The following is a 56,207-nucleotide window of genomic DNA, read 5'->3' as shown; positions in this document are numbered from 1 at the left end:
AGTGGTGCAGCTGCGGGTGACCGTGGGCGACCCCTCACCGGAGGGGACCCGGCCGGTGTCGGTGCACTCGCGGCGCGGGGAGACCGGCGTCGGCAGGCCCTGGACCCGGCACGCCACCGGCGCCCTCACCCCGGCAGTCCCGGCCGCCGACTGGGACCTGGAGGCATGGCCGCCCGTGGAGGCGGAGACCGTGCCGCACGCGGAGGCTCTGGCCGAGGACGGCGCGGCAGAGAGCACCCGTACCGTCTGGCGGCGGGACGGGGAGCTGTTCGCCGAGGTCGCCCTGCCCGAGCAACTCGGCGCGGACGCGGGCGACTTCGGCCTCCACCCGGTGCTGGCCGACGCGGTGCTCACCCCGCTGCGGATCGAGGGAGCGGCGGCCGGGTCCCCCTGGCTCGCCGCGGCGTGGCAGGGCGTGCGGCTGCACGCCTTGGGCGCCTCGGTGCTGCGGGTGCGGCTGTCCCCGGCGGGCGACGGGACCTGGACGGTACGGGCCGCCGACGCGACGGGCGCCCCGGTGCTCACGGTGGAGTCCCTGACCCTGCGCCCCGCCTCCCGGCAGGACCTCCGTACGGCGGGTGCCTCCCAGCAGGACGGGCTCTTCCAGGTGGCCTGGAGCGATCTGGCGCTCCCGGCCTCCGGGGAGACGCCCGCGACCTGGGCGATCGTCGGCGAGGACGTGCTGCACGCCCGGTCCGGGCTGATGGCGGCGGGGCAGTACACCGAGGCCCACGCCGACCTGGAGAGCCTGGCGGCGACCGTCGCCGATCCCGCCAAGGCGCCCGAGGTGATCGTGCTGACCTGCGCCGCCGAGGAGGCGCCGCGCGGTGGTGCCCCACTGGCCGAGGCCGTCCACGAGTCCACCGCGAAGGTGCTCGGCTGGGCGCAGGCCCTGGTGACGCGGCCCTTCTTCGCCCGGTCCCGGATGGTCGTGCTCACCCGGGGTGCCGTCCCCGCCTGGGACGGCACCGGCCCGGGCGGGCGGCTCGACCTGACGGCCTCGGCCGCCTGGGGCCTGCTGCGTTCGGCCCAGGCCGAGTTCCCCGGCCGGTTCCTGCTCGTGGACACCGATGCGAGCAAGCCCGCCTGGCGCGCCCTGCTCAAGGCCGTCACCACCGACGAGCCCCAGTGGGCGCTGCGCAAACGGGCCGCCCGCGTCCCCCGGCTCACCCGGCTCGACGCCCCGGCGGCCGGAGCCGAGGACACCGGGACACTCACCGGCGAACCCGGAACGGTCCTGGTCACCGGCGGCACCGGAGTCCTCGGCACCCTGGTCGCCCGCCATCTGGTGACCGAACACGGCGTACGCGACCTGCTTCTGACGAGCCGTCAGGGTCTGGAGGCAGCGGGCGCGGAGACACTGCGGGCCGAACTGACCGCCCTCGGCGCCCAGGTCACGGTCGCCGCCTGCGACGCCGCCGACCGGACCGCGCTGGAGAAGGTCCTCGCGGAGCTGCCCGCGGACCGGCCGCTGCGCGCGGTGGTGCACACCGCGGGAGTCATCGACGACGGCGTCGTCCCCTCCCTGACGCCCGAGCGGCTGGACACGGTGCTGCGGGCCAAGGCGGACGCGGCGCTCGCGCTGCGCGAGGCCACCCGTGGGGCCGACCTCTCGGCCTTCGTCCTCTTCTCCTCGGTGGCCGGCATCCTCGGCGGCGCCGGGCAGGCCAACTACGCGGCGGGCAACACCTTCCTGGACGCCTTCGCCCACCAGGCGCGGGCCGAGGGCGTACCGGCGACCTCGATCGCCTGGGGCGTGTGGGCCGGACGCGGGCTGCTGGCCTCCGGCAAGGCGGGCCTGGCCCTGCCGGGCATCGGCGAACTCCCGCCCGGCCAGGGCCTGCAGCTCTTCGACAGCGCGCTGCGCACCGGCCGCGAGCTCACCGTCGCCGCGCAGTGGGACCTCAACGTCCTCTACGCCCGGGCGCGGGCGGGCGAGACCCCGGCCGTACTGCGGTCGGTACTGCCCGCACCGGAGCGCCCCCGGGCCCAGGACGCACCGGCCAGGGCGACCGAACTGCGGCACCTGCTGGCCGAGATGGCCACCGACACCGAGCGGGACACCGCGCTCAGCGATCTCGTACGGGAGCACATCGCCAAGGTGCTCGGGCACGGCTCCGCGGAGGCCGTGTCCGCCACGGCCGAGCTGAAGGACCTCGGCTTCGACTCCCTGACCTCGCTCAACCTGCGCAACGCCCTCAACACCGCGACCCGGCTGAGCCTGCCGCCCGGCGTCGCCTTCGACTTCACCTCACCCGCCGAACTCGCCCAGCACATCAAGAAAGAGCTGCTCGCCTGAGACCGGCCACGGTGCCGCACGGAAACGGAGATCACCCATGAGGGTAGAGAACGTCCACATCAATTCGCTGGGAGTCACGCTGCACGAGTGGGCGAGCGCCGAGAAGGCGGTCGCGGACGGCAGGGTGGAACCGGAGGTGACGGAGGCCAACGGCCTCACCGGTACGCATGTCTCCGGGGACATCCCGGCCGTCGACCTGGCGGTCTCGGCGGCCCGTACCGCCCTGGAGCGGTCCAAGCTGGAGCCCGAGGAGATCTCCTCGCACATCCACAGCGCGGTCCACTACCAGGGCCCGGCGGGCTCCTACCCGCCCGGGTACATCCTGCGCGAGCTGGGCCTCGCCGAGGTCTCCGCGCTCTACCTCCAGCAGGGCTGCAACGGCATGCTCGGCACCCTGGAGGTCGCGATCGGGCAGATGACCGGCGCCTCCGAGGCGGAGGCGGTGCTGCTGACCACGGGCGAGAACTTCACCTCCCCGGAGATCGACCGCTGGACCGGCTACGGCCAGTCGTACTTCCTCGGCGACGGCGGGGCCGCGGTCCTGCTGAGCGCGGAGGAGGGCTTCGCCGAGGTGCGCTCGCTGCACGCGGGGGTGCTGCCCGCGCTGGAGAAGTGGCACCGCGGCGAGGGCCCGCTGCTGCTGCGCGAGGCGGAGGGTTCGATGGCGGACATGGCCGCGCGCGCCGAGCACTTCACCGAGACCGAGCTGTCGCTCTCGGAGACCCTGGAGAAGCTCACCGTGTTCGACCTGGCCGTCATCCACCAGGCCCTGGTGGACGCCGGTCTGAACGCCGCCGACCTCGCCAAGGTCGTCCCGATCAACATGGACGGCCGCATGATCGAGTACTCGGTGATGATGCCGCTGGGGCTGCCCATGTCGCGGTCCAGCTTCGACTTCGGCCGGGGCGTCGGCCATGTCGGCGGCGCCGACGTGATGATCACCCTGGAGCACCTGGTCCGCACCCGCGAGGTGGAGCCCGGCGACCACGTCCTGCTGATCTCCCAGGGCCCGGGCTGGATCTGCACCGCCTGCATCGTCACCGTCACCGAGCACCCCGCCTGGGCGGTCTGAGCGGTCCGGCGGCAGCAGGACGCGGGCGGACGGGGCGCACTCCCGTCCGCCCGCGCCCCTGACCGGGGCTTTGCGCGCGGTCCGTTTCACGCCAGACTGCGGCCAGTGACCGAGCGGGGGAGGAACAGCGCCGCATGCTGAGTGCGATAGGTCTGGACGAGGTGCACGAGTCGGCGTACCGGGCGCTCGTCTCGGCGGGCGCGGCCGAGGTGCCCGAACTGGCGCGCCGGCTCATGCTCGGCGAGTACGCCACCGAGCGGGCGCTGCGCAGACTGGAGCGGCACGGCCTGGCCGCCCGGTCCACGGCCCGGCCGGAGCGCTGGGTCGCGGCCCCGCCGGGCGCCGCCCTGGGAGCCCTGCTCGCCGAGCGGCGCGGCGCCCTGGACCTCGCCGCGCAGGCGGCCGCCCAGCTCGCGGAGGAGTATCACAGCCGGTCCGGCGGGCCCGCGGGACCCGACCTGGTCGAGGTGGTCAGCGGCACCGCCGCGGTCGCCCGGCGCTTCACCCAGGCCGTGCTCGGCGCCCGGGAGGAGCTGTGCGTCCTGCTCCCCGGATCCGCCGCCGGGCGGCCCGGGGCGGAGCCGCGTCCGGGCAGGGCGCCGCGCAGGACGGTGGTGGAGCGCTCGGCGCTGGCACCGCCCCGGGGCGTACCTGAGCTGGGCGCGGCACGGGAGCCCGGCGAGGCGCTGCGCGTCGTCGACCGGGTACCCGCGCACCTGGTCGTCGCCGACCGCTCGCTCGCCCTGGTCGCGCTGGACGCGGGAGCCGCGGAACCCTCGGCGGTGGTGGTGCACGCCAGCGCCCTGCTCGACGCGCTCCTGCTGCTCTTCGAATCGGTGTGGAGCCGGGCGGTGCCGCTGCGGCTCGGCCCGCGCACCGGGCCGGTGGCACCGGAGCCGGAGACGGCGGAACCGGACGAGACCGACCTGGAGATCCTCTCCCTGCTCCTTGCCGGGCTGACCGACGCGAGCGTGGCCAAACAGCTCGATCTGGGGCTGCGCACGGTGCAGCGGCGGGTCAGACGGCTGATGGAGCTGACCGGCGTGACCACCCGGCTCCAGCTCGGCTGGCACGCCTACGAACGCGACTGGATCGCACGCGAGGCACGACGGCCGCTCTCCCCCTCCGGGTCCTGAACCGGCGCGGCTCCGGGTACTGATCCGGCGGGCTCCGGGTACTGATCCGGGGCGGCTCCGGGTCCTCAACCGGCGCGGCCCGAAGTCCCGGGGCGCGCGTCCTGCGGCCCGGCGCGGGTTCCGGCAGGCTGGAGGGATGGGAGCCTGGGAACTCCTGCTGGTCGCGCTGGTGATGCTGATCGGCCTGTGCGGAGTGCTGCTGCCCGGCGTACCCGGCTCGTGGCTGGTGTGGGCCGCGGTGCTGTGGTGGACGCTCACGGATCCGCACGGCCTGGCCTGGGGGATCTTCCTCGGCGCGAGCGCGGTGCTGCTCACGGCGCAGGCGGTGCGCTGGCAGCTCCCCGCGCGGCGGCTGCGGTCCTACGGGGCGGACCGGCGGATGGTCGCCGCCGCGGGCGCGGGGGCGCTGCTCGGCTTCGTGCTGCTGCCGGTGGTGGGCGCGGTGCCGGGGTTCCTGCTCGGCGGCTATCTCTTCGAGCGGCTGCGGCTCGGCTCCCACGCCGCCGCGGCGGCCGCGACGCGCACCGCGCTGCGCCACGGCGGGAGCCGGATCCTGGTCGAGCTCTTCGCCTGCCTGCTGATCATGGGGGCCTGGCTGGGTGCGGTGATCGCGGCCTGAGACGGCGGGGCCACGGGGCGCGGTCAAGAAGGCGCTCGCCGCCCCGTGCGCATACCGGATGTGTCTGCGAGCATCAGGACATGACCGGACTCAGTGAGCGGGAACGTGCCTATCTGGGCACACAGCGCATCGGCAGACTGGCCACCGTCGACACCGAGGGCCAGCCGCAGGCGAACCCCGTCGGCTACTTCCCGCAGGACGACGGGACCCTCCTGGTGGGCGGGCTGTCCATGGGGACGAGCAAGAAGTGGCGCAATCTCAAAGGGAATCCACGGCTGTCCCTGGTCGTCGACGACATCGTGAGCGAGCGGCCCTGGCGGGTGCGCGGGGTGGAGATCCGCGGGGAGGCCGAACTCCTCACCGGGCCGCATGAGTTGGGCCCGCACTTCAGCGAGGAGGTGATCCGCATCCACCCGAAGTGGGTGCACAGCTGGGGACTTGAGGAGTGACCCGCGCGCGGAGCCCGGGCGAGGCCCCCGGGCGACCGCCTGCGCGAGGTCAGCCCGTACCGGTCAACGCCCCCTCCAGCCCCAGCAGATGCCGCTTGCGCTCCAGTCCGCCGGCGTACCCGGTCAGTGAGCCGTCGGCGCCGACGACCCGGTGGCAGGGCCGCACGATCAGCAGCGGATTGGCGCCGATGGCTCCCCCGACCGCGCGGACGGCGGCCCGGGAGGCGCCGATCCGGGCCGCGATCGCACCGTAGCTGGTGGTCTGCCCGTAGGGGATGGCGTCCAGGGCGTTCCAGACCTGCTCCCGGAAGGCGCTGCCGACCGGCGCCAACGGCAGCCGGAACACGGTGAGTTCACCCGCGAAGTAGGCGGCGAGCTGCTCCTCGGCGGCCCGGAAGCGCTCCGGTGCGCGCCGCCAGTCCGCGCGGACGCCGCGCCCGCCCTTCTGCCCGGGCACGGAGAGCGAGGTCAGCGCCCCCGACTCGTCCCCGGTGAGCAGGAGTTCACCCACCGGGCTGTCCACGAGCGCGTAGTACACGGGGGCGGGGGCGGACTCGTACAGCCGCCCGGGGGGCTGGGTCACGGTGCTGGTCATCGCGATGACTTCCTTTCGGCGTACGGGAGTTGGGGCGCCCCCTGGCGGAGGTGCTGATGTGCGTAGGTGCGCCAGGGCCGCCAGCTGTCCGGGGGGTCCTCGCCGGGGTGGGCGGTGTCCGGGTCGCCCAGGGCGCGGGCGCGGATCCGGGCGGCCGCCGCCGCGTCGGCGCCGGGCAGGGCGAGGAAGGCGCGGTGGGCCTCCTCCCGGTCGGCGCCCGGGCCGAGGCTGAGGCGCCCCTCGGTCAGCGCGGCGGCGAGTGCGCCGACCGGCCCGGCCTCGGCGCGGAGTGCGGCGGGCGCCGGGAAGACATGGGTGAGCGTGCCGCAGGGCCGCTCCAGCGGGGTGCCGTGCCGCAGCAGGAGCCGCCGGGACTCCTCGGGCCCCGCGAGCACCCGTACCGCGAACTCCTCGGCCTCGGCGGCGCCCGGTGCGCGCAGCCCGGGGCGGGCGGCCACCAGGGGTGCCAACTCCGGGTCGGCGCCCAGGCGTTCGTCCACCGCGAAGGGGTCCGCGTCCAGGTCGAAGAGCCGGCGCAGCCGCTGTACGGCGGTGGTCAGGTCCCGCAGGTCGGCAAGGTGCAGCTTCGCCTCCAGCCAGCCGCCGGGGCGGGCCGCGCTGGTCCCCGAACCGTGCCCGCCGCGCTCGCCGACGGCCACGATGCCGGTGCCGTGCGGAAGGCGGAGCGTCCGCCGGTAGACGCGGGCGCCCGCGGGTCCGGTCAGCTGCTCGATGCCGGGCAGCGCCTCCGCGGCGAGCTGGTCGAAGAGGGCGCCGGTCCGGTGCGGCCCGCGGTGGGCGAGGCGCAGCGGGACACCGGCCGCCGGGCGTTCGCGGCCCCGCCTCGCCGGGCCCTCGCCCGGGCCGCTCCCGGAGGCGCCGCGCAAGGCGGTGGGCGTGCTGTCGTACACCGCCCGCATGGTGTCGTTGAACTGGCGCACGCTGGCGAAGCCCGCCGCGAAAGCGATGTCGGTCACCGGCAGCGCGGTGGTCTGCAACAGCAGCCGCGCGGTGTGGGCGCGCTGCGCCCGGGCGAGGGCGACCGGTCCGGCGCCGAGTTCCGCGGTGAGCTGGCGCTGCACCTGGCGGGCGCTGTAGCCGAGGCGTCCGGCGAGCCCGGAGACCCCTTCCCGGTCGACCACCCCGTCACCGATCATGCGCATGGCGCGGCCGACCACATCGGCCCGCTGGTCCCACTCGGCGGAGCCGGGCGCCGCGTCGGGGCGGCAGCGGCGGCAGGCCCGGAAGCCGGAGTGCTGCGCCGCGGCGGCGGTCGGGTAGAAGCGGACGTTCGCCCGCTTCGGAGTGACCGCGGGACAGCTGGGACGGCAGTAGATGCCGGTCGTCGCCACGGCGAAGAAGAACGCGCCGTCGAAGCGCGCATCCCGGCTGCGCACCGCCTCGTACCTGGTCTCTTCGTCCATCACGTTCCCCAGTGTGCGCCGGGGCCACGGCGTCGGCTGGCGGAAATCGGACATGGCGTTTGGAGGCCGGGGACAGGGCCCGCCGAGGGGTTCTGCCCCCGGCGGGCCCGCGCACGGGCGGGCGCTCGGCGGCCCGCACGCGAGCACCCCGGCTTCGCACCCGCGGGCCCGGGCCCCGCCGCGAGGGCCGTACCCTCCGCGTCCCGGCCCGGCCTCACCCGCGTGGCCACGGGCTCAGCGGAAGCGCCGTCCCCGCTTGATCTCCCCGGCCATCCGGCCCTCGGCGCCCTTGGCCTTCCACTCGCGGCGCAGCTCGGCGCGGAGGCGGGCGTCGGTCTTGGCGACGATGTGGCGGTTCTCGCGCATCAGCTTGCGGTAGCTGTCGAGCCGGCGGGCGGGCAGCGCGCCCTCCTCGACCGCGGTGAGCACCGCGCAGCCCGGCTCGGCCTCGTGGGCGCAGTCGTGGAAGCGGCACTCGGCGGCCAGCTCCTCGATCTCGGCGAAGACCTGGCCGACACCGGTACCGGCGTCCCACAGGCCCACCCCGCGCAGCCCGGGGGTGTCGATGAGCACGCCCCCGCCCGCGAGCGGCAGCAGATTGCGGGTGGTGGTGGTGTGGCGGCCCTTGCCGTCCACGTCCCGGGTGGCCTGGACCTCCATCACGTCCTGGCCGAGCAGGGCGTTGGCGAGCGTCGACTTGCCCGCCCCGGACTGGCCGAGCAGCGCGGTGGTGCCGCCCGCGACGACCGCGGCGAGGACGTCGACGCCCTCGCCGAGCCGGGCGCTGACCGGCAGCACCTGCACCCCGGGTGCCGTCTGCTCGGCGTCCGCGAGCAGGTGGGAGCGGGTGACCGGGTCGGGCACCAGGTCGGACTTGGTGAGCACCAGGAGCGGCTGGGCCCCGGACTCCCAGGCCAGCGCGAGGAAGCGCTCGATCCGGCCGAGGTCCAGCTCCGCGGCGAGCGGGACCGCGATGATCACCTGGTCGACGTTGGCCGCGAGGATCTGGCCCTCGGAGCGCTTGGAGGAGGTCGAGCGCACGAAGGCGGTGCGGCGGGTGAGCAGCGACCGTACGAAACGCGGGTCGCCGTCCGGGTCGACGGCGGCCCAGTCCCCGGTGCAGACCACCCGCAGCGGATCGTGCGGGGTGACGAACGCGGTGTCGGCGCGCACCGGCCCCTCGGGGGTGACCAGGTCGCAATGCCCGCGGTCGACCCGGACCACCCGGCCGGGCACAAGACCCCGGCGGGCGTACGGGGCGAAGGCCTCGGCACAGTCGTCGTCCCAGCCGTAGGCGGCGAGGGAGTGCGCGGCGGCGGCGGCGGACACGTCCGCGGACTCCGGACAGGACGCCGACTGCCCGGCGGCAGACGGCTGTCGGGCGGCGGAGGAAACGGAGGAAGAGCAGGAGGGGACGGAGGAGGAAGTCAAGGGGAACCCTTCGAGGGGCGGCCCCGGCGGCGCGTCAGACGCGCGGACGCGTGGTGCGGTGTGATCAGCCGGTGGCCGCGGAGGTGGCAAGGACGAGCGTGTGGATGCGGGCAGAGCCCTGCGCCGTGACAGTCATCAGTCGCACCTCCCGGGAATTCCGCTGGGCCGGGACCGGCTCTCGGCCGCCCGGCGAACTCCGCACACAGTAGGGCGGCCCCGGGCGGCCGTGCCACCGTATTTCCGCGCCGCCTCTCCCGGCGTTCTTGTGCCGCCTCTCCTGGCGGTCCCCGGTGGCCCGGACCGGCCCCGCAGGACCGGTCCGGGCGGGGTGGATCAGCCCTCGGAGCCGGGGAGTTCGGCGCGCAGCGAGCGGGCGGCGGCCACCAGGCTCGCCAGGGACCGGCGGGTCTCGGGCCAGCCGCGGGTCTTGAGGCCGCAGTCGGGGTTGACCCACAGGCGCTCGGCCGGGATGGCTTCGAGTCCCGTGCGGAGCAGTGCGGTCACCTCGGCCTGGTCCGGGACGCGCGGCGAGTGGATGTCGTACACCCCCGGGCCGACCTCGCGCGGGTAGCCCGCGGCGGCCAGCTCGCCGGCGACCTGCATGTGCGAGCGGGCGGCCTCCAGGCTGATGACATCGGCGTCCAACTCGTCGATGGCGCGCAGGATGTCGCCGAACTCGGCGTAGCACATATGGGTGTGGATCTGGGTGTCGGGCCGGACCCCGCCGGTGGTGAGCCGGAAGGCCGCGGTGGCCCAGTCCAGGTAGGCGGCGTGCGCCCCGGCGCGCAGCGGCAGGGTCTCGCGCAGGGCGGGCTCGTCGACCTGGATCACCGAGGTGCCGGCCGCCTCCAGGTCGCTCACCTCGTCCCGCAGGGCGAGCGCGACCTGCCGGGCGGTGTCGCCGAGCGGCTGGTCGTCGCGGACGAAGGACCAGGCGAGCATGGTGACCGGGCCGGTGAGCATGCCCTTGACCGGGCGGGCGGTCAGCGACTGGGCGAAGCGGGTCCAGCGCACCGTCATCGCCTCGGGCCGGGAGATGTCCCCGGCGAGGATCGGCGGGCGGACGTAGCGGGTGCCGTAGGACTGCACCCAGCCGTGCCGGGTGGCGAGGTAGCCGGTGAGCCGCTCGGCGAAGAACTGCACCATGTCGTTGCGTTCGGCCTCGCCGTGCACGAGGACGTCCAGGCCCGCCTCCTCCTGGAAGGAGACGACCTCCCGGATCTCGTGCTCGATGCGCTCCTCGTACCCGGCCTGGTCGATCCGGCCCGCCCTGAGGTCCGCGCGGGCCGTGCGCAGCCCGGTGGTCTGCGGGAAGGAGCCGATCGTGGTGGTCGGCAGCAGCGGCAGCCCGAGGCGGGCGCGCTGGGCGGCGGCGCGCTCCGGGTAGGGCAGGCCGCGGTGCCCGTCCGCCTCGGTGACCGCGGCGGCACGGGCGCGTACGGCGGGGTCGTGGACGAGGGAGGAACCGGTGCGCAGCGCGAGAGCGGCGCGGTTGGCGGCGAGCTGGGGGGCGATGGCGTCGGTGCCCCCGGCGAGGCCGCGGGCGAGGGTGACGACCTCGGCGGTCTTCTGCCGGGCGAAGGCGAGCCAGCGCAGGATCCCCGGGTCGATCTCGCGTTCGGCGGCGGTGTCCAGGGGCACGTGCAGCAGCGAGCAGGAGGCGGCGACGTCGACCCGCTCGGCGAGCCCGAGCAGGGTGCCGAGGACGGCGAGGGACTTCTCGTGGTCGTTGATCCAGACGTTACGCCCGTCGACGATCCCGGCCACCAGGCGCTTGCCGGGCAGGCCGCCGGCCGCGGCGAGGTCGTCGAGGTTGGCCGCCGCGGGTCCGGTGAAGTCGAGGGCGAGCCCCTCCACCGGTGACTTGGCGAGCACCGGCAGGGCCTCGCCGAGCCGGTCGAAGTAGGAGGCGACGAGCAGCCGGGGACGGTCGGTGAGCGCGCCGAGGTCGCGGTAGGCGCGGGCCGCGGCGTTGAGTTCGGCCGGGCCGCGGTCCTGGACCAGGGCGGGCTCGTCGAGCTGGACCCAGGCGGCGCCCGCGGCCCGCAGATCGGCGAGGATCTCCGCGTACACCGGCAGCAGCCGGTCCAGGAGGGTCAGCGGCTCGAAGTCCGCCGCCACCCCGGGGGCCGCCTTGGCGAGCAGCAGATAGGTCACCGGGCCGAGCAGTACGGGGCGGGCGGTGAGCCCGAGCTCCTGGGCCTCCCGCAGTTCGGCGAGCTGCTTGCCGGAGTCGGCGCGGAAGACGGTGTCCGGGCCGAGTTCGGGCACCAGGTAGTGGTAGTTGGTGTCGAACCACTTGGTCATCTCCAGCGGGGCCAGCTCCTGGGTGCCGCGGGCCATCGCGAAGTAGCCGTCGAGCGCGTCGGCTTCGACGGCGGCGCGGTGCCGCTCGGGCAGCGCGCCGACCATGACGCTGGTGTCGAGGACATGGTCGTAGTACGAGAAGTGGCCGGTCGGCACCTCGCTGAGGCCGCTCTCCGAGAGGCGGCGCAGGATGTCCCGGCGCAGTTCGCGGGCGGTCTCCCGCAGGGCGGGTGCCTCGACCCGGCCCTTCCAGTAGCCCTCGATCGCCTTCTTCAGCTCCCGGTCGGGACCCTGGCGCGGATAGCCGTACACGGTGGAACTCACTGCCGCGGCTACGGACTCGGTGTTCAAGGAACTCTCCTTCGCGAGTGTTCTCCTCTGGACCGGGGACGGCCGGGGGCGCGAAGGGACGGCACGGACAGCGGGGCGCCGGGCTCCGGAAGAGCGCGGGCGGCCGCTTCGCCTCGTGCACGCCGACCCGCCCTCGAGGTCACCGGGAACTCCGCGCACACCGGTGGCGCGCGGGCAGCGGGCAGGTCTTCGGACTCGCGAGCACGCCTGCCGGGGCAGGCACCTACCGGCCGTCGCTTCCCAGGCCATGGGCCCAGTGCACTTGACGGCTGTCGTTCTCGCTCACCGCTGCGGGGCAGTCCCGGAATCCCACCGGGTTCCCTCTTACGGCGCCGCTGCCTGGCGGGCAGGGCGAACCAGCTGCGAGTGCCACTCTAGGGGGTGTCCGCAGCGTCCCGCACGGCACCCGCGGCGCCCCGCACCCGCCCGTCGGGGCCGCCCCGGCGCGCGCACCGGAAGCCCTCGTACCGCCCCTAAATCCGCCGGGGCCCGCCCCTACTGCTCGCCGTCCAAAACCGGTGACGCACGGCGAGCAGCAGCAGCTCAGCGGGGGGTCAAGGAGGGGAAGGTCACAGAGACGTACGGCTGCCGGTTCCCCGGCCGCTCCCCTAGCCTGTGCCGCATGACGGTCCTCCCCGACGACGAACTCAGTCTGGCTGCCGAATTCCCGGACGCCACCCGCGAGCAGTGGCAGCACCTCGTAGAAGGTGTCCTGCGCAAGACGGGCAAGGAGGGTCTGACGGGTCCGGCCGCCGAGGAGGCGCTCGCCACGTCCCTGGAGGACGGGCTGAGCATCCGGCCGCTGTACACCGCGGAGGACGCCGCGGCCGTCACCGGCTACCCGGGCTTCGCCCCCTATCTGCGCGGCGCCCGCCCCGAGGGGACCGCCGTCTCCGGCTGGGAGGTGCGCCAGCGGCACGCGCACCCCGACCCGAAGAAGACGAACACCGCGGTCCTCGCCGACCTGGAGAACGGGGTGAGCGCCCTGTGGCTGGCGGTCGGCCCGGCCGGGATCCCGGTCTCCGGTCTGAAGACCGCCCTGGAGGGCGTCTACCTCGACCTCGCGCCCGTCGTCCTGGACACCGGCGGCGACTCCCGCGAGGCGGCCCCGGCACTCCTTCGGCTGTACGAGGACCAGGAGATCCCCCGGCACGCCGCCCTCGGCAACCTCGGCGCCGATCCGCTCAGCCACCTCGCCCGCACGGGTGAGGCGGCGGACCTCGACGCGCTCACCGCCTCGGCGGCCGAACTCGCCGCCCGGTGCCGCGACGAGTACCCGGGCCTGCGGGCGCTGACCGTGGACGCGCTGCCGTACCACGAGGCCGGCGGCTCCCCCGCGCAGGAACTCGGCTGCTCGCTGGCGACCGGTGTCGCCTATCTGCGGGAGCTGACCGCGGCCGGCCTCCCGGTCGAACAGGCCGCCGGGCAGCTGGAGTTCCGCTACGCGGCGAGCGCGGACCAGTTCCTGACCATCGCCAAGTTCCGTGCCGCGCGCCGCCTCTGGGCCCGGGTCCTGGAGGTCTGCGGCGCCCCTGGGAGCACCGGTGCCCAGCGGCAGCACGCCGTCACCTCGCCGGTGATGATGACCCGCCGCGACCCCTGGGTGAACATGCTCCGGGTCACCGTCGCCACCCTGGGCGCGGGGGTCGGCGGCGCGGACGCGGTGACCGTCCTGCCCTTCGACAGCGCGCTCGGGCTGCCGGACGCCTTCGCCCGCCGGATCGCCCGCAACACCTCCTCCGTGCTCATCGAGGAGTCGCACCTGGCCCGCGTCATCGACCCGGCGGGCGGCTCCTGGTACGTGGAGCAGCTGACCCGGGAGCTGTCCGAGGCGGCCTGGGCCTGGTTCCAGGAGATCGAGCGGGCGGGCGGCCAGGCCGAGGCGCTGCGGTCCGGTCTCGTCGGCGACCGGCTCGCGGCGAGCTGGCGGGAGCGGTCCGCGAGGCTGGCCGAGCGCCGCGAACCCATCACCGGCGTCAGCGAGTTCCCGCATCTGACCGAGCGTTCCGTGGAGCGCGAGGCGGCGTCCGAGCCCCCGCGCGGCGGGCTTCCCCGGGTGCGCCGCGACGAGGCCTTCGAGGCGCTGCGGGCCCGCTCGGACGCGCACCTCGCCGCCACCGGCGCACGACCCCGCCTCTTCCTGGCGGCGCTCGGACCGGCCGCCGCGCACACCGCGCGGGCCGGCTTCGCCGCCAACTTCTTCCAGACCGCCGGGATCGAGCCGGTCCACGAGCCGGTCAGCGTCGACGCGGAGACCGCCGCGAAGGCCTTCGCGGCGAGCGGCGCCACCGTCGCCTGCCTCTGCTCCAGCGACAAGCTCTACGCCGAGCAGGCCGAGGCGGTCGCCGCCGCCCTCAAGGGCGCGGGCGCCGAGCGGGTCTTCCTCGCGGGCCGCCCGGGCGAGGCCCGCGAGGCCTACGAACGGGCCGGAGTCGACGAGTTCGTCTTCGCGGGCAGCGACGCGGTCGCCGTCCTCACTTCGCTTCTCGACCAGATGGGTGTCGCGTGATGTCGTCAAGTACGGGGCAGCCGGGCCCCATTCCGGACTTCTCGGCCGTGGGCCTGGAATCGGACGAGGCGGCGGGCGGCGCGCACGCCGACTGGCAGGCGGCGGTACGCGAGTCCACCGGCAAGAGCGACGCCGACCTGCTCTGGGAGACCCCGGAGGGCATCGGCGTCAAGCCGCTGTACACCGCCGAGGACCTCGACGGCCTCGACTTCCTCGGTACGTACCCGGGCGTGGCCCCGTATCTGCGCGGCCCGTACCCGACGATGTACGTCAACCAGCCCTGGACGATCCGCCAGTACGCCGGTTTCTCCACCGCCGAGGAGTCCAACGCCTTCTACCGCCGCAATCTCGCGGCCGGCCAGAAGGGCCTGTCGGTCGCCTTCGACCTGCCGACCCACCGCGGCTACGACAGCGACCACCCGCGGGTCACCGGCGACGTCGGCATGGCAGGCGTGGCGATCGACTCGATCTACGACATGCGGCAGCTCTTCGACGGCATCCCGCTGGACCGGATGAGCGTCTCGATGACGATGAACGGCGCGGTGCTCCCGGTGCTCGCGCTCTACATCGTCGCGGCCGAGGAGCAGGGGGTGCCCCCGGAGAAGCTGGCCGGGACCATCCAGAACGACATCCTCAAAGAGTTCATGGTCCGCAACACCTACATCTATCCGCCGCAGCCCTCGATGCGGATCATCTCCGACATCTTCGCGTACACCTCGCAGAAGATGCCGCGGTACAACTCCATCTCCATCTCCGGCTACCACATCCAGGAGGCCGGGGCCACGGCCGACCTGGAGCTGGCGTACACCCTCGCGGACGGGGTCGAGTACCTGCGCGCGGGCATGGAGGCCGGGCTCGACGTGGACGCCTTCGCGCCGCGGCTGTCCTTCTTCTGGGCGATCGGCATGAACTTCTTCATGGAGGTCGCCAAGCTGCGCGCCGCCCGGCTGCTCTGGGCCAAGCTGGTCAAGCAGTTCGAGCCGAAGAACGTCAAGTCCCTCTCGCTGCGCACCCATTCGCAGACCTCCGGCTGGTCGCTCACCGCCCAGGACGTCTTCAACAACGTCACCCGCACCTGTGTGGAGGCGATGGCCGCGACCCAGGGCCACACCCAGTCGCTGCACACCAACGCCCTGGACGAGGCGCTGGCGCTGCCCACCGACTTCTCCGCCCGTATCGCGCGCAACACCCAGATCCTGCTCCAGCAGGAGTCCGGCACCACCCGCGTCATCGACCCCTGGGGCGGCAGCGCTTACGTGGAGCGGCTCACCCACGACCTCGCGCACCGCGCCTGGCAGCACATCGAGGAGGTCGAGAAGGCGGGCGGCATGGCCAAGGCCATCGACGCCGGCATCCCGAAGATGCGCGTGGAGGAGGCGGCGGCCCGCACCCAGGCCCGTATCGACTCCGGCCGCCAGCCGGTCATCGGCGTGAACAAGTACCGGGTGGAGACCGACGAGCAGATCGACGTGCTCAAGGTCGACAACTCCTCGGTGCGCCAGCAGCAGGTGGAGAAGCTGCGGCGGCTGCGCGCCGAGCGCGACGAGGCGGCCTGCCAGGACACGCTGCGGGCGCTGACCGCCGCGGCCGAGGCGGGACCGCGGTCCGGCGGCGGCCTGGAGGGCAACCTCCTCGCCCTCGCCGTGGACGCGGCCCGCGCCAAGGCCACCGTCGGCGAGATCTCCGACGCCCTGGAGAAGGTGTACGGACGGCACGCGGGCCAGATCCGTACCATCTCCGGTGTGTACCGCGACGAGGCAGGGACGTCACCTTCGGTGGAGCGCACACGCAAGCTGGTCGAGGACTTCGAGGCGGCCGAGGGGCGCCGCCCGCGCATCCTGGTCGCCAAGATGGGCCAGGACGGCCACGACCGCGGCCAGAAGGTCATCGCCACCGCCTTCGCCGACCTCGGCTTCGACGTGGACGTCGGCCCGCTCTTCCAGACCCCGGCCGAGGTGGCCCGGCAGGCCGTCGAGGCGGATGTGCACATCGTCGGGGTCTCCTCGCTGGCCGCCGGGCACCTGACCCTGGTGCCCGCGCTGCGCGAGCAGCTGGCCGAGGCGGGCCGGGAGGACATCACCATCGTCGTCGGCGGGGTCATCCCGCCGCAGGACATCGAGACCCTCCTCGGCATGGGCGCCGCGGCGGTCTTCCCGCCCGGCACGGTGATCCCGGACGCCGCCTTCGACCTGCTGACGACCCTGGCCGCCGGTCTCGGCCACGAGCTGTGATCCGATGCCGCGACCGATCGACATCGACAGCTACGCCAAGGGTGTCCTGGACGGTTCGCGGGCCTTCATCGCCCGTGCCATCACCCTGGTCGAGTCCACCCGCGCCGACCACCGCGAGCTGGCCCAGCGGCTCCTGATCGACCTGCTGCCGCACTCGGGGCGGGCCCGGCGCATCGGGATCACCGGTGTGCCGGGAGTCGGCAAGTCGACCTTCATCGACGCGCTCGGCACCATGCTCACCGGACTCGGCCACAAGGTCGCGGTGCTCGCCGTGGACCCGTCCTCCAGCCGTACCGGCGGCTCCATCCTCGGCGACAAGACGCGGATGGAGCGGCTCTCGGCGGACCCGAACGCCTTCGTCCGGCCCTCCCCCACCTCGGGCACCCTCGGCGGGGTCGCCCGGGCCACCCGGGAGTCCATCGTGGTGATGGAGGCGGCCGGTTACGACGTGGTGCTCGTGGAGACCGTGGGCGTCGGCCAGTCCGAGACCGCGGTGGCCAATATGGTCGACACCTTCCTGATGCTCACCCTGGCCCGCACCGGCGACCAGCTCCAGGGCATCAAGAAGGGCGTCCTCGAACTCTCCGACCTGGTCGCGGTGAACAAGGCCGACGGCCCCCACGAGCGGGACGCGAAGGCCGCGGCCCGCGAACTCGCCGGTGCGCTGCGGCTCATGCAGCCGGTCGACGCGGCCTGGACACCCCCGGTGCTCACCTGCAGCGCCCGGGAGGGCAGCGGCCTGGACACTCTCTGGGAGCGCCTGGAACAGCACCGCACCCTCCTGGAGTCCACCGGCCGCCTGGAGGCCAAGCGCCGCGAGCAGCAGGTCGACTGGACCTGGTCCATGGTCCGCGAGCAGCTGCTCACCCGGATGCGGGAGCACCCCGAGGTACGGCGCCTCGCACCCGAGGTCGAACAGCAGGTCAGGGGAGGCGAGTTGACGGCCACCCTGGCCGCGCAGCGGCTCCTGGAGGCCTTCGGCGGCGAGGAAGCCGCCACCGAGTGACGGCGAGAGGTACACCCGCACCATGACGCACACCGACCCCGAGGCCCCCGTACTCCCGCGCCGCGAGGGCCGGGCGGGCCACCTCCTGCTCAACCGCCCCCGCGCGATCAACGCCCTCACCCACGAGATGGTCCACCGCCTCGACGAGACCCTGCGGGCCTGGGCCGAGGATCCTGCCGTCGCCACCGTGCTGCTCACCGGCGCGGGCGAGCGCGGGCTCTGTGCGGGCGGCGACATCCGCGCGGTCCGCGAGTCCGCTCTGCGCGGGGGCGCCGAGGCCGCCGCCTTCTGGCGGGACGAGTACCGCCTGAACGCCCTCATCGCCCGCTATCCGAAGCCTTACGTGGCCTTCATGGACGGCATCGTGATGGGCGGCGGCGTCGGGCTCTCCGCCCACGGCAGCCTCCGGATCGTCACCGAGCGCTCCAAGGTGGCCATGCCCGAGACCGGCATCGGCTTCGCCCCCGACGTCGGCGGCACCTACCTGCTGGCCCGCGCCCCCGGCGAACTCGGCACCCACCTCGCCCTCACCGGCACCGCGGTCGGGGCGGCCGACGCCCGACTCTGCGGACTGGCCGACCACTTCGTCCCCGCCGAGCGCCTGGACGACCTCGCCGGGGACCTGGCGACGACCGAGGCCGCCGAAGCCGTGGAGCGTCACCGGCAGGCCCCGCCCGAGGGCGTCCTCGACCGGCAGCGCGAGTGGATCGACCACTGCTACGCGGCCCCCACCGTCGAGCAGATCCTCGACCGCCTGCACGCCGTGGGCTCCCCCGAGGCCAAGGAGACCGCGGAACTCCTGTTCGGCAAGTCCCCCACCTCCCTCAAGGTCACCCTGGAGGCGGTCCGCCGCGCCCGCACCGCACCGACCCTGGAGGACGCCCTGGCCCAGGAGTACCGCGTCTCCTGCGCCATGCTCCACTCCCCCGACCTGGTCGAGGGCGTACGCGCGCAGGTCGTCGACAAGGACCGGCGCCCGCGGTGGTCCCCCGCCACGCTGGACGAGGTGGGCGCGGCGGACGTGGCCGGGTTCTTCGAGGACCTCGGCGCGGACGAACTGACCTTCTGAGGGCCGGTCTCCGCCCCGGGAGCCGCTGCGCCGAGAGCCGGGCGTCCACCCCGCCCGGCGGAGCTTCCGGGGCCCGGTGTCCACCCCCTGGACACCGAGGTCACCGGCCAAGCCGGGGCAGCGGGCGGCACCTTGACACCGCCTCAGGGAGCCTGGCTTACTGTGGCTCCTGCACGGCCTGGTCACATGCTCGGCGAGCGGCACCGATTCGCCGGGCGGCAAGGGCAACCCCCGTACAGCGAGGGGGAGTTCCACGGCCCGACCGGGTGATCTTCCCCAGCGCGAGGCCCACGGGCCATGACCAGTGACGGTGGCGATGCACACAGCTCGGAGGACGGCCGTACTGCGGCCCACCGGCTGTGTCCTGCTGCGCGCCGACTACTGCGTCGATCTGCTCCGCGTCAGCAGCGCGCTCTGTACCACCACGGGCCGTGCCCGCCCTCAGGGCTGACGGCCTTCCCGCTCTCCGGGCGCCCTTCCCGCGTCCCGCCGAGAGCCTTCCGGGCCCGGTGACGGCCTGCCCGGCTCCCTGACGGCCTTCCTGCCGACTCCTGTCCACCGAAGGCCCTCTTCGCCGCCGACGTCCCACCTGGCTCGCCGAAAAGGTCGTCCCGTTCCTGACGACCGTCCTCCCGTCCCCGACGGCCGCCCCCGCCTCGACTGACGCGCACCTCGCGCAACCGGCATCACTCACGCAGTCGAGGCAGCGGCGTACGCCGTCCCCACACGCCCTCGTTCCTGTGCGTCCTCCGCGCCGCATCGGCCCAACTGCTCCCCGCCGGTGTGCCGTTGCGACGCCCTGGCCCGGGGCGTCTCGATCCGCCGGAGTCCTCCATGAGCGAAGCTCCCCGCCCTGCCGCGCCCCCGGGCCCGGCCGCCGACCCCGAGGCGGACCACCGCCCGGAGCACCGCACCGCCCCCGGGGCGGCACCCGTACCCGTGCGCGTCTCCGCACCCGGCTCCCCCACCGAGGCCGAGAAGCCCGGCGAACCAGCGCCCTCCCCGCTTCCCGCCGCGCAGCGCGTGCTGCCGCGGCGCCATCCGGGGCGCTGGATCGTGACGGCGATCGTCCTCGTGGTCCTCGCCCAGATCATCCACGGCCTGGCCACCAACCCCTTCTACCAGTGGGACCGCTTCGGGTACTGGTTCCTCCGCCCGAGGATCCTCGACGGCCTGCTGATCACCCTCGAAGTCACCGCGTACAGCGCCCTGCTGGGACTGCTCGGCGGCGTCCTGCTGGCGCTGGGCAGGCTCTCCCGGAGCCCGGTGCTGCGGGCGGTGAGCTGGACCTACATCTGGCTGTTCCGCTCCGTGCCGCTGATCGTGGTGCTGCTCTTCCTCTACAACTTCAGCGCGCTCTACCGGACGCTGAGCCTCGGAGTCCCCTTCGGCCCCGCCTTCTTCACCTTCGACGAGTCCCGCCTCGCCACCGACATGGCCGTCGCCGTGGTCGGACTGAGCCTCAACGAGGCCGCGTACGCCGCCGAGGTGGTGCGCGGCGGCATCCTCTCGGTCGACCAGGGCCAGCACGACGCCTCGGCCGCGCTCGGTCTGCCCAGGCGCCACCAGTTCACCAGGATCGTCCTCCCGCAGGCCCTGCGGTCCATCACCCCGAGCTATGTCAACCAGCTGATCGGCCTGATCAAGGCCACCTCACTGGTCTTCTACGTCTCCCTGCTCGACCTGTTCGGCTCCGTGCAGAGCATGAGCAGCACCTACCCCGGCGACATCGTCCCGCTGCTCCTCGTCGCCACCGTCTGGTACCTGATCCTGACCAGCCTCGTATCGATCGTGCAGTTCTACGTCGAGCGCCACTACTCCCGGGGCGCGACCCGGACCCCGGAGCCGACCCCCGTGCAGAAGCTCCGGGCCTCGCTCGGTGGACTGCGGGCCCGCGCCCGCAGGGAGGCGGCACTGTGACCGCCGCGAAGCCCCCGGCCCGAGCGGCCTCCCCCTCCGGCACACCATTCCCGCGACTCCGACAAGGACCCGCCATGCCCGACTCCCGTCCCGCCGCCCCTCTCCCCTCCCGACTCCGCCGCCGGTTGCTGCGCACCCTCGCCGCGGGCACCGCCCTCGCCTCCCTCGGCCTCGGCCTCGCCGCCTGCGGGGGTGACAGCGACGCGGCCACCGAGGGGGACGGGGCGCCGCCGCCCGGTGTGGTCAGGGTGGGCGCGCTGTCGGGCGGTGTCGCCACGCAGACGGACCTCAAGGTCTCCGAGGTGAAGTCCATCAGCGCCGGACTGCCCAAGTCCCTTGCCCGCAAAGGCAGGTTGACCATCGGCACCAGCGCCCTGCCCTCCGTCTTCCCGCCGCTGATCTACATCGGCCAGGACCAGAAGACCCTCACCGGCGCCGAGCCCGACCTCGCCCGCCTGGTGGCCGCGGTCCTCGGACTGGAGCCGGAGGTGAGGAACTCGACCTGGGAGAACCTCTTCCTCGGCCTCGACAGCGGAAAGGTCGACGTGGCCTTCTCCAATGTCACCGACACCGAGGAGCGCAAGAAGAAGTACGAGTTCGCCTCCTACCGCGAGGACAACCTGGCCTTCGAGGTTCCCGAGAAGAGCACCTGGAACTTCGACGGCGACTACCGCAACCTGGCCGGGCAGACCGTCGCGGTGGGGGCGGGCACCAACCAGGAGCGCATCCTCCTCGCCTGGCAGTCCAAGCTGAAGAAGGAGGGCAAGACGCTGCGCGTCAAATACTTCCCGAACAGCAACAGCACCTATCTGGCCCTGGCCGGCGGCAAGATCGACAGCTACTTCGACCCCAACCCCACCATCGCCTACCACATCTCCCAGACCGCGAAGACCCCGAACCCGACCCGCAACGCGGGCACCTTCTCCGGCGCCGGCATCGCACTCCAGGGCCTGATCGCCGCCACCGCCAAGAAGGGCAGCGGCCTCGCGGAACCCATCGCCGAGGCCATCAACCACCTGATCAGGAACGGCCAGTACGCCAAGTGGCTCGCCGCCTGGGACCTCAGCAACGAGTCGGTGAAAACCTCCCGGGTGAACCCACCGGGGCTGCCGCTGAACAACACGTGACGGTTCGAGGGGTGTTGATACCGGGTCCCGGGTGCCTGCTGCCCGGGGTCCCGGTGGACGGAGTGGCCCTGTCCGCCACGCCCCTGGGGGCGGAACCTTGTTCTTGTCAGGAGTCGGGCCAGGCATCGGCCATCGAGAAGGTGACGACCGTCCCGCCGAAACGACTGGGCCCGGAGTCCCAGGAACTGGCGAGGGAGTCGACGAGCAGGAGCCCCCGACCGTGCGCATCCTCGGCATCGGGGTGCCGCAGACGCACGTTCACCGGTAACCCGGGGTTGTGTACCTCGACCCGCAAGGAACTCTCTTCGCGGAACCACTCCACGCGTACGATCCACGGTTCGCCCGACTGCCCGTAGACGATGGCGTTGGTCACCAGCTCGGAGAGCATCAGCACGCAGTCCTCGACAGAACAGGCCATGCCGTACGGAGCAATGAGCCTGCGGAACCAGCGCCGCGCCCTGCCTACCGAATCGGGAAGAGGGTGCAAGGTCATCGCGCCCAGCCGCGGTGAGTCCTCGGAGGGGTATCGGTCGATCTCGTAGGTCTCCACGCTCACTCCTTGCCACTGCCGCCGCAGCGGCGCCCAGACGCTGCACGGGCAGGGTCGTCGACGATCGAGAACGCCGAAGACACAAGGGGGTTGACCCTCTCTTCGCCCGTGATCCGAAGTGGCCTTAGCCACTTACTGGATAGTGGCATTAGCCACTCGCCGTATGCAAGCCGTTCCGGAAAGCGAGATGCCGTCAGGCGAGTGGGTAGTCCTGCTCGAATGCCCAGCGGTTCGGCGGATAGGTGGCCTCGGCGAACTCCAGCGGACGGTCCTGGAGATCGAATACGACGTGGCGCACGAGCAGGACTGCGGATCCTGGTTCGAGCCGGAGAGCCGCCGCTTCCTCCTCGGTCGACAGCCGGGCGCACACACGGTCCTCGGCGTAGCTGCCCTGGCGACCCGTCATGCCCTCGACGTACCTCAGGGTGCCTTCCTTGATGCGCTCGGATTCCAGGAGCCTGGGCGCCCGCTGCCCGACATCAGGTGCGAACCACGAGGTGGAGAGGGTGATGGGCCCGTTCCGGTCGTTCGTGACGCGCTGCCGGTGCACTGCCGGACGGCCGCCCGCCAGACCCAGTGCGGCAGCGACGTGGTCCGGCGCCTCGATCCACCCGGCCGAAGTGATCACCGCGTACTCACCCGGGGTGTAGATCTTCCCGGTCTGCCGTGCCCGCCCGTACAACTCCCGGGCGCGCCGGTTGACTTCAAGGCTGCGCACATAGGTACCGGAGCCCTGCCGCTTCTCCACGAGCCCTTGGTTGCTCAGCGCCTCCAACGATCGGGCGGCGGTGGGCCTTGAGACCTTCCAGTCCGACGCCAGTTGCCGCTCCGAGGGGACCTCTTCTCCGGGCCGGAGATCGCCTCGGAGAATCTGATCGCGTATGTGGTGCGCGATCTGGAGATACTTCGGCTGCGCCTCCTCGATCTGCGGCATGTCCCCTCTTTCTGCTCAAGTGGCTATGGACATTGGCCACTATAGGGCGGCCCTCGGGAGGTCAAGCCCTAGCCTTGGGCGCATGACGCGGTTGATCGTCGCAGCAGGAGGCGGGGGCGACGCGGTCGCCGCCGCCATGGTCCACGCCGCCTTGTACGGAGCGGAAGAGCGGGCGGTGATCCTGACGTACGCCTGGGACCGCCTCCTGATCGACCCGTTGCCCGGGCCCCGGGGCACGGCGGACTTCACCGGCCTCGAACAACTCACCCCCTCCGTCTGGGCGGTGCCGCCGACGGCCCGCCCGGTGGACCCGGCGGGCTCGACACTTCCGCGGCTCGCCTCGGAGGTTCCGCATACCCTCGCTCTGATCGATCCGGACCACGGCGCCGAGGGAATCGCCCGCCAGCTCGACGAGTTGGCGGCTGACTCCGCGCCGACCTCGATCGATCTGCTCGACGTCGGGGGCGACGTCCTCGCGCGCGGGGACGAGCCCACCCTCAGGAGCCCGCTGGCCGACGCCCTGACGCTGGCCGCGTGCTGCCGGGCGGAGATGTCCGTCCGGCTGCTGGTCGCCGGTCCCGGCCTCGACGGCGAGCTGCCCGTCGAGGAGGTGCGCGCTCGACTCGGTCCCCTGGTTCACACCTTCACCGTCAAGGACACCGAACCCATCAGCTCGACCCTGGAATGGCACCCCTCCGAGGCGACCGGGATGCTCGCGGCGACGGCCCGAGGAGTCCGAGGCCTCTGCGAGGTACGCGATGCCGGACTGCTCGTTCCCCTCACGGACGAGAGCCCCACGGTCCACGAGGTCGACCTGGGCGAAGCCCTGGACCGCAATGTCCTGGCCAGGGCGCTACTGCGCACGAGCACCCTGGACGAGGCCGAAGCCCTGAGCCGGGAGGTCTGCGGGTACTCGGAGATCGACTACGAGCGCGACAAGGCCACCCGGCTGAAGGACCGTCCGGGCACCGCCCTCGCGTGCGAGGCCGTGCTGCCGCGTCTCGACGAGTTCGAGGAGCAGGCCCGCAGCCGCGGAGTCACCCACACGACCTTTCGCCACCTCACCGAGGCGCTGCGTCTCCACGGCTCGCAACGCGGCGATCTGCGCCGCTTCCTCATCGGCATTCGACCGCACCGCTACACCGCGCCCCTGTGGCATATCCCGCACCGGGCCGAGCCGTGACCCTGCACGGATGCCTCCCGCGGATACGGGGTCCCGGCGCCGACCCCGGGACCCCGTATCTCTGCCCGGTGCGGGCGGGGCGGGCCCGGAAAGCCCGGGCTGCCGCGCCCGCACCCGTCCTGTCGCGGGCGGCTGCTCACCGCGGTGTCGGTGCCGCGGTCACTGCGGTGCCGACTCCCCGGTGGGCAACGGGCCCTCCGCCGCCGCGCGTTCGGCCTCCTCGTCGGTGAAGAGGCGGGAGCGCAGGAGGAAGCGGACGCCCTCGGGGGCTTCGAGGGAGAAGCCGCTGCCGCGGCCCGGGACCACGTCCACCGTGAGGTGGGTGTGCTGCCAGTAGGTGTACTGGTCGGCGCTCATCCAGAAGGGGACACCGTCCGCCACCGTGCCGAGGAGGACGTCCGAGGCGCCGACGCGGAACTCGCCGCGGGGGTAGCACATCGGGGCGCTTCCGTCGCAGCAGCCGCCGGACTGGTGGAACATGACGGGGCCGTGCACCTCGGTGAGGGTGCCGATCAGTCGGTCCGCCTCCTCGGTCAGCCGGACCCGCTCCAGGCGAGCGCCGTCGGCGGGGGCGGCCATCAGAAGAAGCCGAGCTTCTGGGTGGAGTAGCTGACCAGGAGGTTCTTGGTCTGCTGGTAGTGGTCGAGCATCATCTTGTGGTTCTCGCGGCCGATGCCGGACTTCTTGTAGCCGCCGAAGGCCGCGTGTGCGGGGTAGGCGTGGTAGCAGTTGGTCCACACCCGGCCGGCCTTGATCTCGCGGCCGAGGCGGTAGGCGTCGTTGCCGTTGCGGGTCCAGACTCCGGCGCCGAGGCCGTAGAGGGTGTCGTTGGCGATCTTCAGGGCCTCGTCGACGGAGTCGAAGGTGGTGACCGAGACGACCGGGCCGAAGATCTCCTCCTGGAAGATCCGCATGTCGTTGCTGCCGCGGAAGACGGTCGGCTCGATGTAGTAGCCGCCCGCCAGGCCCTCGACGGTCCGCGCGGCGCCGCCGGTCAGCACCTCGGCGCCTTCCTTCTTGCCGATGTCGATGTAGGAGAGGATCTTCTCGTACTGGTCGTTGCTGGCCTGGGCGCCGATCATGGTCGCCGGGTCGAGCGGGTTGCCGGCCTTGATGGCCCGGGTGCGCTCCAGGCAGCGGGCCATGAACTCCTCGTAGATGGAGGAGTGGATCAGGGCGCGGGAGGGGCAGGTGCAGACCTCGCCCTGGTTGAGGGCGAACATCACGAAGCCCTCGACCGCCTTGTCCAGGTAGTCGTCGTCGGCGGCGGTGACGTCGCCGAGGAAGATGTTCGGGCTCTTGCCGCCGAGTTCCAGGGTGACCGGGATGATGTTCTCGCTGGCGTACTGCATGATCAGGCGCCCGGTGGTGGTCTCCCCGGTGAAGGCCACCTTCGCCACCCGGGGGCTGGACGCGAGCGGCTTGCCCGCCTCCACGCCGAAGCCGTTGACGACGTTGATCACGCCCGGCGGGAAGAGGTCGGCGATCAGCTCGACGACCAGCAGGAGGCTGACGGGGGTCTGCTCGGCGGGCTTGATGACCACGCAGTTGCCCGCGGCGAGGGCGGGGGCGAGCTTCCAGGCGGCCATCAGGATCGGGAAGTTCCACGGGATGATCTGGCCGACCACGCCCAGCGGCTCCTGGAAGTGGTACGCGACGGTGTCCCCGTCGATCTCCGCGATGCTGCCCTCCTGGGCCCGGACGACGCCCGCGAAGTAGCGGAAGTGGTCGACGGCGAGGGGGATGTCGGCGGCCAGGGTCTCGCGTACCGGCTTGCCGTTCTCCCAGGTCTCGGCGACCGCGATCTTCTCCAGGTTCTCCTCGATGCGGTCGGCGACCTTGTTGAGGAGGTTGGCCCGCTCGGTGGTGGAGGTGCGGCCCCAGGCTCCGGCGGCGGCGTGCGCGGCGTCCAGGGCGAGTTCGATGTCGGCCTTGGTGGAGCGGGCGACCTCGGTGAAGACCTCGCCGGTCACCGGGGAGGGGTTGCCGAAGTAGCGGCCCTCGGCGGGCGGGGTCCAGTCGCCGCCGATGAAGTTCTCGTAGCGCGGGGCGAAGCTGACGAGGCTTCCCTCGGTTCCTGGCTGCGCGTACACCATGGCGGCTCTCCTCGGTGCGGTACGGATGGCGGGGTGCGGTACGGCGACGCGCGGGCGGTGCGGCTCCGCGCGTCGCCAGGGCCCACTGTGCGAGGAAGAGGTTGGTGAAAGGTTGGCGGTGGGCGGCCGCCGGGCTTCTCAGCTGCGCAGGGCGGCGTCCAGGCGGCCCGCGGGGATGCCGCGTCTGCTGTCGCCGAAGGGCAGCAACCGCAGGGCGTGTTCGTGGACTTCGATGTCGTAGGGCGCCAATTCCCCGTACTTGAGGGCGTGTTCGGGATCGCCGCTGCTCAATACCGCCTGGCGGACGGCGACTTCGAGGCGGGCGCGCCACTCGGTGATGCCGGGGGCCTCGGAGCGGGGCAGCAGCGGGCCGCGGTAGCGGGCGAGGGCGGCGGCGGTGTCGCTCTCGCGCAGGGCGTGCAGCACCTCGGTGGCGTCGCAGCGGACCGGGACGGTCAGCGCGTAGGTGCCCTTGGTGATACCGCCGCCGAGGGTGCTGCGCAGATGGGAGACCTCGGCCTTGAAGGTGGAGGCGGCCACCGGGCGCTCGCCGTAGACCGCGTAGCGCAGCCGCTCCGGGGACCAGCCGCCGTCGTCGAGGGCGAGCAGGGTCAGGATCTCCCACTGGCGGGGCGGCAGCCGCAGCACCCGGCCCTCGCGTATGGCGGACTCCCGGCCGAGGCAGGAGAGGCGTACCGGGGGCCCGGCGGCCGGAGCGGGGCCCGGTTCGGTGCGCAGCCGTGCCTCCAGGGTGGAGACCAGGGTGCGCACGGTGGTCATCGCGAGCGGGTGGGAGCGGTCCCAGGTGGTGGACAGGTCCAGGACCCCGAGGGTGCGGCCCTCGGCGTCGCGGACCGGCGCGCAGTAGCAGGCCCAGCCGTGCAGCGCGGTGACCAGGTGCTCGGCGGAGAAGACACTGCTGGGGCGGCCGGTGCGCAGGGCGAGGGAGAGGGCGTTGGTGCCCATGGCGGGCTCGTCCCAGCGGCCGCCGGGCATGAAGTTGACGCGTTCGGCCCGGCGGCGCATGACCCGGCCGCCGCAGGTCCACAGGATGGTCCCGGAGGCGTCGGTGACGGCGGCGATGAATCCGGCGTCGTCGGCGATGCTGCGCAGTTCCGGGGCGAGTTCGGTGATCGGGCCGCGCAGCGGGGAGCCGTCCCAGCGCGGGGCGACCTCGCCCGCGTCGGTGACCGGGGCGCTGTCGCGGCCCGGGTCGACGGTGCTGAGCGAGCGCCGCCAGGAGTCGGTGACCTCGGGGCGGGGCTCCGCCTCACCCGGATCCCGGGGGCCGCCGCCGCTGTGCTCGCCCTCTGGGCTCTTCTCGCCGCTTCCGCCGTGCCGGGCGGGGCGCCTTCCCGGTTCCGGGCGGCGCGCCGCCAACTCCGGTACGACCCGGGTCCATTGGTCCTCCAGCGCCGCTCTGCGCTGCCGGAGCCCACCGCGCACTGCCATGGCTCGCCTCGACCTCTGCTTCGCCGTCCGAGGAGTGGTGGCGTCCATCCTGGCGCAGATCGGCGCGGAACGCAGCGGTCCGGAAGCAGTTGACCGCCGAGCGTACGCACAGGGGGCGCGTGCGCCGGTGCGCCTGCGCCCATGGGTACACCTGTGTCCAGGGGGACGGCGGGGACGGGGGTTGCCTCGGCCCGCTCCCGGGGATTGCCGGGGCCCCGTGGCCGTGGCTGCATCCATGGGGACGGCCGTACTCGGGGGCGGGGCCCGACGGCGGCTGCCCGCCGTACGGTCGGGCGCCACCGTACGTTCCCGGGCCGCTCTGCGGACGCGGCCGTCCGTACCAGGGCGGGGCGGCGGGGTGCCGAAGGGCGGCAGGGCAGGGTTCCGGAGCGCGGTTCAGGCCGCTCAGGCCGCCTCCGGGGCCGGCGTCCGGCGCAGGCGGAGGCCGACCAGCACGGCGAGCAGGGCGACGATCGCGGTGAAGAGGACGCCCGCGGGGCGCAGGCCGAGCCAGCGGGTGAGGGCGCCGACGCCGACGACCGGGAGCGAGATGCCGGTGTAGGCGACGACGAAGAACGCCGAGACGGTGGCGCCGCGCTGGGCCGCCGGTGCCGCGGTGCCCACCGAGGTGACCGCGGCGCGGAAGGCGAGGCCTTGGCCGGTGCCGCCGGTCACCGCGCCGAGGATCAGCAGCGGCAGCGACTCCGCCAGCAGCGAGGCGGCGATCAGCGCCAGGCCGAGGACGAGGACGAAGCAGCCGCGGGGCAGGGCGCGGCGGACACCGAGCCGCGGGGAGAGCAACTGGCCCGCGGTGGAGGCGAGGAAGACGGAGAAGACCACCGCGCCCGCGACGGCGAGGTTGCGCACCCCCAGGGTCTCCGCGAGGAAGCTGGGGGCGACCGCGGTGAACAGTCCGAGCAGCGAGAACCCGGCGAACCCGGCCAGGGCGGCGGGCACGAACACCGCCCGGGCCGCGGGCGGGACGATCATGCCCTGGGGCCTGGGGCGGGGCCGGTGTTCGCGGTTCTCGACCGTCTCCGGCAGGCCGAGCAGGAGCAGCGCGGCGAGCGCGAGCAGCGCCAGGTGGGTGAGGAAGGGGAGGGCCAGCGGCCGGGGCGCGTACTCGGCGAGCAGCCCAGCGAGGAGCGGGCCGCAGCCGAGGCCGCCCATGTTGGCGGCGGTGGCGGCGAATCCGGCGCGGGCACGGGCCTCGGGCGGCGCCAGGTCCAGGACGGCGGCGGTGGCCCCGCCGCTGAAGAGCCCCGCGGCGAAGCCGGAGAGCAGCCGCCCGGCGAAGAGCAGCGGCAGCCCGCCCTCGAAGAGGAAGCACAGCGCGCTGGCGGCGGAGAGCAGCAGCGCGAGCAGGAGGACCGGGCGGCGCCCGGCGCGGTCCGAGTAGTCCCCGGCGGTGAGCAGCACCGTGATGACGCCGACCGCGTAGACGGCGAAGACCACGGTCACCATCAGCTCGGAGAAGCCCAGCTCCTCGCGGTAGAGGCCGTAGAGCGGGGTGGGCAGGGTGGTACCGGCCATGCCGATGGCGAAGACGGCGGCGGCCGCCGGGTATCCGAGGCGTACGGGCTGGGGCATGGCCTCACGCTATGCGGTGGCCGCGGGGTGCGCCGGGACCGGCGTGCGGGGACCGGCGCGGCCTCGGTCCCCGGTCTCGGTCCCTCTCCCGCTTCCGGCCCGGGCCTCAGCTGGAGGGGCGGTCGCGGAGCAGGCGGTCCAGGACCCGGCCGAAGAGGAGCCGACCGGCGAAGGCCAGCGCGGGGTCGCAGAAGGCGGGCAGTCCGCGCAGCCGGATCTCCTCGTGCCACTGGGCGCGGGAGCCGGACCCGGCCGCCGGGTGCACGGCGATCTCCGCGTGCCCGGTGACGATCCGGCCGCGCTTCTCGATCCGGCAGTGGCCCGGTTCGCCGTCCCGAGGGGGCTGCCAGGACACCAGCTCCATCGGGTCGTCGAAGCCGAGCGGGCCGAGGCCGGTCCGGGCGAGGAAGCGGGTGCCGGTCCGGTTCGGGGGGCCGGTCTGCACGGTGATGCGGGTGAGCGGCACACCCCCGGCGTGCTGCTCCCAGCTCGTCAGGCGGCGCCAGGTCTCGGCCGGGTCGTGGGGCGAGGTACGCACGAGGCGGATGAAAGCCACGACCCGAGCCTAAGGGGTCTCGCCGAAGCCACCGCACAGGTCCGCCCGATCGCGCGGCGGCCGGGACAAAAACGGCTTCGCGGTCCGCGATGAGTTCGGTCGCCTCTGCCAGTCTGCATGTGTCGTGGGGCCAGATCACCTCACGGCACCGCACCACCGCTGCCTTCAGAGAGAAGCTGATGACCGACACCACCTGCCATATGTCGATCTCGCTCGACGGTTTCGTCGCCGGACCCGAGCAGAGCCGGGACCATCCGCTGGGCAAGCGCGGCCAGGAGCTGCACGGCTGGCACATCGGCGACCCGCGCGCGACCGAGGCCGACGAGACGGCCGACGGCTGGCTGATGCGCCCGCGCGGCGCCTACGTCATGGGCCGGAACATGTTCGGGCCCGTCCGCGGGGAGTGGGACGAGGCATGGGAGGGCTGGTGGGGCGCCGAACCCCCGTACCACGCCCCGGTCTTCGTGCTCACGCGCTACGCCCGTGAACCGGTCGGGATGGCGGGAGGGACCACCTTCCACTTCGTCACCGAAGGCTTCGACGCCGCGTACGCGCGGGCGCTCGAAGCCGCCGGGGGCAGGGGTGTGGACATCGCCGGCGGCGCCTCGACGGTACGGCAGGCACTCGGCGCCGGTGTGATCGACGAACTCACCCTCGACATCGCGCCCGTCCTGCTCGGCAGCGGCGAGCGGCTGTTCGACGGCGTCGAGACCTTCGACTTCGATCCCGTCGAGGTGCTCCACTCACCGCTGACCACGCATATCCGCTACCGCCGTCGCGACGCCGGCTGAGCGAGGACCGGGCCCTCGCCCCGCCCGGTCCCCACCGCACCGGTGAGCACCGGCCGGACCGGCACCGCCGGGCAACTGGGCAACTGGGCAACTGGGCAACTGGGCAAGCCCACAAGGCCGTTCGGCGGGGCGCAGCCGGTGGTGCGCCCCGCCGGGCGGGATCAGGCCTCCGCCGCCGGGGCTTCGGCGGCCGGGCGGTTCTCCTCCGGCGTACGGGAGGAGTCCAGGCTGTCCATGAAGGAACTGACGGAGAAGACCGCGCGGCCGGGGCCCGCGGGGCCGTATCCGGGCGGCGAGGAGAGGCCGAACTCGTCCATGGTGGAGCGGTAGGCGTCGAGGAGCCGGATGTGGTACTCCAGCGGGGCGCCCTGCGGATTGGCCTTGCCGAGCGGGGTGGTGGGCTCCGGGCACCAGGTGGTGAAGCGCGGGGTGATGCCGTGCGACATGAAGAAGCGCAGGCCCTCCGTGGTGGAGGTGATCGCCTCGTCGACGCTGGTGAAGCCGAAGGGCTCGGCCATCTCCACCCCAGCCACGAAGTTGGGGATGACATTGCGGGCGCCGAAGACGTCGGCGGAGTCGAGGATCCGGCGGTGCCACTCGTCGCGGCCGACGTAGCGCTCCTTGCCGGGGCAGTACAGCTCGAAGAGGCGGCGGTCCCAGACCTCGTAGTTGGGGTGGTAGATCTGCACCCCGTAGTCGTGGAAGCGCTTGACGTCGTCCTTGGGCAGGGCCTGGGCGACGACCTTGCCGATCCAGCGGCCCGGGAAGCGCTCCTCGATGGCCTTGGCGTACTGGCCGTAGAAGTCGGCCTCGTCCCGGCCGCCGATGTGCGAGGTGATCGCGCCGCCGGTCAGCGTGTAGGCGGTGGAGGACTTCGCGGTGTCGTACTTGTCGATGATGGCGAGGGCTTCGAGGACCTCCTCGACGGGCTTGACCCCGGTGTAGGGCCGCCCGGCCGCCTTGTGCTGGCGCCAGTTGTGGTTGATGTCGCAGTACTGGCACTCCTCCTTGGCGCCGAAGTACTGGCAGACCCGGAAGACCGTGAGGTAGATCAGATAGCCCCACTGGATGGTGGGGGCGACCTCCATCACGGACTTGCCGTTTTCCAGGGTGTGCCGGTAGTAGTCCGGCATCGGCGGCAGGCCCACGTCCGCGATGCGCTGCCCGTCGAGGTAGAGGCCGAGCATGCCGTCCTCGTCGGCGGCGACCCGGTAGGGGGAGCTGGGGTTGACCCGTACCGAGACCACGGTGCGGCGCAGCTCGTAGGGGCCGCCGGTGAGGACGATCTCCTCGGGCGGGCGGCGCAGGGCGGCCGCGCCCAGCTCGGGCAGGGTGCCGTGGTCGAAGGAGAAGATGAAGTACGACTTCGGCTTGACGTCGCCGCCCTCGTTGTCGCTGAGCGCGGACTCGTCGAAGGCGATACCGCCGCGCAGCAGGTCCTCCTTGAAGACCGCCTCACGCGGTACATGCGGGAACCGCTCCATCAGATCCTCGACCAACGCGGTGCGGCCGGCGCCCATGTCGTCTCCCTTGCCTCTAGAAACCCGGTACTGCGAGGCGGCGGTGCGGGGTCCCCGCGCCGACGCGCTCCCCTCACGGTATGCCTTCGCTCCGGCGGGCCCGTTCCCGGCTCGGGTCAGGTGACCCCCGGCACACCGTCCGGGCCGGGCGGCGCGCCCCGCCGCCCTTGAACACCGGACGTCCTACGTCCTAGCGTGGCGCGCGACCGGCCGCCGCAGGGACCCCCCGGCGCACCCGGACCACCGGCGAGGAGAGCGATGAGCAGCGCACCGCGGGCGAAGGCAGCCCTCCCCTACGCAGCCCTCCCCTACTACGAGCAGACCGCCCCCGGCACCGGGTGCCTGCCGCCGCGCACCGGCTACGCCCGCACCGACGCCGCCCGGCTGCCGCTCTCCGGCGGCTGGCGCTTCCGGCTCGCCCCGCGGGCGGACGCCCACGACGACTCCTTCGCGGACCCGGCGTACGACAGCGGGGACTGGGACCGGATCGAGGTGCCGGGCCACTGGGTCCTCCAGGGGCACGGGGCGCCCGCGTACACCAATACGCCCTATCCCTTCCCGCTCGATCCGCCGCGGGTGCCGGACGAGAACCCGACCGGTGACCATCTGCGGGTCTTCACGCTGCCGGCGGACTGGCCGGCGGGCGGCGAGAGCGTGCTGCGCTTCGAGGGGGTGGACTCCTGCGCCCGGGTCTGGCTGAACGGGGTGGAGCTGGGCGAGTTCAAGGGCTCCCGGCTGCCGCACGAGTTCGCGGTCGGGGGGCTGCTGCGCACCGGCCGCAATGTCCTCGCGGTACGGGTGCACCAGTGGTCCGCGGGCAGCTACCTGGAGGACCAGGACCAGTGGTGGCTGCCGGGCATCTTCCGCGAGGTGAACCTCTGGCACCGGCCGGACGGCACCGCCGCCGACCACTTCGTGCACGCCTCCTGGGACCACGAGCGGGACGAGGGCACCCTGCGCGTCGAGTCCACGGTGCCGGGGCGGGTGCGGGTGCCGGAGCTCGGGCTCGACCTCGCCACCGGGGAGTCGGCGACGTTGCCGGTCGAGCCGTGGAGCGCGGAGTCCCCGCGGCTGTACGCGGGTGAACTGGCCACCGGGGGCGAACGGGTGGGGCTGCGCGTCGGCTTCCGTACCGTCGCGGTCGAAGGCGGGCTGCTGAAGGCCAACGGCCGCCGGGTGCTCTTCCGCGGGGTGAACCGGCACGAGTTCCATCCGGAGACCGGCCGGGCCCTGGACCACGAGACCATGCGCGCCGACCTGCTCCTGATGAAGCGGCACAACATCAACGCCGTCCGCACCAGCCACTATCCGCCGCATCCGGCCTTCCTGGACCTCTGCGACGAGCTGGGGCTCTGGGTGATCGACGAATGCGACCTGGAGACGCACGGCTTCCACGCGGTCGGCTGGCGCGGCAACCCGGTCACCGAGGAGCGCTGGACCCCCGCCCTGCTCGACCGGATCGCGCGCACCGTCGAGCGGGACAAGAACCATCCCTCGGTGATCGTCTGGTCGCTCGGCAACGAGTGCGGCACCGGCGCCGGTCTCTCCGCGATGGCCGACTGGGCGCGGCGGCGCGATCCCGGCCGCCCGCTGCACTACGAGGGCGACCGGTCCTGCGCGGACACCGACCTGTACTCGCGGATGTACGCGGACCACGAGGAGGTCGGGCGGATCGGCCGCGGCGAGGACCGGGACGGACCGCCCGCCCGGGCCGAACTGCCCTTCCTGCTCTGCGAGTACGGCCATGCGATGGGCAACGGCCCCGGCGGGCTCGCCGAGTACCAGCGGCTCTTCGAGACCTATCCGCGCTGCCAGGGCGGCTTCGTCTGGGAGTGGATCGACCACGGCCTCGCCGACCCCCGCTTCGGCTTCGCCTACGGCGGCGACTTCGGCGAGGTGCTGCACGACGGCAACTTCGTCTGCGACGGCCTGGTGCTGCCCGACCGCACCCCCTCACCCGGCCTCGACGACTACAAGCGGGTCATCGCCCCGGTCCGCATCGAGGCAGGCGAGAGCACCGGTACGGTACGGATCCGCAACCTCCACGACGTCCTGGACCTCGGGCACCTCACCTTCAGCTGGGCCTACGAGGCCGAGGGCGAGGAGCTGTCCGGCGGGCGCCTGGAGGTGCCGCCGCTGGAGCCCGGCGAGCAGGCCGAGGTGAAGCTGCCCCCGGCGCCCGGCACCCCGCGCCCGGGCGGCGAGTCGTACTGGACCGTCCGCGCCGTCCTGAGCGAGCCGGCCGACTGGGCACCGCGCGGCCACGAGATCGCCTGGGGCCAGGTCCAGGACACCGCGCGCCGCTCCCCCGCCCCCGCCACCGGCACCGCCCCACGGTCCGCCGACGGGGGCCTCCTCCTCGGCCCCGGCGTCCTGGACGCCCGTACCGGCGAGCTGGTCTCGGTGGGCGGGGTGCCGGTGCGGGGGCCCCGGGTGGAGGTGTGGCGGGCGCCGACCGACAACGACAACGGCGCGCCCTGGCTGCCGGAGACCGAACTCGCCCGGCGGTGGCGGGCCTTGGGCCTGGACCGGATGCGGCACCGGGTGGACGCGGTGGAGAGCGCGGACGGGGCGGTGGTGGTGCGCGGGCGGCTGGCTCCCGACGCGAGCGACCTGGCGCTGGCGACCGAGCTGCGCTGGACCTCCGACGGCGAGCGGCTGACCGTGGCGGTGCGTGTCACCCCCGAGGGCGAGTGGCGGCTGCCGCTGCCCCGGCTCGGCCTGGGCCTCGCGCTGCCCCGGACGATGGGCGGGGTGCGCTGGTTCGGCGCCGGGCCCGGCGAGTCCTATCCGGACACCGGCGGCGGCGCCCGGCTCGGCCGCTGGCAGCGGGAGGTCGACGCGCTCCAGACCCGGTACGTACGGCCGCAGGAGAACGGCGCCCGGGCGGGGGTGCGCTGGGCCGAACTCACCGACGGCGACCGGGCCCTGCGCATCACCGGGGACCCGGAGTTCTGGTTCACGGCCCGGCGCTGGAGCACCGCCGAACTGGACGCGGCCCGCCACCTCACCGACCTGGTCCCCGGGGATTCGGTATGGGTGAACCTGGACCACGGCCAGCACGGCATCGGCTCCGCCTCCTGCGGCCCCGGCGTACTGCCCGCCCACCGACTCCGGGTGGCGCGGGCGCGGTTCGCCTTCACCTTCGAGGTGCTTCGGGGGTGAGCGGCGGGGTCCGGGGCGCGGCGTGCCAGGGATGGGCGGCAGGTTCCCAGGCGAGGCACTTCAGGGGTGAGCTGAGGCTCCGGGGTGAGGCGCTCCAGAGGGCTGAGCGGTGGCTCCCGGGCGAAGATGCTCCAGGGCTGGGCGGCGGCTCCCGGGCGAGGAGCGCCAGGGATGGGCGGCGGCTTCGCGCCAGAAGGCTGCGTGACGGTGCTCGGGTGCCCGCCGTACCGCGCGGCGGGCGCGCGGGCGGCGTGTCCGATTCCTTCAAGACCCGCGCCGCCCGCCGTGCCTACGCTGCGGAGCATGACTCCCACATTCGACGTGGTCGGCCTGGTCGCCTCCGACCTGTCCGCCACCCTCGCCTTCTACCGGCGGCTCGGGCTCGGCATCCCCGACGGCGCCGAGTCCGCACCGCACGTCGAGGTCGAACTCCCCGGCGGGATGCGGCTGCTCTTCGACTCCGAGGAGGTGATCCGCTCCTTCCAGCCCGACTGGCGGGCCCCCTCCGGCGAGGGCCGCATCGGGCTCGCCTTCCGCTGCGCGAGCCCGGCCGAGGTCGACTCCCAGCACGCGGCCCTGGTCGCGGCGGGCGCCAAGAGCGCCAAGGACCCCTGGGACGCGGACTGGGGCCAGCGGTACGCCGTGGTCCTCGACCCGGACGGCAACGGCGTCAGCCTGTACGCGGGGCTGGACGGGGCACAGGGGTAGGACCGGCACAGGGGTAGGACCGCTCGTACGGAACGGGGCCGGGCTCGCGAGATCCGGCACCGGTCCGTACGGCCGTGCCGCGAACGCCGGTTCCGCTGTCCGGTCGGCCCGGCCCGGGGACGATGCCGACACGGCCTAGGCTGGCCCCATGCGCGTCCGACTCGACGAGATCGTCTTCGACTGTGCCGAGCCCCGGAGCCTGGCGGTCTTCTGGGCCGGGCTGCTGGGCGGCGAGCCCGTGCACCGCTCCGCCGACTGGTCGTATCTGGACGCCCCGCTGGACTCTCCCGGGACCGTCCGCTTCGCCTTCCAGCGGGTGCCGGAGCCCAAGAGCGGCAAGAACCGGCTGCATGTGGACATCGAGGTGGACTCGATCCCCGAGGCGAGCCTGCGGGCCGAGGCGCTCGGTGCCGAGCGGTCCGGCGGGATCGTCACCGACGAGAACGGCTCCTTCCAGGTGCTGTACGACATCGAGGGCAACGAGTTCTGCTTCGTGCGCCCCTGAGCCCGCGGGCCCCCGCCCAGCTCTGAGCTTCGCCGGTCCCCCTGTGCGGCCGGGGGCTTCTCAACCCTCCCGGCCGAGCAGCTCGCCCAGTGGCATGCCCGTCAACTCCCGTACCTCGCGGGCGAGATGGGCCTGGTCCGCGTAGCCGGAGAGGGCGGCCGTGGTGGCGAAGGCGGTGCCCGCGCGGGCCAGGGCGAGGGCGCGCTGGAGGCGGAGGATCCGGGCGAGGGTCTTGGGGCCGTAGCCGAAGGCGGTCAGCGAGAGGCGGTGCAGCTGCCGGGTGCCGAGGCCCGCCGCCTCGGCGGTGGCGGCGACGCTGCCGCCCGCGTCCAGGGCGGCGACGAGCCGGGTGAGCAGCGGATCGGCCGGCTTGCCGCGCGCCGCCTGCCGCAGGGCCAGGGCCTCGAGCGCGGCGCCCGGGTCCCGGGCGGCGTCGACGCGGGCGGTGAACTCCCGTACCTCGGCCGCGGGCCACAGCTCGGCGAGGGGGACGCGCTGGTCGAGCAGCGCGTGCGCCGGTACCCCGAGCACCGCGGGGGCGCGGCCGGGCGGGAAGCGGACCCCGGCCATGGCGACATCCTGGCCGAGGGGTCCTTCGGCGGCGCCGGGCCGGAAGGCACGGGTGTCCGGGCCCGCCACGTAGAGGTGGCCGCGTACCCACAGCAGGTCCATGCAGCCGTCGGGCAGCACCGCGGAGAGCGGGCCGGGGCCGGGTGTACGGCTCCAGACCTGGGCGCCGTCGAGGCGGGCGGGGCGTTCGCGGTACACGTTCACCAGGCTACGCGCGGGCGCCGCGGAGGGCTCACCGCTCCTCGGGGCCCGGGCCCTCCTGGTGCGGTCTGGCGTGGGTGCGCAGGCGTCCGGTGAGGTCGTCCGGGGGCAGGAACTTCGACCAGCGCTCGGGGAACTCGGAGGGCATGTCGGGGGCGTCGTCCTCGGCGGCCTCGTCGTCCTGGCCGTACTCCGTGGGGTGCGGGGCGGGCCGCCGCGGGAGCCGCCTGAGGTGCGAGCCCTCCGGGGTCCTGCCGCCGCGGGCGGCGTGGGCCTCGCGGGCCGCCGCGGTGGCGACCGAGGGCCAGACCCGGTCGATCGCCGCGTTGACCGCGGCGCCCACCAGGACCGCGAAGGCGGAGACCCCGATCCACAGCAGTACCGCCACGGGTGCGGCGAGCGAGCCGTAGATGGAGGGGCCCTCGACGGTGTTGATCAGGTAGATCCGCAGGATGACGCTGCCGAGCACCCACATCGCGAGGGCCACGAGGGCGCCCGGGACGTCCTCCACCCAGGGTGACTTGGCGGGCACCGAGACGTGGTAGAGCGTGGTGAGGAAGACCACCGAGAGGACCAGGACCACCGGCCAGTACAGGATCTGCACGGCCGTCTCCGACCAGGGCACGATCTGCACCACCGCGTCCGGGCCCGCGACCATCAGCGGCAGCGCCACCGAGCCGATGACCAGGGCGACGAGGAAGAGCAGGAAGGCGAGCAGGCGGGTCTTGACGATGCCGCGCTCCCCGTCGAGTCCGTACATCACGGTGATGGTGTCGATGAAGACGTTCACCGCACGGGAGCCGGACCAGAGCGCGATCACGAAGCCGATCGAGATGACGTCGGGGCGGCCGCCCTTCAGCACGTCGTCCAGGATCGGCCGGGCTATCTCCTTGACGCCCTGGTCGGACAGGACGGTACGGGAGGCCTCCAGGAGGTTGGTCTGCAGGCTCGCGATGGTGTCGGTGCCGGTCCAGGCGTCCACGTAGCCGAGCAGGCCGACGATGCTGAGCAGCAGCGGCGGCACGGACAGCAGCGTGAAGAAGGCGGCCTCGGCGGCCAGGCCGAGGACCCGGTACTCGATGCAGGAGTTGACGGTGTCCTTGAGCAGCAACCAGGCGGTCCGTCGTTTGGACACGTTCCGGTAGAGGACGCGGGCCCGGTGGAGCCGGCCCCCGGCGGGTGTTTCCTTGGCGTGCTGCACCTCCTTACCGTATCGGCATGGCAGCGCGCACTCATACCGTGACCAACCAGGTCCCGCCCCTGGTGGAATACGACGTCTTCACGGCGGACCGGGCCCTGGCGGAAGGCGTCGCACGGCATGCCGACCCCCTGCTCCTCGACGGGATCCGGGAGGAGCTGTCCGGACTGGGCCGCTCCGCGGGCTCGGCGCAGGTGCAGGAGTGGGCCGAGCTGGCCAACACCCACACCCCGCGGCTGCGCACCCACGACCGCTTCGGCAACCGCGTCGACGAGGTGGAGTTCCACCCCTCCTGGCACCGGCTGCTCGGCAAGGGCGTGGCCGCGGGGCTCACCGACGCCTGGACGCGGCCCGCGGGGCATCTGCGGCGCGCGGCGGGCTTCCTGATCTGGTCGCAGGCCGAGGCCGGCAACGGCTGCCCGCTGTCGATGACGCACGCCGCGGTGCCCGCGCTGCGCGCCGACCCGGCGCTGGCCGCCGCGTGGGAGCCGCTGCTGACCTCGCGGGTCTACGAGCAGGGGCTGCGCCCGGCCGGGGAGAAGGCCGGGGTCCTGTTCGGGATGGGGATGACGGAGAAGCAGGGCGGCAGCGACGTCCGGGCCAACACCACCGAGGCCACCGCGCTGGCCGCCGAGGGCGAGTACACGCTCACCGGGCACAAGTGGTTCTGCTCGGCGCCCATGTCGGACGGCTTCCTGGTCCTCGCGCAGGCCGCGGGGGGCCTGACCTGCTTCCTGGTGCCGCGGGTGCTGCCCGACGGCAGCCGCAACGCCTTCGCCCTCCAGCGGCTCAAGGACAAGCTGGGCAACCGGTCCAACGCCTCCGGCGAGGTCGAGTTCGACGGGACCTGGGCGCGGCGGGTGGGCGAGGAGGGGCGCGGGGTGCGGACCATCATCGAGATGGTGGCGGCGACCCGGCTCGACTGCGTGCTGGGCTCCGCCGCCCTGATGCGGCAGGCCGTCGCGCAGGCCACCCACCACTCGGCCCACCGGGAGGCCTTCGGCGGGCGGCTGATCGACAAGCCGCTGATGCGCAACGTCCTCGCCGACCTGGCCCTGGAGTCGGAGGCGGCGACGGTGCTCGCCCTGCGGCTCGCGGCGGCCTGGGACGAGGGCGGCCCCCGCGAGCGCGCCCTGCTGCGGCTCGCGGTCCCGGCGGCGAAGTTCTGGGTGACCAAGCGGTGCACCCCGGTGACCGCGGAGGCCCTGGAGTGCCTGGGCGGCAACGGCTATGTGGAGGAGTCCGGGATGCCGCGGCTGCTGCGCGAGTCGCCGGTGAACTCGATCTGGGAGGGCTCGGGCAACGTCCAGTCCCTCGATGTCCTGCGGGCGCTGCAACGCGAGCCCGAGGCGGTGGCCGCCTTCCTGGAGGAGGTGGGCGCGGCCCGCGGCGCCGACCACCGGCTGGACACGGCGATCAAGGAACTGCTCACCGAGCTGGCCGACCTGGAGGGCATCGAGGCCCGGGCCCGCCGGGTCGTCGAGCGGATGGCCCTGGTGCTCCAGGGCTCCCTGCTCGTACGGCACGCCCCGGCCGAGGTCGCGGACGCCTTCTGCGCCTCCCGGCTCGGCCGCGACTGGGGCTCCGCCTTCGGCACCCTGCCGCGGGGACTGCACCTGGCCGCGCTGGTGGAGCGGGCGAGGCCGGAGGTGTAGGGGCGCGGCCCGGAGTGGAGCGGGCGCGGCCCGGGAAGGAGCGGGCGCGGCCCGGGGTCTGAGGGCGGCTCGGGGTGCCGGGGTCCCGCGGCCCCGGTACCGGCGGCCCGGCCAACCGGACCCGGCTTCCGGCCGCGCCGCGGACGTGATTCGCTGGGCGCCATGACCCTCACCGTCACCACCTGGTCCCTGGAGCAGAACTCACCGGACGAGCAGCGGCCCGCGAGCGCGCCCCGGGAGGAGGTGCGGATCGTCCGCGCCGAGGTGCCCTCCGCCGAGTTCAGCCGCTTCCTCTACACGGCGGTCGGCCAGGACGTGCGCTGGACGGACCGGCTCGGGCTCCCGTACGAGCAGTGGCAGCGGGAGATCTCGGGGCCCGGGGCGGAGACCTGGGTGGCCTATGTGCGCGGGACGCCCGCCGGGTACGCGGAGCTGGCGGCCCGCGAGGAGGGCGTGGTGGAGATCGTCTACTTCGGCCTGATTCCGGCTTTCCGGGGGCGGGGCATCGGCGGCCACCTCCTCGGCATCGCGGTGGCCCGGGCCTGGGACCTGGCCGGGCGCCACCCGGGGCTGCCGCCGACCAAGCGGGTCTGGCTGCACACCTGCAGCAAGGACGGTCCGCACGCCATGGACAACTACCTGCGCCGGGGCTTCACGCTCTTCGACACGGCGGTGACCGAGGAGCCGGACACCGCGGACCCGGGCCCCTGGCCGGGCGCCTTCCCCGCCCCGCGCGACTGAGCCGGGGCCGGATCCCGGCCGGTCCGCACCGGCGGGGCACGCCCGGGCCCGGGCCGGAGTCAAGACCGCGTACGGCCGATGTGACCACCACCACGCCATCCCGCAGAGCGAGACAATGACGTCCATATAGTGGATGTCGGTGGACTCCCCCGAGATCGCCGTGCCACGCTTCCGTCATGTCTCGAGCTGGAATTGCCTTGGTGAGTCGGCGGCACGTCGACCTCGGCCGCCTGTCCAGCGCCATCTGTCCGGCGCGCTGACACCTCCAGCAGCACCCGAGAAACCTTTCCCCGTACTCGTGCAGAGCCGCACGTGCGTCTTCGCACGCGCCCGTACCCGCACGTCAGAGCCGCCCCCAGCCTGTCCGAAGGACGTATCGCCATGGCTACCCCCCAGCAGTCCGACTCCGCCGCGCCGCGCCGCAAGGCGAGCCGTCATCGCGGCGAGGGTCAGTGGGCCGTGGGGCACCGCACTCCGCTGAACGGCAACGAGCAGTTCAAGAAGGACGACGACGGTCTCAATGTGCGGACGCGCATTGAGACGATCTACTCCCGGCGCGGATTCGACTCCATCGACCCCAACGACCTCCGCGGCCGGATGCGCTGGTGGGGCCTGTACACCCAGCGCAAGCCCGGCATCGACGGCGGCAAGACCGCGATCCTGGAGCCGGAGGAGCTGGACGACAAGTTCTTCATGCTCCGGGTGCGCATCGACGGCGGCCGGCTGACCGCCCAGCAGCTGCGCGTCATCGGCGAGGTCTCCCAGGAGTACGCCCGCGGCACCGCCGACGTCACCGACCGGCAGAACATCCAGCTGCACTGGATCCGCATCGAGGACGTCCCGGCGATCTGGGAGAAGCTCGAAGCCGTCGGCCTGTCCACCACCGAGGCCTGCGGCGACTGCCCCCGCGTCATCATCGGCTCGCCGGTGGCGGGCATCGCCGCCGACGAGATCATCGACGGCACCCCCGCGGTGGACGAGATCCACGAGCGCTACATCGGCTCCAAGGAGTTCTCCAACCTGCCGCGGAAGTTCAAGACCGCCATCTCCGGCTCCCCGGTGCAGGACGTGGTCCACGAGATCAACGACATCGCCTTCGTCGGCGTCGAGCACCCCGAGCACGGCCCCGGCTTCGACCTCTGGGTCGGCGGCGGCCTGTCCACCAACCCGCGCCTGGCCGAACGGCTCGGCACCTGGGTCCCGCTGGCGGAGGTGCCCGACGTCTGGGCCGGGGTCGTGGGCATCTTCCGCGACTACGGCTACCGGCGGCTGCGCACCCGCGCCCGGCTGAAGTTCCTGATGGCCGACTGGGGCCCGGAGAAGTTCCGCCGGATCCTCCAGGACGAGTACCTGGGCCGGGAGCTGCTCGACGGCCCGCCCCCGGCCGAGCCCCGCTCCCGCTGGCGCGACCACATCGGCGTGCACCGGCAGCAGGACGGCAACTTCTACGTCGGCTTCGCCCCGCGGGTGGGCCGGGTCGACGGTGCCACCCTGGCGAAGATCGCCGACCTCGCCGCGGCACACGGCTCCGACCGGCTGCGTACCACCGTCGAGCAGAAGATGATCGTCCTCGACGTGGCCGAGGACCAGGTCGACTCGCTGGTCTCCGGTCTGGAGTCGCTCGACTTCCAGGTCAGGCCCTCGCCCTTCCGGCGCGGCACCATGGCCTGCACCGGCATCGAGTTCTGCAAGCTGGCGATCGTGGAGACCAAGGCCCGCGGTGCCGCGCTCATCGACGAACTGGAGCGCCGGATGCCCGAGTTCGAGGAGCCGGTCACCATCAACCTCAACGGCTGCCCGAACGCCTGCGCCCGTATCCAGACCGCGGACATCGGCCTCAAGGGCCAGCTCGTCCTGGACGGGGACGGCAACCAGGTCGAGGGCTTCCAGGTGCACCTCGGCGGCTCGCTCGGCCTCCAGGCGGGCTTCGGCCGCAAGGTGCGCGGGCTGAAGGTCACCGCGGACGAACTGCCGGACTACGTCGAGCGTGTGCTCACCCGCTTCCAGGAGGAGCGCGAGCAGGACGAGCGCTTCGCCGCCTGGGCGGCCCGCGCCTCCGCGGAGGCCCTGTCATGAGCGAGCGCGCGGCACCCTTCTACTGCCCCTACTGCGGCGAGGAGGACCTGCGGCCCGGCGAGCAGGGCCACGGCGCCTGGGAGTGCGCGGACTGCAACCGGGCCTTCCAGCTGAAGTTCCTCGGGCTGCTGGCCCGCGGGCTCACCCCGGGCGGCGGCCCGGGCGACGGAGGGGAGACGGCATGACGACGATCCCGACGGCGAGGGACCTCGAACCCCTCGCCCGACAGGCCGGCCGGGACCTCGAAGAGGCCTCGGCCCTCGACATCCTGCGCTGGGCGGCGGACACCTTCGGCGAGCGCTTCTGCGTGACCTCCTCGATGGAGGACGCGGTCGTCGCGCACCTCGCCTCGCGTGCCCGGCCCGGCGTGGACGTGGTCTTCCTGGACACCGGCTACCACTTCCCCGAGACCCTCGGCACCCGGGACGCGGTGGAGGCGGTGATGGACGTCAACGTCCTCACCCTCACCCCGCGGCAGACGGTCGCCGAACAGGACGCCGCGTACGGGCCGAAGCTGCACGACCGGGACCCGGACCTGTGCTGCGCGCTGCGCAAGGTGCAGCCGCTCCAGGAGGGCCTCGCCGGTTACCAGGCCTGGGCCACCGGGCTGCGCCGCGACGAGTCGCCGACCCGGGCGGACACCCCGGTCGTCGGCTGGGACGAGAAGCGGCAGAAGGTCAAGGTCTCCCCCATCGCCCGCTGGACCCAGGACGATGTCGAGGCCTACGTCGCCGAACACGGCGTACTGACCAACCCCCTGCTGACGGACGGCTACGCCTCCGTCGGCTGCGCGCCCTGCACCCGCCGGGTGCTGGAGGGCGAGGACGCACGTGCCGGCCGCTGGGCCGGAACCGGCAAGACGGAATGCGGGCTGCACGGATGAGCGACGAGAAGACCCCGGGCGCGACGGTCTGGCTGACCGGGCTGCCGAGCGCGGGCAAGACCACCCTCGCCAACGAACTCGCGGGGCGGCTGCGCGCCGAGGGCCGCCGCACCGAGGTGCTGGACGGCGACGAGATCCGCGAGTTCCTCTCCGCGGGGCTCGGCTTCAGCCGCGAGGACCGGCACACCAATGTGCAGCGGATCGGCTTCGTCGCCGAACTCCTCGCCCGCAACGGCGTCCTGGTCCTCGTCCCGGTCATCGCCCCCTTCGCGGACAGCCGCGAGGCCGTCCGCAAGCGGCACCAGAGCCAGGGCACCGGCTACCTGGAGATCCATGTGGCCACCCCGGTCGAGGTCTGCTCCGTACGCGATGTGAAGGGCCTGTACGCGAAGCAGGCGGCCGGTGAGATATCCGGACTCACCGGAGTCGACGACCCCTACGAGGCACCCGTCTCACCGGACCTGCGGATCGCCTCGCACACCCAGAGCGTGCCGGAGTCCGCCGCGGACCTGTACGCGCTGCTGACCGAGAGGGGCCTGGCATGACGACGACCGCGACCAGCCCGCACGAGGGCACCGGCTCTCCCTACGCGCTCTCCCACCTGGACGCGCTCGAGTCCGAGGCGGTGCACATCTTCCGTGAGGTGGCGGGCGAGTTCGAGCGGCCGGTGATCCTCTTCTCCGGCGGCAAGGACTCCATCGTCATGCTGCACCTGGCGCTGAAGGCCTTCGCGCCCGCCGCGGTGCCCTTCTCCCTGCTGCACGTCGACACCGGGCACAACTTCCCCGAGGTACTGGAGTACCGGGACCGCACGGTCGCCGAGCACGGGCTGCGGCTGCATGTCGCCTCGGTGCAGGAGTACATCGACGCCGGGAAGCTGCGCGAGCGGCCGGACGGCACCCGCAACCCGCTGCAGACGGTGCCGCTGACCGACGCCATCCGCGAGCTGCGCTTCGACGCGGTCTTCGGCGGCGGGCGGCGCGACGAGGAGAAGGCCCGCGCCAAGGAGCGGGTGTTCTCGCTGCGCGACGAGTTCTCCCAGTGGGACCCGCGCCGCCAGCGCCCCGAGCTGTGGCAGCTCTACAACGGCCGGCACGCGCCCGGCGAGCACGTCCGCGTCTTCCCGCTCTCCAACTGGACCGAGCTGGACGTCTGGCAGTACATCGCCCGGGAGCGGATCGCGCTGCCGGAGATCTACTTCGCCCATGAGCGCGAGGTGTTCCGGCGCCAGGGCATGTGGCTGACCGCCGGCGACTGGGGCGGCCCCCGCGAGGAGGAACCGGTGGAGACCCGCCTGGTGCGCTACCGCACGGTGGGCGACATGTCCTGCACCGGCGCCGTGGACTCCGAGGCCACCACCCTGGCCGCCGTGATCACCGAGATCGCCGCCTCCCGGCTCACCGAGCGGGGCGCGACCCGCGCCGACGACAAGATGTCCGAGGCCGCGATGGAAGACCGCAAGCGCGAGGGGTACTTCTAGAGATGACCAGCATCAGCGAGCCGCTCGCCGGGCTCTCGGCGACCACCCTGCTGCGCTTCGCCACCGCCGGATCCGTGGACGACGGCAAGTCGACCCTGGTCGGACGGCTGCTGCACGACTCCAAGTCGGTGCTGACCGACCAGCTGGAGGCCGTCGAGCGGGTCTCCCTCGGCCGCGGCCAGGAGGCACCCGACCTCGCCCTGCTCACCGACGGGCTGCGGGCCGAGCGCGAGCAGGGCATCACCATCGACGTGGCCTACCGCTACTTCGCCACCGCCCGGCGCCGGTTCATCCTCGCGGACACCCCCGGGCATGTGCAGTACACCCGCAACATGGTCACCGGCGCCTCCACCGCCGAGCTGACCGTGGTCCTGGTCGACGCCCGCAACGGCGTGGTCGAGCAGACCCGCAGGCACGCCGCGATCGCCGCCCTGCTGCGGGTGCCGCACGTGGTCCTCGCGGTCAACAAGATGGACCTGGTCGACTACCGGGAGTCCGTCTTCGCCGCCATCGCCGAGGAGTTCACCGCCTACGCCGGGGAGCTGGGCGTCCCCGAGATCACCGCGATCCCGATCTCCGCGCTCGCCGGGGACAATGTCGTGGAGCCCTCCGCGCACATGGACTGGTACGGCGGCCCCACCGTCCTCGAACACCTGGAGACCGTCCCGGTCAGCCACGACCTGGCCGAGTGCCACGCGCGCCTGCCGGTGCAGTACGTGATCCGGCCGGGGACCGCCGAGCACCCCGACTACCGCGGCTACGCGGGCCAGATCGCCGCCGGGACCTTCCGGGTCGGCGAGGAGGTCACGGTGCTGCCCTCCGGCCGCAGCTCGACGATCACCGGGATCGACGTACTCGGCGAGCCGGCCGAGGCCGCCTGGACCCCGCAGTCGGTGACCCTGCTGCTCGCCGACGACATCGACATCTCCCGCGGCGACCTGATCGTGCCGAGCCACGATGTGCCGCCCGCCTCGCAGGACATCGAGGCCACCGTCTGCCATGTGGCCGACCAGCCGCTGACCGTCGGGCACCGGGTGCTGCTCAAGCACACCACCCGTACCGTCAAGGCGATCGTCAAGGAGATCCCCTCCCGGCTGACCCTGGACGACCTCTCCCAGCACCCCGCGCCGGGGCAGCTGGTCGCCAACGACATCGGCCGGGTGAAGGTGCGTACCGCCGAACCGCTCGCCCTGGACGCGTACGAGGACTCCCGCCGCACCGGCTCCTTCCTGCTGATCGACCCGGCCGACGGCACCACGCTGGCCGCCGGGATGGCGGGCGAGTCCTTCGCCGCCGAGGCGGCGCGCGAGGTCCGACCGGACGACGAGGGCTGGGACTTCTGAGATGCGACTGCCCGGATTCTTCGTGACGTTCGCCAAGGAGGGCGGCCGCGTCGGCAGCGGCGCCCTCGGCAGCGGACAGGGCGGGGTCGCGCGATGTGTGCGCTGACGTACGCGCACTGCCTGCGCGCCCGCACCCCCCGCACACCTTCCGAACCTGCCGACCTCCCGGCCGCGCCGTAGCCGCGCCGTGCCGGTCCGACGAGAGGACCCCCTCCCGTGCCAGCCCACAGAACCACCCTGCGCCGCGGCCTGACCGCCCTGGCCGCCCTGCCCCTGCTCGCCCTGGCCGCCACGGCCTGCGGCTACGGGTCCGAGTCGGACGACAGCTCCGAGAACCAGAAGGTCGCCGACGGGGCGAAGAAGATCGACGGCCTGGACTCCGTCAAGATCGGCTACTTCCCGAACCTGACGCACGGAACGGCGCTGGTGGGCGTGGAGCAGGGCTTCTTCCAGAAGGCCCTGGGAGGCACCAAGGCCTCCTACGCCACCTTCAACGCCGGTCCCTCGGAGATCGAGGCGCTCAACGGGAAGTCGATCGACATCGGCTGGATCGGCCCCTCCCCCGCGATCAACGGCTACACCAAGTCCCAGGGCAAGAACCTGCGCATCATCGGGGGCTCGGCCTCCGGCGGGGTGAAGCTCGTGGTCGACCCGAAGAAGATCAAGACCCTGGACGACCTCAAGGGCAAGAAGATCGCGACCCCGCAGCTCGGCAACACCCAGGACGTGGCCTTCCTCAACTGGATCGCCGAGAAGGGCTGGAAGGTCGACGCGCAGAGCGGCAAGGGCGATGTCACCGTCGTACGCAGCGACAACAAGGTGACCCCGGACGCCTTCAAGGGCGGCTCCCTCGACGGCGCCTGGGTGCCGGAGCCGACCGCCTCGAAGCTGGTCTCCGACGGCGGCAAGGTGCTGCTCGACGAGGCCGACCTGTGGCCGGACAAGAAGTTCGTGATCACCAACATCATCGTGCGGCAGGGCTTCCTCAAGGAGCACCCGAAGGCGGTCGAGGCCGTGCTGAAGGCCGCCGTCGACGCCAACGAGTGGATCGGCAAGAACCCGGACAAGGCCAAGGCCTCGGCGAACAAGCAGCTGGAGGCGGACTCGGGCAAGGCGCTGCCGCCCGAGGTGCTCGACCCGGCGTGGCAGTCGATCCAGTTCACCAACGACCCGCTCGCCGCCACCCTCGACACCGAGGCGGACCACGCGGTCAAGGCCGGGCTCCTGGAGAAGCCGAACCTCAAGGGCATCTACGACCTCAGCACCCTCAACAAGGTCCTGAAGGAGCGGGGCGGCAAGCCCGTCGACGACGCCGGTCTCGGCGTCCGCTGACCCCGTACCCGACGAGTCCCCAGGAGGTGACGACCATGGCCACATCCACGACCCTCGCCAAGGCCGACGAGTCCGTGGCCCACGCGGCACGTCTCGATCATGTCTCGAAGTCCTTCCCGGGCCCGAGCGGACCGCAGCTCGTCCTGGACGACATCAGTCTCGATGTCGCGCCCGGCGAGTTCGTCACCCTCCTGGGGGCCTCCGGCTGCGGCAAGTCCACCCTGCTCAATCTGGTGGCCGGGCTCGACCGGCCCACCGCGGGCTCCCTCACCACCGACGGCCGCCCCGCCCTGATGTTCCAGGAGCACGCGCTCTTCCCCTGGCTCACCGCCGGGAAGAACATCGAACTCGCCCTGAAACTGCGGGGGGTCGCCAAGGCGGAGCGCCCCGGCAAGGCGCGGGAACTGCTTGAGCTGGTGCGGCTGAAGGGCGCGTACGGCAAGCGGGTGCACGAGCTCTCGGGCGGGATGCGCCAGCGGGTGGCCCTGGCCCGCGCGCTGGCCCAGGAGAGCAAACTGCTCTTGATGGACGAGCCCTTCGCGGCGCTCGACGCCATCACCCGGGACGTCCTGCACGACGAACTGACCCGCATCTGGGCCGAAACCGGTGTCTCGGTCCTCTTCGTGACACACAACGTCCGCGAGGCCGTCCGGCTCGCCCAGCGGGTGGTCCTGCTCTCCTCCCGGCCGGGCCGGATAGCCCGCGAGTGGACCGTCGACATCCCCCAGCCGCGCCGCATCGAGGACGCCCCCGTCGCCGAACTGTCCCTCGGCATCACCGAAGTCCTGCGCGAGGAGATCCGCCGTCATGGCCAGCACTGAGACGAAGACGACGGAGCGTACGGGACTCGCCGGTATCGAGGCGGGCCTCGACGCCCTGGAGTCCACGGCGGCCAGGCGTACGCCCTGGCGGCAGACCTTCACCGAGAAGATCCTGCCCCCGGTGATCGCGGTGGCCGTCGTCCTGGTGGTCTGGCAGGCGCTGATCTCGCTGAAGATCGTGGACGATCCCACCAAGCTGCCCTCGCCCGGGGCGGTCGGGGACCAGTTCGCCGAGTCCTGGCGCAAGGGCGAACTCCTCGGCTACATCTGGACCAGCGTCTCGCGCGGCCTCCTCGGCTTCGCCTTCGCCCTGCTCATCGGCACCCCGCTGGGACTGCTCGTGGCCCGGGTGAAGTTCGTCCGCGCGGCCATCGGACCCATCCTGTCCGGGCTCCAGTCGCTGCCGTCGGTGGCCTGGGTGCCGCCCGCGGTGATCTGGCTGGGCCTCAACAACTCGATGATGTACGCGGTGATCCTGCTCGGCGCCGTGCCCTCCATCGCCAACGGCCTGGTCTCCGGGGTGGACCAGGTCCCGCCGCTGTTCCTGCGGGCGGGCCGCACCATGGGCGCGACCGGGCTGAAGGGCGTCCGGCACGTCCTGCTGCCCGCCGCGCTGCCCGGCTATGTGGCGGGCATGAAGCAGGGCTGGGCGTTCTCCTGGCGCTCGCTGATGGCGGCGGAGATCATCGCCTCCTTCCCCGATCTGGGCGTGGGGCTCGGCCAGTTGCTGGAGAACGGCCGCAACGCGCTCGACATGGCGATGGTCTTCGAGGCGATCCTGCTCATCCTCTTCGTCGGCATCGCCATCGACCTGCTGATCTTCAGCCCCCTGGAGCGCTGGGTGCTCCGCAGCCGCGGACTCCTGGTCAAGAGCTAGGCCGTATCCGGAAAGTCCCGCCCGATCCGGACCGAGGACCCTCGCCCCTTCTCCGCCACTCCCCCGAAAGGCCCCGCACGTGCACGCTCCCGCCCTCGTCGTCATCGCCCACGGCAGCCGCGATCCGCGGCATGCCGCGACGGTGCACGCCCTGGTGGAGAGCGTGCGCGCGCTGCGCCCCGGGCTGCGGGTGGAGACGGCCTTCCTGGAGTTCACCTTCCCCTCCGTGCCGGCCGCCCTGCGGCGCCTGGCGGCGGAGGGGGTACGGGACGTCGTCGCCCAGCCCCTGCTGCTGAGCCACGCCTTCCACGCCAAGTCCGACATCCCCGCGGTCCTGCACAAGGCCCGCGGCGGCCTGCGCATCCGCCAGGCCGAGGTGCTCGGCCCCTCGCCGCTGCTGCGCACCGCCCTGGAACGCCGCCTCGCCGAGGCCGGGGTGCGCCGCGCCGAGCGGTCCCGTACCGGGGTGGTGCTCGCCGCCGCGGGCTCCTCGGACCCGGCGGCACTCGCCGTGATCGAACGCCTCGCCCGCGACTGGCAGTCCACCGGCGGCTGGCAGGCGGTACTGCCCGCCTACGCCTCCGCCTCACTCCCCCGCACCGAGGACGCGGTACGCGAGCTGCGGGCCCGGGGCGCCGAGCGGGTGGCCGTCGCCCCGTACGTCCTCGCCCCCGGTTTCCTGCCGGACCGGATCGCCGCCGGGGCCGCGGAGGCCGAGGTACTCGCCGGGGTCCTCGGCGCCGCGCCGGAGGTGACAAGGCTGCTGCTGCGCCGCTACGAGCAGGCCCTGCTCCCGACCTCGGCGGCGCTCGGCGCCTAGCGGTCCCCCGGCGCCTCCTCAGCCGAAGTCGATGCCGCCCGTCCGCCCCCGCTTGAGCTCGAAGAAGTCGGGGTTGCGGGCCAGTACCCGGAAGCTGTCGAAGAGTTCGAGCGCCGCCGGGCCGCGGGGGGTCGCGCGCAGGACCGGGCCGAACCAGACCGCGCCGTCGACATGCAGGGTCGGGGTGCCGACATGGCCCTCGGTGCCGGGGAGCAGGGCCGCCTCGTGGCTGCGGCGGACCGTCTCGTCCCAGGAGGGGTCGTCGGCCGCGGCGGCGAGGGAGGCGGGCAGCCCGGTCTCCGCGAGGGCGGTGGTGATCGCCCCGTCGTAGTCGCGGTCCTGACCCCGGACGTACCCCGGGAAGTGGAAGCAGTTGCCGAGGGCGGTGTACAGCTCGCGCAGGATCCCCTCGCCCTTGGCCTCGGTGGCGGCCGCCGCCACCCGCACCACGCGGAGGGACTGGTCCACGGCCCTGCGCTGCCAGTCGGGCAGCTGCCTGCCCTCGTTGTGCAGATACAGGCTCATGAGGTGCAGGCGCAGATCGAGCGGGCGCTGCCGCTCGACTTCGAGGAGCCAGCGGAAGGTGATCCAGGTGTACGGGGACACGGGGTCGAACCAGAAGTCGACGCGGGGGGTTTCCTCGGTGGTCATGGTGGCGACGGTAGTCCTCAACTCCCTCTGGTGTCCCGGGTGTTGCGGCCCCGGCGGGCCCCGGCTCACTCCTCGGTCAGCTCCACCAGCTTGCGGACGGTGTTCCAGTTCCGGGTGGTGGCGATCAGTCCCTCGGTGAGGGCGGGCCGGGCCAGCGCCGGGGCCAGCTTGGAGCGTCCGAGGCCCTCGGGGGCGTAGAGGTAGAGGACCCGGTCGCCGAGCCGGAACTCCTCGGGGAGGAACTGCGCGGGGTCGAGCGCGGCGAAGCGGGACTCCTCGACCGGCTCCGAGTAGTAGGTGGCGTGCAGTTGGCGGCCTTCGAGGCGCTCGGCGGGGAAGGGGCAGGCCTCGGCCACGGCCCGCAGATAGCCGTGGTCGCGCACCAGGCACTCCACCGCGAAGCCGTACTCCCGGGCGAGGGCCCGGCCCAGCTCGGCGGCGAGGGCCCCGGTGTCCCGCTCCTCGCTGCGGAAGACCGCGTTGCCGCTCTGCAGATAGGTGCGCACCTCCCGGTGCCCGAGGCCTTCGAGCAGGGCGCGCAGCCCGGCCATCGGCAGCTTCTTGCCGCCGCCCACGTTGATGCCGCGCAGCAGCGCCGCGTATGTCGTCATGCGGGCCACGATAGGACGGGGCGGTGACACCGCCCGCCCGGAGCGCACACCACGCCGCAGGGCGGGCGCGCCGGAGGGGCGGCCGGCGTACGGGGAGGACGGGCGGGCGCACGAGAAGGCGGCCGTCGCGCCCCGTGGGGGCGGGCGCGACAGCCGCCTGCTCACCGGTGCGGCCCGGGAGCGTCCTCCCGGGCCGACCCGTTGCGTGCTGTTACTCCACGACCTTCAGGAGCTTGTTCGGCGTGCCCTCACCCGGGTTGCTGATCTTGTCCGGGGTGGCACCGTCGGTCAGCGCCGTGGCGACGTCGGCCGGGGCCGCGTCGGGGTGGCCGGCCAGGTACAGGGCAGCCGCGCCCGCGACGTGCGGGGTGGCCATCGAGGTGCCGGAGATGGTGTCCGTGGCCTCGTCGTCGGTGTTCCAGGCGGAGGTGATGTCCGTGCCCGGGGCGTAGATGTCGACGGCCTCACCGTAGTTGGAGAAGTCCGACTGCTCGTCGTCCTTGGTGCTGGACGCCACGGTGATGGCTTCCTTGACGCGCGCCGGGGAACCCTCGGTCGGGGAGGACTCGTTGCCCGCGGCGACCGCGTAGGTCACGCCGGACTCGATCGACTTCTGCACGGCCGCGTCCAGGGCCTCGTCGGCGCCGCCGCCGAGGCTCATGTTGGCGACCGAGGGGCCCTCGTGGTTCTCGGTGACCCAGTCGATGCCCGCGACGACCTGCTCGGTGGTGCCCGAGCCGTTCTCGTCGAGCACGCGGACGGCGACGATCTTCGCCTTCTTGGCGAGGCCGTACTTGGCACCGGCGATGGTGCCCGCGACGTGGGTGCCGTGGCCGTACTCGTCGTTGGCGTCGTCGTCGTTGTCGACGGCGTCGAAGCCGGAGGAGGCGCGGTCCTCGAAGTCGGTGTGCGTGTAGCGCACGCCGGTGTCGATGACGTACGCGGTGACGCCCTCACCCGCGGAGTCCGGGTAGTTGTAGGCGTTGTCGCCCGCGGTGTCCTCCTGGTCGACCCGGTCCAGACCCCACGACGGCGGGTTCTCCTGGGTGGCGCTGATGGAGAACTTGTGGCTCTGGACGACCTTCTCGACCGCCGGGTCGGCGGCGAGGCGCTTGGCCTCGGAGGTGCTCAGGCCGGTGGCGGAGAAGCCGTTGACCGCGGAGTCGAAGCCGCGCTTGAAGGTGCCGCCGTACTCCTTGGCGAGACCCTTGCCCTCGGAGGCCGCCTTGATCTTCGCGCCGCCCTTGAGCATGACGATGTAGCTGCCCTTGATGGCGCCCTTGGCCTCGGTGCCGTAGACCTTGCCCTCGGCGGGGGCCGCGCCGGCGACCGATCCGGCGAAGACGGAGACGCCGACGGCCATGCCCGCGGTGGCGATGGCGGCGGTCAGCTTGAGGGAACGCGAACGCTTGTGAGTTGCCATGAAGAGAGGTCTCCTCGTGGTGTGTGGGGGGATCCGGGGATCGCGCAAGCTTTGCTGTCGCAAGCCCCGTACTCCCGGAGAATCTCCGGGTGTTGGGAGAAAACCCTGACCGATTGTCGGGGCCAGATCAAGACCTTCATACAGCTGTGACGTTTTCAACAAGCGGCTGTAATAACAAATCACCCTGCTCCTGACAGAGCTGACATCACGCTCCGCCGCGGTGTGACCTGGGCAACGTGAAGCCCATCTAGGTGTAAGGGGCCCGGATCCTTCCCCGTACGGAGCCGACCTGTCCCCTGGGAGGAGGGGCCGCGGCGGCGGTTCACCTGCCGGCACGAGGAAGGGCGGACGCGGCGGCCGTAAGTTTTCCGTGAAGGCGACGGCGCGGTGCCGTCCCAGGCACAGCTAGGGGGAGAGCCCGTCATGGGGAACACACACACGCGGGTCCGGGGCATAGCCGCCCGGGCCGGCGGATGGAGCGCGCGGCACCGATGGGCCGCGGTCGGCATCTGGGTGCTCTTCGTCGTCCTGTCCCTGGGAATCGGCACCGCGGTCGGCTCGGTCGAGGTCAAGGACAGCGACCAGCTCAGCGGCGAGACCAGCCGGGCGGCACAGATCGTCGAGGAGGCGGGCATCGAGGAACCCGCGAGCGAGAGCGTCCTCCTCCAGTCGAAGGACGGCGGGCCGAAGGCCACGGACCCGGAGTTCCGCAGCGCCGTCGCCGCGGTGATCAAGGCGGTCCGGGGCACCGGCGAGGCGGTCGACGTCACCTCGCCCTACACCGCGAAGACGATCTCCGCGGACGGGCGCAGCGCGCTGGTCCAGTTCGACATGCGCGGGGAGGCGGACACCGCCGGGGACCGGGTGGAGCCGGTGCTCGACGCGGTCGCCGGGGTGCAGGAGAAGCATCAGGAGCTGCTGATCGAGGAGATCGGCGGCGCCAGCATGAACAAGACCTTCGACGACGCCTTCGGTGACGACTTCCAGCAGGCGGAGATCTCGGCGGTGCCGGTCGCCCTCGGCATCCTGCTCATCGCCTTCGGCGCACTGGTCGCGGCGCTGCTTCCGGTGGCGCTCGCGGTCACCGCGATCATGGCGACGATGGGGCTGATGGCCGTGGTCAGCCATGTCCAGCCGATGAGCGAGACCGCCAGCTCGGTGATGCTCCTGGTGGGCATGGCGGTCGGCGTCGACTACTGCCTCTTCTACCTGAGGCGGGAACGCGAGGAGCGGGCCGCCGGACGGGACGCGGCGACCGCGCTGCGGATCGCGGCGGCGACCAGCGGCCGGGCCGTGATGGTCTCCGGTGTCACGGTGTGCGTGGCGATGGCGGGCATGCTCTTCACCGGGCTCGCCGAGTTCGAGGCGATGGGCCTCGCCTCGCTGATGGTGGTCGCGGTCGCGATGGTCGGTTCGGTGACGGTGCTCCCGGCGCTGCTCTCGCTGCTCGGCGAGCGGGTGGAGAAGGGCCGTATCCCCTTCCTGAGCCGTAAGGACCGCCGGACGGGCGGCGGCGAGAGCAGGCTGTGGCGCGGGGTGCTGCGGGTGGTGCTCGCCAAGCCGGCCGTCTCGCTGGGCGTCGCCACCTGCGCCCTGCTCGCGGTCGCGGCCCCCGCGCTCGGGATGAAGACGCAACAGCTCACCCTGGACCAGGAGTTCGGCAAGGACCTGCCGATCGTCGCCACCTACGACCGCCTCAACAAGGCCTTCCCCGGCGGCAGCGACCCGGCCGAGGTGGTGGTCGCGGCCGAGGACATCACCTCCCCCGCCGTCCGCGGCGCCCTGGCGGACTTCCGGAGCCAGGTGGTCGAGGCGGGCGCCTCGCACGGTCCGGTGGACGTCAAGGTGCACGAGAAGCAGAACATCGCCTTCGTCTACGTACCGCTGGTCGGCGGCTCCGACATGGACAAGGCCGAGCACAGCCTCCAGGTCATCCGGGACGAGGTGCGCCCCGCGACGCTCGGCACGGTGGACGGGCTGGAGGCGCCGGTGACCGGTCAGGTGGCGGGCTCCCACGACTTCAACGAGCAGCTGGTGGGCTCGGTCGCCCCGGTCTTCGTCTTCGTGGTGGTCTTCGCCTTCGGCCTGATGCTGCTCTGCTTCCGCTCGCTGACGATCGCGCTCACCTCGATCGTGCTCAACCTGCTCTCGGTGGGCGCGGCCTACGGCATCCTGGTCGCCGTCTTCCAGCACGGCTGGGGCGCCTCGCTGGTGGGTGCCGAGGGCGTGGGGGCGATCGTCACCTGGCTGCCGCTCTTCCTCTTCGTCATCCTCTTCGGCCTCTCGATGGACTACCACGTCTTCGTGGTCTCCCGGATCCGCGAGGCGAAGGTCCGCGGGCGCAGCACCAAGGACGCGATCACGCACGGCGTGGTGACCACGGCCGGGGTGGTGACCAGCGCGGCGGTGATCATGGTCGCGGTCTTCGCCATCTTCGGCACGCTGTCCATGCAGTCGATGAAGCAGATGGGTGTCGGCCTCGCCGCGGCGGTCCTGATCGACGCCACGGTGATCCGCGGGGTGCTGCTGCCCTCGGTGATGGCCCTGCTCGGCGAGCGCAACTGGTATCTGCCGAAGTGGATGCACCGCCTGCCGGACCTGACCCACGACGAGCCGGAGCCGCCCGCGGCCCCGGAACCGCCGCGGCCGGCCCAGGACCATCGGGTCGGGGTCTGAGCGGGGCGCGGGAGCGGGCGGCTCGTACGTGAGCGGAAGCATCCGTACGTGAGCGGGAGCGCCCGCAGGAGGTCCGTATAGAAGGGGAGCCCCATAAGAGGAGGAGCCGCCGCTGAGAAGCGGACCCCGTACACATGCGCTCTCCCTCTGTACGGACTTCGTACAGAGGGAGAGCTGCGGTACCGGGAGAGCCCCCGAGGAGCGGTACAAGAAGCGGTGCGCGGCCGGGAGTTGTCCCGGCCGCACACCGCGTC

At 73.0% G+C, this 56,207-nt stretch carries 48 protein-coding genes and 1 riboswitch (1 of these 49 cut by a window edge); of the genes, 31 read left to right on the top strand and 17 right to left on the bottom strand.

Annotation, left to right across the window (positions count from 1 at the left end; all coding sequences use genetic code 11):
• The 5 genes from HFV08_RS25550 to HFV08_RS25530 all read left to right on the top strand — a co-directional run.
• On the top strand, positions 1-2,299 hold part of the coding region annotated (locus HFV08_RS25550; protein WP_168542826.1) for a type I polyketide synthase (this coding region is incomplete at its 5' end). Its footprint begins 5,718 nt before the window's first position; 2,299 of 8,017 annotated nt are visible.
• 37 nt (positions 2,300-2,336) lie between these two features.
• Complete coding sequence (locus HFV08_RS25545; RefSeq protein ID WP_168542825.1) at positions 2,337-3,371, top strand: ketoacyl-ACP synthase III family protein; 1,035 nt, start codon at positions 2,337-2,339, stop codon at positions 3,369-3,371.
• A 134-nt stretch (positions 3,372-3,505) separates the two neighbouring features.
• Positions 3,506-4,507 (top strand): helix-turn-helix transcriptional regulator, encoded by a 1,002-nt coding sequence (locus HFV08_RS25540; protein ID WP_168542824.1) that lies wholly within the window; start codon positions 3,506-3,508, stop codon positions 4,505-4,507.
• Between the two features lie 136 nt (positions 4,508-4,643).
• Positions 4,644-5,126, top strand: a complete 483-nt coding sequence (locus HFV08_RS25535; protein WP_168542823.1) for a DUF456 domain-containing protein — start codon at positions 4,644-4,646, stop codon at positions 5,124-5,126.
• Between the two features lie 80 nt (positions 5,127-5,206).
• Positions 5,207-5,575 carry a PPOX class F420-dependent oxidoreductase gene (locus tag HFV08_RS25530; protein WP_040246461.1) on the top strand — a complete coding sequence of 123 codons (369 nt, stop codon included), beginning with the start codon at positions 5,207-5,209 and terminating at the stop codon, positions 5,573-5,575.
• A 49-nt stretch (positions 5,576-5,624) separates the two neighbouring features.
• Here HFV08_RS25530 and HFV08_RS25525 read toward each other — a convergent pair whose 3' ends face one another.
• The 4 genes from HFV08_RS25525 to metE form a co-directional block, all read right to left on the bottom strand.
• Positions 5,625-6,170, bottom strand: coding sequence for a methylated-DNA--[protein]-cysteine S-methyltransferase (locus HFV08_RS25525; protein WP_168542822.1), 546 nt, complete (start codon positions 6,168-6,170; stop codon positions 5,625-5,627).
• On the bottom strand, positions 6,167-7,594 hold the full coding sequence (locus HFV08_RS25520; RefSeq protein ID WP_168542834.1) for a bifunctional transcriptional activator/DNA repair enzyme AdaA: 1,428 nt from the start codon (positions 7,592-7,594) through the stop codon (positions 6,167-6,169). The genes HFV08_RS25525 and HFV08_RS25520 overlap by 4 nt, the downstream gene beginning before the upstream one ends.
• A 234-nt stretch (positions 7,595-7,828) precedes the next feature.
• A complete protein-coding gene (gene rsgA, locus HFV08_RS25515) occupies positions 7,829-8,923 on the bottom strand; it encodes a ribosome small subunit-dependent GTPase A (RefSeq protein ID WP_168542821.1) in 1,095 nt (364 codons plus the stop codon).
• 435 nt (positions 8,924-9,358) lie between these two features.
• Positions 9,359-11,683 carry a 5-methyltetrahydropteroyltriglutamate--homocysteine S-methyltransferase gene (gene metE / locus HFV08_RS25510; protein WP_168542820.1) on the bottom strand — a complete coding sequence of 775 codons (2,325 nt, stop codon included), beginning with the start codon at positions 11,681-11,683 and terminating at the stop codon, positions 9,359-9,361.
• A 163-nt stretch (positions 11,684-11,846) separates the two neighbouring features.
• Positions 11,847-12,059, bottom strand: a riboswitch (cobalamin riboswitch).
• Positions 12,060-12,305: 246 nt separating this feature from the next.
• Between metE and mutA the strand changes: the two genes are divergently transcribed.
• From mutA to HFV08_RS25480, 7 genes are all read left to right on the top strand, one after another.
• Positions 12,306-14,192, top strand: coding sequence for a methylmalonyl-CoA mutase small subunit (gene mutA, locus HFV08_RS25505; protein WP_168542819.1), 1,887 nt, complete (start codon positions 12,306-12,308; stop codon positions 14,190-14,192).
• A complete protein-coding gene (scpA, locus tag HFV08_RS25500; protein WP_168542818.1) occupies positions 14,192-16,423 on the top strand; it encodes a methylmalonyl-CoA mutase in 2,232 nt (743 codons plus the stop codon). Before mutA ends, scpA begins: the two co-directional genes overlap by 1 nt.
• A gap of 4 nt (positions 16,424-16,427) precedes the next feature.
• Positions 16,428-17,429: a methylmalonyl Co-A mutase-associated GTPase MeaB gene (gene meaB / locus HFV08_RS25495; protein ID WP_168542817.1), complete on the top strand. Its 1,002-nt coding sequence runs from the start codon at positions 16,428-16,430 to the stop codon at positions 17,427-17,429.
• Positions 17,430-17,451: 22 nt separating this feature from the next.
• Positions 17,452-18,498, top strand: coding sequence for an enoyl-CoA hydratase/isomerase family protein (locus HFV08_RS25490; protein ID WP_168542816.1), 1,047 nt, complete (start codon positions 17,452-17,454; stop codon positions 18,496-18,498).
• Positions 18,499-18,814: 316 nt separating this feature from the next.
• Positions 18,815-18,949 carry a hypothetical protein gene (locus HFV08_RS32170; protein ID WP_281373550.1) on the top strand — a complete coding sequence of 45 codons (135 nt, stop codon included), beginning with the start codon at positions 18,815-18,817 and terminating at the stop codon, positions 18,947-18,949.
• Between the two features lie 383 nt (positions 18,950-19,332).
• Positions 19,333-20,418, top strand: a complete 1,086-nt coding sequence (locus HFV08_RS25485; protein ID WP_168542815.1) for an amino acid ABC transporter permease — start codon at positions 19,333-19,335, stop codon at positions 20,416-20,418.
• Between the two features lie 74 nt (positions 20,419-20,492).
• Entirely contained in the window at positions 20,493-21,545 is a 1,053-nt protein-coding gene (locus tag HFV08_RS25480; protein ID WP_168542814.1) for an ABC transporter substrate-binding protein, read from the top strand.
• Positions 21,546-21,651: 106 nt separating this feature from the next.
• Here HFV08_RS25480 and HFV08_RS25475 read toward each other — a convergent pair whose 3' ends face one another.
• Complete coding sequence (locus HFV08_RS25475; protein ID WP_168542833.1) at positions 21,652-22,038, bottom strand: ATP-binding protein; 387 nt, start codon at positions 22,036-22,038, stop codon at positions 21,652-21,654.
• A gap of 250 nt (positions 22,039-22,288) precedes the next feature.
• Positions 22,289-23,029: a GntR family transcriptional regulator gene (locus HFV08_RS25470; protein WP_168542813.1), complete on the bottom strand. Its 741-nt coding sequence runs from the start codon at positions 23,027-23,029 to the stop codon at positions 22,289-22,291.
• A gap of 82 nt (positions 23,030-23,111) precedes the next feature.
• On the opposite strand from HFV08_RS25470, the gene HFV08_RS25465 reads away from it, so the two are divergent.
• Positions 23,112-24,212: a DUF1152 domain-containing protein gene (locus HFV08_RS25465; protein ID WP_168542812.1), complete on the top strand. Its 1,101-nt coding sequence runs from the start codon at positions 23,112-23,114 to the stop codon at positions 24,210-24,212.
• 159 nt (positions 24,213-24,371) lie between these two features.
• On the opposite strand, the gene HFV08_RS25460 is transcribed toward HFV08_RS25465, so the two are convergent.
• The 5 genes from HFV08_RS25460 to HFV08_RS25440 form a co-directional block, all read right to left on the bottom strand.
• Entirely contained in the window at positions 24,372-24,791 is a 420-nt protein-coding gene (locus HFV08_RS25460; protein WP_168542811.1) for a DUF779 domain-containing protein, read from the bottom strand.
• Positions 24,791-26,308 (bottom strand): acetaldehyde dehydrogenase ExaC, encoded by a 1,518-nt coding sequence (gene exaC / locus HFV08_RS25455; RefSeq protein WP_168542810.1) that lies wholly within the window; start codon positions 26,306-26,308, stop codon positions 24,791-24,793. Before exaC ends, HFV08_RS25460 begins: the two co-directional genes overlap by 1 nt.
• 138 nt (positions 26,309-26,446) lie before the next feature.
• Positions 26,447-27,760, bottom strand: a complete 1,314-nt coding sequence (locus tag HFV08_RS25450) for a GAF domain-containing protein (protein WP_168542809.1) — start codon at positions 27,758-27,760, stop codon at positions 26,447-26,449.
• A gap of 405 nt (positions 27,761-28,165) precedes the next feature.
• On the bottom strand, positions 28,166-29,350 hold the full coding sequence (locus HFV08_RS25445; protein ID WP_168542808.1) for an MFS transporter: 1,185 nt from the start codon (positions 29,348-29,350) through the stop codon (positions 28,166-28,168).
• Positions 29,351-29,456: 106 nt separating this feature from the next.
• The gene (locus HFV08_RS25440) at positions 29,457-29,906 is read right to left on the bottom strand and encodes an SRPBCC family protein (RefSeq protein WP_168542807.1); all 450 of its coding nucleotides are present in this window, start codon (positions 29,904-29,906) and stop codon (positions 29,457-29,459) included.
• Between the two features lie 179 nt (positions 29,907-30,085).
• On the opposite strand from HFV08_RS25440, the gene HFV08_RS25435 reads away from it, so the two are divergent.
• Positions 30,086-30,697: a dihydrofolate reductase family protein gene (locus HFV08_RS25435; RefSeq protein ID WP_168542806.1), complete on the top strand. Its 612-nt coding sequence runs from the start codon at positions 30,086-30,088 to the stop codon at positions 30,695-30,697.
• A 161-nt stretch (positions 30,698-30,858) separates the two neighbouring features.
• On the opposite strand, the gene HFV08_RS25430 is transcribed toward HFV08_RS25435, so the two are convergent.
• Positions 30,859-32,217 carry a radical SAM protein gene (locus tag HFV08_RS25430; RefSeq protein WP_168542805.1) on the bottom strand — a complete coding sequence of 453 codons (1,359 nt, stop codon included), beginning with the start codon at positions 32,215-32,217 and terminating at the stop codon, positions 30,859-30,861.
• Between the two features lie 258 nt (positions 32,218-32,475).
• Here HFV08_RS25430 and HFV08_RS25425 point away from each other — a divergent pair, with 258 nt between their 5' ends.
• From HFV08_RS25425 to HFV08_RS25415, 3 genes are all read left to right on the top strand, one after another.
• Entirely contained in the window at positions 32,476-35,382 is a 2,907-nt protein-coding gene (locus HFV08_RS25425; RefSeq protein WP_168542804.1) for a glycoside hydrolase family 2 TIM barrel-domain containing protein, read from the top strand.
• Between the two features lie 303 nt (positions 35,383-35,685).
• On the top strand, positions 35,686-36,090 hold the full coding sequence (locus HFV08_RS25420) for a VOC family protein (RefSeq protein WP_168542803.1): 405 nt from the start codon (positions 35,686-35,688) through the stop codon (positions 36,088-36,090).
• Between the two features lie 148 nt (positions 36,091-36,238).
• The gene (locus HFV08_RS25415) at positions 36,239-36,595 is read left to right on the top strand and encodes a VOC family protein (RefSeq protein WP_168542802.1); all 357 of its coding nucleotides are present in this window, start codon (positions 36,239-36,241) and stop codon (positions 36,593-36,595) included.
• A 60-nt stretch (positions 36,596-36,655) separates the two neighbouring features.
• On the opposite strand, the gene HFV08_RS25410 is transcribed toward HFV08_RS25415, so the two are convergent.
• Complete coding sequence (locus HFV08_RS25410; RefSeq protein ID WP_168542801.1) at positions 36,656-37,363, bottom strand: helix-turn-helix domain-containing protein; 708 nt, start codon at positions 37,361-37,363, stop codon at positions 36,656-36,658.
• A 34-nt stretch (positions 37,364-37,397) separates the two neighbouring features.
• Positions 37,398-38,567 (bottom strand): YihY/virulence factor BrkB family protein, encoded by a 1,170-nt coding sequence (locus tag HFV08_RS25405; protein ID WP_168542800.1) that lies wholly within the window; start codon positions 38,565-38,567, stop codon positions 37,398-37,400.
• Between the two features lie 17 nt (positions 38,568-38,584).
• Here HFV08_RS25405 and HFV08_RS25400 point away from each other — a divergent pair, with 17 nt between their 5' ends.
• The 13 genes from HFV08_RS25400 to HFV08_RS25340 all read left to right on the top strand — a co-directional run bounded on the left by HFV08_RS25400 (position 38,585) and on the right by HFV08_RS25340 (position 50,592).
• A complete protein-coding gene (locus HFV08_RS25400) occupies positions 38,585-40,219 on the top strand; it encodes an acyl-CoA dehydrogenase family protein (protein ID WP_168542799.1) in 1,635 nt (544 codons plus the stop codon).
• A gap of 162 nt (positions 40,220-40,381) precedes the next feature.
• Complete coding sequence (locus HFV08_RS25395) at positions 40,382-40,960, top strand: GNAT family N-acetyltransferase (RefSeq protein ID WP_168542798.1); 579 nt, start codon at positions 40,382-40,384, stop codon at positions 40,958-40,960.
• 176 nt (positions 40,961-41,136) lie between these two features.
• A complete protein-coding gene (locus HFV08_RS32425; RefSeq protein WP_312885822.1) occupies positions 41,137-41,220 on the top strand; it encodes a putative leader peptide in 84 nt (27 codons plus the stop codon).
• Positions 41,221-41,341: 121 nt separating this feature from the next.
• Positions 41,342-43,036, top strand: coding sequence for a nitrite/sulfite reductase (locus tag HFV08_RS25390; RefSeq protein ID WP_168542797.1), 1,695 nt, complete (start codon positions 41,342-41,344; stop codon positions 43,034-43,036).
• Complete coding sequence (locus HFV08_RS25385; protein ID WP_040246495.1) at positions 43,033-43,221, top strand: hypothetical protein; 189 nt, start codon at positions 43,033-43,035, stop codon at positions 43,219-43,221. Before HFV08_RS25390 ends, HFV08_RS25385 begins: the two co-directional genes overlap by 4 nt.
• On the top strand, positions 43,218-43,919 hold the full coding sequence (locus tag HFV08_RS25380) for a phosphoadenylyl-sulfate reductase (RefSeq protein WP_168542796.1): 702 nt from the start codon (positions 43,218-43,220) through the stop codon (positions 43,917-43,919). The genes HFV08_RS25385 and HFV08_RS25380 overlap by 4 nt, the downstream gene beginning before the upstream one ends.
• On the top strand, positions 43,916-44,464 hold the full coding sequence (gene cysC / locus HFV08_RS25375; protein ID WP_168542795.1) for an adenylyl-sulfate kinase: 549 nt from the start codon (positions 43,916-43,918) through the stop codon (positions 44,462-44,464). Before HFV08_RS25380 ends, cysC begins: the two co-directional genes overlap by 4 nt.
• On the top strand, positions 44,461-45,399 hold the full coding sequence (gene cysD / locus HFV08_RS25370; RefSeq protein WP_040246499.1) for a sulfate adenylyltransferase subunit CysD: 939 nt from the start codon (positions 44,461-44,463) through the stop codon (positions 45,397-45,399). The genes cysC and cysD overlap by 4 nt, the downstream gene beginning before the upstream one ends.
• Before the next feature lie 2 nt (positions 45,400-45,401).
• Positions 45,402-46,742 carry a sulfate adenylyltransferase subunit 1 gene (locus tag HFV08_RS25365; RefSeq protein WP_168542794.1) on the top strand — a complete coding sequence of 447 codons (1,341 nt, stop codon included), beginning with the start codon at positions 45,402-45,404 and terminating at the stop codon, positions 46,740-46,742.
• Positions 46,743-46,958: 216 nt separating this feature from the next.
• On the top strand, positions 46,959-48,074 hold the full coding sequence (locus tag HFV08_RS25355; protein ID WP_168542793.1) for an aliphatic sulfonate ABC transporter substrate-binding protein: 1,116 nt from the start codon (positions 46,959-46,961) through the stop codon (positions 48,072-48,074).
• A gap of 35 nt (positions 48,075-48,109) precedes the next feature.
• On the top strand, positions 48,110-48,895 hold the full coding sequence (locus tag HFV08_RS25350; RefSeq protein WP_040246506.1) for an ABC transporter ATP-binding protein: 786 nt from the start codon (positions 48,110-48,112) through the stop codon (positions 48,893-48,895).
• Positions 48,882-49,772 carry an ABC transporter permease gene (locus tag HFV08_RS25345; protein WP_168542792.1) on the top strand — a complete coding sequence of 297 codons (891 nt, stop codon included), beginning with the start codon at positions 48,882-48,884 and terminating at the stop codon, positions 49,770-49,772. The genes HFV08_RS25350 and HFV08_RS25345 overlap by 14 nt, the downstream gene beginning before the upstream one ends.
• A gap of 79 nt (positions 49,773-49,851) precedes the next feature.
• Positions 49,852-50,592 carry a sirohydrochlorin chelatase gene (locus HFV08_RS25340; protein WP_168542791.1) on the top strand — a complete coding sequence of 247 codons (741 nt, stop codon included), beginning with the start codon at positions 49,852-49,854 and terminating at the stop codon, positions 50,590-50,592.
• A gap of 18 nt (positions 50,593-50,610) precedes the next feature.
• On the opposite strand, the gene HFV08_RS25335 is transcribed toward HFV08_RS25340, so the two are convergent.
• The 3 genes from HFV08_RS25335 to HFV08_RS25325 all read right to left on the bottom strand — a co-directional run bounded on the left by HFV08_RS25335 (position 50,611) and on the right by HFV08_RS25325 (position 53,277).
• A complete protein-coding gene (locus HFV08_RS25335) occupies positions 50,611-51,243 on the bottom strand; it encodes a mycothiol-dependent nitroreductase Rv2466c family protein (protein WP_168542790.1) in 633 nt (210 codons plus the stop codon).
• Positions 51,244-51,308: 65 nt separating this feature from the next.
• Positions 51,309-51,854, bottom strand: coding sequence for a DUF1697 domain-containing protein (locus HFV08_RS25330; RefSeq protein ID WP_168542789.1), 546 nt, complete (start codon positions 51,852-51,854; stop codon positions 51,309-51,311).
• A gap of 211 nt (positions 51,855-52,065) precedes the next feature.
• Positions 52,066-53,277: a S8 family peptidase gene (locus HFV08_RS25325; RefSeq protein WP_040246513.1), complete on the bottom strand. Its 1,212-nt coding sequence runs from the start codon at positions 53,275-53,277 to the stop codon at positions 52,066-52,068.
• A gap of 423 nt (positions 53,278-53,700) precedes the next feature.
• On the opposite strand from HFV08_RS25325, the gene HFV08_RS25320 reads away from it, so the two are divergent.
• On the top strand, positions 53,701-55,953 hold the full coding sequence (locus HFV08_RS25320) for an MMPL family transporter (RefSeq protein WP_168542788.1): 2,253 nt from the start codon (positions 53,701-53,703) through the stop codon (positions 55,951-55,953).
• Positions 55,954-56,207 lie beyond the last annotated feature (254 nt).

Source organism: Streptomyces physcomitrii (assembly GCF_012273655.1).
Lineage (GTDB): Bacteria > Actinomycetota > Actinomycetes > Streptomycetales > Streptomycetaceae > Streptomyces > Streptomyces physcomitrii.
This window is presented reverse-complemented; position numbering and strand designations above follow the sequence as displayed.

What these genes read in the sequence shown, in the direction of transcription:
- HFV08_RS25385 (WP_040246495.1), top strand. Translation starts at nt 43,033, where the DNA reads ATGAGCGAGCGCGCGGCACCCTTCTACTGCCCCTACTGCGGCGAGGAG.
- HFV08_RS25400 (WP_168542799.1), top strand. Translation starts at nt 38,585, where the DNA reads ATGGCAGCGCGCACTCATACCGTGACCAACCAGGTCCCGCCCCTGGTG.
- HFV08_RS25490 (WP_168542816.1), top strand. Translation starts at nt 17,452, where the DNA reads ATGACGCACACCGACCCCGAGGCCCCCGTACTCCCGCGCCGCGAGGGC.
- HFV08_RS25470 (WP_168542813.1), bottom strand. Translation starts at nt 23,029, where the DNA reads ATGCCGCAGATCGAGGAGGCGCAGCCGAAGTATCTCCAGATCGCGCAC.
- HFV08_RS25330 (WP_168542789.1), bottom strand. Translation starts at nt 51,854, where the DNA reads ATGACGACATACGCGGCGCTGCTGCGCGGCATCAACGTGGGCGGCGGC.
- HFV08_RS25485 (WP_168542815.1), top strand. Translation starts at nt 19,333, where the DNA reads ATGAGCGAAGCTCCCCGCCCTGCCGCGCCCCCGGGCCCGGCCGCCGAC.
- HFV08_RS25480 (WP_168542814.1), top strand. Translation starts at nt 20,493, where the DNA reads ATGCCCGACTCCCGTCCCGCCGCCCCTCTCCCCTCCCGACTCCGCCGC.
- HFV08_RS25395 (WP_168542798.1), top strand. Translation starts at nt 40,382, where the DNA reads ATGACCCTCACCGTCACCACCTGGTCCCTGGAGCAGAACTCACCGGAC.
- HFV08_RS25475 (WP_168542833.1), bottom strand. Translation starts at nt 22,038, where the DNA reads ATGACCTTGCACCCTCTTCCCGATTCGGTAGGCAGGGCGCGGCGCTGG.
- HFV08_RS25465 (WP_168542812.1), top strand. Translation starts at nt 23,112, where the DNA reads ATGACGCGGTTGATCGTCGCAGCAGGAGGCGGGGGCGACGCGGTCGCC.
- HFV08_RS25380 (WP_168542796.1), top strand. Translation starts at nt 43,218, where the DNA reads ATGACGACGATCCCGACGGCGAGGGACCTCGAACCCCTCGCCCGACAG.
- HFV08_RS25420 (WP_168542803.1), top strand. Translation starts at nt 35,686, where the DNA reads ATGACTCCCACATTCGACGTGGTCGGCCTGGTCGCCTCCGACCTGTCC.
- HFV08_RS25460 (WP_168542811.1), bottom strand. Translation starts at nt 24,791, where the DNA reads ATGGCCGCCCCCGCCGACGGCGCTCGCCTGGAGCGGGTCCGGCTGACC.
- HFV08_RS25415 (WP_168542802.1), top strand. Translation starts at nt 36,239, where the DNA reads ATGCGCGTCCGACTCGACGAGATCGTCTTCGACTGTGCCGAGCCCCGG.
- HFV08_RS25390 (WP_168542797.1), top strand. Translation starts at nt 41,342, where the DNA reads ATGGCTACCCCCCAGCAGTCCGACTCCGCCGCGCCGCGCCGCAAGGCG.
- exaC (WP_168542810.1), bottom strand. Translation starts at nt 26,308, where the DNA reads ATGGTGTACGCGCAGCCAGGAACCGAGGGAAGCCTCGTCAGCTTCGCC.
- HFV08_RS25520 (WP_168542834.1), bottom strand. Translation starts at nt 7,594, where the DNA reads ATGGACGAAGAGACCAGGTACGAGGCGGTGCGCAGCCGGGATGCGCGC.
- HFV08_RS25525 (WP_168542822.1), bottom strand. Translation starts at nt 6,170, where the DNA reads ATGACCAGCACCGTGACCCAGCCCCCCGGGCGGCTGTACGAGTCCGCC.
- HFV08_RS25540 (WP_168542824.1), top strand. Translation starts at nt 3,506, where the DNA reads ATGCTGAGTGCGATAGGTCTGGACGAGGTGCACGAGTCGGCGTACCGG.
- cysC (WP_168542795.1), top strand. Translation starts at nt 43,916, where the DNA reads ATGAGCGACGAGAAGACCCCGGGCGCGACGGTCTGGCTGACCGGGCTG.
- HFV08_RS25430 (WP_168542805.1), bottom strand. Translation starts at nt 32,217, where the DNA reads ATGGGCGCCGGCCGCACCGCGTTGGTCGAGGATCTGATGGAGCGGTTC.
- HFV08_RS25345 (WP_168542792.1), top strand. Translation starts at nt 48,882, where the DNA reads ATGGCCAGCACTGAGACGAAGACGACGGAGCGTACGGGACTCGCCGGT.
- HFV08_RS25450 (WP_168542809.1), bottom strand. Translation starts at nt 27,760, where the DNA reads ATGGCAGTGCGCGGTGGGCTCCGGCAGCGCAGAGCGGCGCTGGAGGAC.
- HFV08_RS25425 (WP_168542804.1), top strand. Translation starts at nt 32,476, where the DNA reads ATGAGCAGCGCACCGCGGGCGAAGGCAGCCCTCCCCTACGCAGCCCTC.
- meaB (WP_168542817.1), top strand. Translation starts at nt 16,428, where the DNA reads ATGCCGCGACCGATCGACATCGACAGCTACGCCAAGGGTGTCCTGGAC.
- mutA (WP_168542819.1), top strand. Translation starts at nt 12,306, where the DNA reads ATGACGGTCCTCCCCGACGACGAACTCAGTCTGGCTGCCGAATTCCCG.
- scpA (WP_168542818.1), top strand. Translation starts at nt 14,192, where the DNA reads ATGTCGTCAAGTACGGGGCAGCCGGGCCCCATTCCGGACTTCTCGGCC.
- HFV08_RS25335 (WP_168542790.1), bottom strand. Translation starts at nt 51,243, where the DNA reads ATGACCACCGAGGAAACCCCCCGCGTCGACTTCTGGTTCGACCCCGTG.
- HFV08_RS25545 (WP_168542825.1), top strand. Translation starts at nt 2,337, where the DNA reads ATGAGGGTAGAGAACGTCCACATCAATTCGCTGGGAGTCACGCTGCAC.
- HFV08_RS32425 (WP_312885822.1), top strand. Translation starts at nt 41,137, where the DNA reads ATGTCTCGAGCTGGAATTGCCTTGGTGAGTCGGCGGCACGTCGACCTC.
- HFV08_RS32170 (WP_281373550.1), top strand. Translation starts at nt 18,815, where the DNA reads ATGCACACAGCTCGGAGGACGGCCGTACTGCGGCCCACCGGCTGTGTC.
- HFV08_RS25325 (WP_040246513.1), bottom strand. Translation starts at nt 53,277, where the DNA reads ATGGCAACTCACAAGCGTTCGCGTTCCCTCAAGCTGACCGCCGCCATC.
- HFV08_RS25445 (WP_168542808.1), bottom strand. Translation starts at nt 29,350, where the DNA reads ATGCCCCAGCCCGTACGCCTCGGATACCCGGCGGCCGCCGCCGTCTTC.
- HFV08_RS25435 (WP_168542806.1), top strand. Translation starts at nt 30,086, where the DNA reads ATGACCGACACCACCTGCCATATGTCGATCTCGCTCGACGGTTTCGTC.
- cysD (WP_040246499.1), top strand. Translation starts at nt 44,461, where the DNA reads ATGACGACGACCGCGACCAGCCCGCACGAGGGCACCGGCTCTCCCTAC.
- HFV08_RS25320 (WP_168542788.1), top strand. Translation starts at nt 53,701, where the DNA reads ATGGGGAACACACACACGCGGGTCCGGGGCATAGCCGCCCGGGCCGGC.
- HFV08_RS25530 (WP_040246461.1), top strand. Translation starts at nt 5,207, where the DNA reads ATGACCGGACTCAGTGAGCGGGAACGTGCCTATCTGGGCACACAGCGC.
- HFV08_RS25350 (WP_040246506.1), top strand. Translation starts at nt 48,110, where the DNA reads ATGGCCACATCCACGACCCTCGCCAAGGCCGACGAGTCCGTGGCCCAC.
- HFV08_RS25535 (WP_168542823.1), top strand. Translation starts at nt 4,644, where the DNA reads ATGGGAGCCTGGGAACTCCTGCTGGTCGCGCTGGTGATGCTGATCGGC.
- HFV08_RS25365 (WP_168542794.1), top strand. Translation starts at nt 45,402, where the DNA reads ATGACCAGCATCAGCGAGCCGCTCGCCGGGCTCTCGGCGACCACCCTG.